Raw genomic sequence first — 57022 nt, 5'->3', positions numbered from 1 at the left:
CCGTGCCGGTGAGCACCTTGAGGCCATAGCCGCCGTCCGTGCCGACGAGCGCGAAGACCCGGGAGTCGTCCGGCGCCCAGGCGAGGTCGGCCGTCTGGGCCGTGCCCTGGTCGTAGGTGTGCAACGGCAGCGTGGCGTTGGGCTGGTACGTGAGGATCTTGGAGCCGTTGACCTGGGCGAGGAACCCGTTGGAGGCGACGTCCGCGAGCTGGCCGTTGGGGTAGGAGCCCGCCGCCTTGAACTTGCCGTCGGCGTAGGCGTCCCGGTCCTTGCCGTTGACCAGCACCTGCTTGCCGCCGGGCACCAGGTCGATGTCGGTGATGCCGCTGTTCAGCGAGTAGTCGCCGAAGTGCCAGGCGACCAGAGCGGCCTTCCCGCTGGAGACGTCGAGCACGGCCATCGAGTCCGAGGACGAGTGGGTCTGGCCGACGGCGAGGACGCCGGGCTGGTTCGGGTCGGTGTCCAGCAGAGCCTGGTTCCAGAGGCCGACCGAGGTGCCCTCGGACGGGAACTGCTCCAGCGTCACCGGGTCGGTGCCGCTCTCCGGGTCCACCGTCGGGTCGACGGAGCCGAGGTCGCCGTCCCACTGGTCGCCGTAGGAGAACCACACCTTGCCGCCGCTGAAGGCGACATGGCGCGGACCGGTGTTGGTGGAGACGGTGTAGCGGGCCTTGACGTCGAGGGTGCTCGCGTCGATGGCCCAGATCTCGTGGATCTCGGGGGCGGCCGCGTACACGGTCGACCCGTCGTCCGAGACCGCGAGGTCGCTGACGCCGGTGACTCCGCCGACCGAACCGAGGACGGTACCGGAGTAGTCGGTGGCCACGACGGTGCCGTTGGTGCTGTCACCGACGAACACCCGCTTCACCGCGCCGTCCACCACGAGGCCGCCGGGCGAGGTGACACGGGCGGCCGGAGCGGCCGAGGCGGTGCCGACCGTTCCGAGGCTCAGCGCCGCCGAACCGAAGAGGACCGCCAGAGCTGTCGCGGTCGAGATGCTGCGCGTACGCACAGTGCTGTTACCCCCACAAGGAAACCCGGTGCGCGACCGGGGAGATGAGTGCGCCGCGCAGCACCCGGACACGACCGCTGGACTGCGGTGATGCGCGGGGCGCGGCTGCTGGAAGCAGGGTATGGCATGCCTGTGACAATTGAGGAGTGAGTTTCGGGGGTGCGGAGATCGGCTGCGCACTCTCAGCGGAGATCCGCTGCGCACGCTCGATTTCTCAGCCGTCGTCCTCGGTCGCGCGCGAGCACCGTGACCCGGTGGACGTTGCGGGTCGCGATACGCGGGTCGGCGGCCTGTTTCGGCAGGCTCAAGCCGGATGCGCTGTGCGTCGCGGCTTCCTGCGGGGTTCGGGCGCCTCACGGGATGCGCCGGGCTTCCCCACTGGAACCACCCGCATCGGTGCGGCAGTCTTCTTCCTCGTGGGAAATCTTCCGTCTCAGAGTGCGTCGAGTGACGCCGGTGCGCACATGGTGGTGGCCGGGGACGACGCCCTGGCGCATCGGCTGGCCGCCGAGTTGCGTGGGGTGTACGGCGAGCGGGTGACCCTCGTGGTGCCGCCCGCCCAGCACGGTGTACGGCCGCCGGTCGTCGGGCGGACGCGGGCCACCGCCTTGTTCGACCGGGTGTCCGCGGCGGTGAACCGGGCCTCCGGGAACGGAGGCGGGGCCGGGGCCGGGAGTGGTGAGGCCGGGGGTGTCCGGGCAGGTGAGACGCCGGGTTCCGAGCGGGTGCTGGAGGCCGCCGAACTGACCGAGAGCGTGCTCGCCTACGCGGGCGTCGAGCGGGCCGCCGCGCTCGCGCTCGTCTACGACGACGACGAGACCAACATCCGTGCCGCGCTCACCGCCCGGCGGCTCAACCCGCGGATCCGGCTGGTCCTGCGGCTCTACAACCGGCGCCTCGGACAGCACATCGAGGCCCTCCTCGACCAGGCCTCGGCTCTGGCCAACGCCGCGGCCATGGCCGCGGCCGACAGCGCGCTCGCTGCCGGCGCCGGGGCCTCGCACAACGCCGGAGCCGCTTCAGGGCCCGATGCCTCGCGGGCGGACGGGAGCGCCGAGGCCTTCGACGCGTCCACCACCGTGCTGTCCGACGCCGACACCGCCGCGCCCGCGCTGGCCGCTACCGCCGTGGCCGGTACCAGCAAGGTCGTCCAGACCGACGGGCTGATGCTGCGCGCGGTGGAGCGGCCGCCGCCCGGTCCTGGCGAAGTCGCCGATCCCGGGCTGTGCACGCTGGCGCTTCTCTCCGCCACGACCAACGACCCGGCCGGCGCGGACGGTTCGGAAAGCAGCGGAGCGCAGGGTCCCCAACTCCTGCCCGACGAGAGGGCGGTGGCCGCCGCGACCGGACGTGGCACCGTCGTCCTGGAGAACGTGTCGTACTCCGGTCCCGAACTGTCCTCCGGACGGGGCGTCGTCCCCTGGTTCGGTTCCCTGCTGTCGCGGCGGCTGCGCTGGTCGTTCGCGGGGCTCGTCGCGTGTGTGATCGGGCTCGCGGTGGCGTCGATGCTGGTCACCAGTGAGCCTCCGCTCCAGGCGACGTATCTGACTCTGCTCGATCTCTTCGCCATCAACGATCCGGCCATCGGTCAGCCACTCGGGCGGCAGATCCTCCAACTCTGCTCCGGAGTGGTCGGGTTGCTGCTGCTCCCGGTGCTTCTCGCCGCCGTACTGGAGGCGCTGGGCACCTTCCGCAGCGGGTCCGCCCTGCGTAAGCCGCCGCGCGGACTGTCCGGGCACGTGGTGCTGCTCGGGGTCGGCAAGATCGGTACACGGGTGCTGGCCCGGCTGCGGGAGCTGCGCATTCCCGTCGTGTGCGTCGAGGCCGATCCCGAGGCGCGGGGACTGGCGCTGGCCCGGCGGCTGCGGGTGCCCGTGGTGCTGGGGGACGTGACACAGGAAGGCGTGCTGGAGGCCGCCAAGATCCATCGGGCGCACGCGCTGCTGGCGTTGACGAGCGCGGACACGATGAACCTGGAGGCCGTGCTGTACGCACGGACCCTGCGGCCCGACCTGCGGGTCGTACTGCGCCTGTACGACGACGACTTCGCGACCGCCGTGTACCGCACCCTGCGGGCCGCGCATCCCGACGCGCTGACCCGGAGCCGCAGCGTGTCCCATCTGGCCGCGCCCGCGTTCGCGGGGTCGATGATGGGGCGCCAGATCCTCGGGGCGATTCCCGTCGAGCGGCGGGTGCTGCTGTTCGCCGCGGTGGATGTGGGCGGGCATCCGCAGTTGGAGGGGCGCACGGTCGGGGAGGCGTTTCGGGCGGGGGCGTGGCGGGTGCTCGCGCTGGACACGGCGGCGCCCGGGGAACGCCGGGCGGCCCCGGCGTCCGCCTCGCGCGGCCCCGGTCTGGTGTGGGACCTGCCCTCCACGTACGTGCTGCGGGCCGAGGACCGCGTGGTGCTCGCCGCGACGCGGCGGGGGCTCGCGGAACTGCTCGGCCGACGGCCTCGGCAACGGGCCGGGGCCTAGGCCCCGGCCCGTGTCGGGCACAAGCCCGACGTGGGCCCGGCGCAGGCCCCGGGAGGGTTCTGGAACCTCGCGGAGGGACGACGCGGCGCATGGAGGGGACTTGGGGCCTTCCCGGCCCTCCCGTCCCCCGTCTCCCATCCCTCTCATCCCTCCCCTCCCTCCCTCCCAGAGGGACGCGGGGTCCGCACGAGGGGGCTTGGCCCTCCCGGATCGGGACCGTGCAGCCGGGAAGGGGCTCGGACCCCGGACGGACCCGGGTGGAGGGTGCCGGGCTACTTCCCCAAGTGGCGCTCCGCGAAGTCCAGTTCCAGACGGACCTGCTTGATGCGTTCGTCGACCACCAGGGAGCCGTGGCCCGCGTCGTAGCGGTAGACCTCGTGGACGGCTTCGCGGGCGGCGAGGCGGTGGACGTAGTTGTCGATCTGGCGGATGGGGCAGCGGGGGTCGTTGACACCGGCCGAGATGTACACGGGGGCCTTGACCGCGTCGACGTAGGTCAGCGGAGAGGATGCCTCGAAGCGTTCGGGCACCTCTTCCGGAGTGCCGCCGAGCAGCGTGCGGTCCATGGCCTTCAGCGCCTCCATCTCGTCGTGGTACGCCGTGACGTAGTCGGCGACCGGGACGGCGGCGATGCCTAGGGCCCATGCGTCGGGCTGGGTGCCGAGGCCGAGGAGGGTGAGATAGCCGCCCCAGGAACCGCCGGTGAGGATCAGGCGGTCGGGGTCGGCCAGACCGGACGTCACCGCCCACTCGCGGACCGCCGCGATGTCCTCCAGCTCGATGAGCCCGACGCGGTGCTTGAGCGCGTCGGTCCAGGCGCGGCCGTAGCCCGTGGAACCTCGGTAGTTGACCCGGACCACCGCGTACCCGTGGTCGATCCAGGCCGCCGGGCCCGCCGCGAACGAGTCGCTGTCGTGCCAGGTCGGGCCGCCGTGGATCTCGAAGACGGTGGGCAACGGGCCGGTGGTGCCCGCCGGCTTCTGGATCAGGGCGTGGACGCGGCCGCCGGGCCCCTCGACCCAGACGTCCTCCACGGGGACCGATCCCGGGGACTTCAGGCCGGGCGGGTCCAGTACGATCTCGCCGTTCGTCGAACGGACGGCCGACGGTTCGGCCGCCGACGACCACAGGAATTCCACGGTCCCGTCCGGGCGGGCCGTCGCCCCGGAGACCGTGCCGGGCGGGGTCGCGACCGGGGTCAGCTCGCCGGAGGCGAGGTCGTAGCGCCAGAGGTCGCTGCGTGCCTCGAAGCTGTGGGCGATGAGGAGGGCCGAGCCGTCCGGATACCACTCGGCGGCCACGTCACCGGGGAGCTCGAGGCGCAGGTCCGTCTCCGCGCCGGTCGTCACCTCCCACACCAGGGGTTCCCAGCGGCCGCGCCGCTGGTGCCCGATGAGCAGCCGGCTGTCCCCGTCGACGGGGGCGAAGCCCAGCACCTCGAGGCCCAGCTCGACCGTGCCGCCCTCGGTGTCGTCGAGCTCGGCGACCGCCGAACCGTCCGGGCGCAGCACCCGCAGCGCCGAGTGCATCGCGTCGCCGTGCTCGGTGTGCTCGACGGCGATCAGCGAGCCGTCGTGCGAGAGGTCGCCGACCCCGGCCGACTCGCGGTGCCGGTAGATCTCCACCGGGGCCTCGCCCGCGCGGGCCAGGTGGATCGTCGAGCCGTCGTCGTCCGTCGAGCGGCCCACGACGGACGTACGCCCGTCGCGGCAGATGGCCAGGCCCGCCGGGTAGGAGGGGTCGAGACCGGGGACCGCCGGCTCGTCGGTCTCTCCGTCGACGAGGGGGGCCTCGAAGGAGCGGCGCCGCCAGACGCCGAACTCGTCGCCGTCCTTGTCGTCGAACCACCAGATCCACTCGCCGTCGGGCGAGAGCACCCCGTCCGTCGTGCCGTTCGCCCGGTGGGTGACCTGGCGCTGCTCTCCCGTCGCGCGGTCCCACGCGTACAGCTCGTACGTCCCTGTCGCGTTCGAGACGAACAGGGAGCGGTGCGGGGCGTCCTCCGCCCAGTCCGGCAGGGACACCCGCGGTGCCCGGAAGCGCTTCTCCCAGTCGGGCATGTCTGCCTGCTGCTGCTCGATGGACCTGGTGCTCTCAGTCATGGCCCCATAGTGCCTGGCCCGTCCGGCCCGTGCCGACGAGGTCCCCGGCCTGTGGACAACTTCGCGGCGCCCCGGGCACTCCGCCGCCCTCCGACCGGCGCGCGGAACGGAGCCGGCGGTCGGGGAAGACGGGCGGGGGCCGGTGTGGCCGTGGAGGCAGATGCGCAGGTCAGGGCCGATGTCAGTGCCGGGGTGCAGACTTTTCGCATGACCGATCTGCGCAAGACCGTCGAGAGTTACTGGGCCACCGCCAACGCCCGGGAGTGGGTCGCGTTCGCGGACCTGCTGGCCGAGGACGTCGTCTACACCCTGCCGCAGACACGGGAGCGCATCAGCGGCAGAGCGCGGTACGTCGAGTTCAACCGCGAGTATCCGGGGGACTGGCAGGCCCGGATCGAGCGGGTCATGACCGAGCCCGGTCAGGCCGTCACCTGGACCCTCGTCACCGTGGGTCTGGAGAAGCTGCACGCGATCACGTTCTTCACGGCGGACGACGAGGGCCGTATCGCCACGGTGACCGACTTCTGGCCCGAGCCGTACGAGCCGCCGGCGGGCCGGGGGCATCTGGCCGAGCGTTACTGAGCGGGACCCACGGCCGAGTCCCGCACGGCGGCCCCGTACCGTGGAAGGCGTGTACCGGTTCCTGCTGACGCCCCGCTGGTGGGGGATCAACGTCTTCGTGCTGTTGGCCATCCCCTTCTGCGTGTTCATGGGGTCGTGGCAGTTGGGGCGCTTCGAGGACCGGGTGCAGGACCACCGGACGGCGGACCGGGCGGCCTCGGCGGCCAAGACGGACGCGGCCCGACCGCTGGCCGAGATGCTGCCCGTGACCACGGAGACGTCCGGAAGGCAGACCACCGCGAAGGGCCGGTACGGCAAGCAGCTCCTCGTGCCCGGCCGCGAACTGGACGGCAGGCGCGGGTACTACGTGCTGACGCTCCTGCGGGTCGACGGCGGCAAGGCGCTACCGGTCGTCCGGGGCTGGCTCCCCGGTGACGCCGACCCGGCGAAGGCCCCGGCCGCGCCCGGCGGCGAGGTCACCGTCACGGGTGCCCTCCAGGCGTCCGAGAGCCCCGGGTCGAACGGTGTCAGCACGGCCGGGGGGCTTCCCCCGGGGCAGACCGCCGCGGTCAGTTCCGCGTCGCTGGTGAACCTCGTGCCGTACGCCCCGTACGACGCGTGGATCACGCTGGCCGAGGCCGACGCCGGGATGAAGGCGGTGCCTCCGACCGCGCCGCAGAACACGGGCCTGGACCTCAAGGCGTTCCAGAACCTCGGCTACACCGGCGAGTGGTTCGTCTTCGCGGGCTTCGTCGTCTTCATGTGGTTCCGGCTGCTGCGCCGCGAGGTGGAGTTCGCCCGCGACGCCGAACTGGGGCTGCTCCCGGACCCGCCCGAGAGGCAGCCGGGGAACGACGACGCCACCACCGCGGTGCCGCCGTCCGCCACGGCCTGACACCACCACCGTCCGCCGCAGCCACTGCCTGCCCGCACGGCCGGGGCGAGCCCGAGCTCCAGGCACCGCCCCCGGCCCACGCGTCGCGCACGGGTCGGCCGGCGTGGCACGCACCGGTCAGGACGCCGCCAGGATCCCTGTGCGATAGACCGTGCCCGCGCAGGCGTTGGCGATGTTCACCGATGCCGCCGCGCCGCCCGTCGCCGCCGTGCTGGAGACGACGACACTGCCGTCCTGCACACCGTCCTCGACGAGGAGCTGGGCCACGGTGGCGCTTCCCGACTCGGTCCCGGTGCCGCCGGTGTCGGTGGCGCCTTCCGTGGGACTCGGGTCCGGTGAGGGTTCCACGGTCGGGCACGTCTCCGAGGGCACCCAGGCGAACTTCACCAGATACGAGGCGCCCGGCTGGAGCACCAGGGAGGCGACCTCCGTGGAGGGGTCGGGCAGCCCGGTGGCCGCGTCGCCCGCCACATGCGTCGCCACACCTACCTTGCCGCCGTCCGCCGCGCCCTGGGCGGCCACGTTGACGGTGCCGGCGCCGGTGACCGTGCAGGCGGTCGTGGAGACGTTCGAGACGGTGAAGGAGCCGTAGACCGCGCCGGTGGAGTCCGGGCCGGCGGCGACACCGGAGGCTCCGCCGAGCTGGTTGATCGCGCAGGCGGTGGCGGCCGCGACCGAGGCCGAGGGATCGGCACCGCCGGTGGCGGCCCCGCCCGGACCCGTGCCCTTGCCGTCCGGCGTCTTCGTCCTGTCGTCCGTGCCCTTGCCCTTGGACGTGCCGGCGGAGCCGCCCGCGTCCTTGCCGCCGTCCGAGCCCTTGCCCTGGCTCGCGCCGCCCTGGGCCTCCGCCGTGTTGCCCACCATGGACGGATCGGCGTTCGACCCGGAGGAGTTGGAGACGTGGACGAACGCCGGGATCGCCGTGCCGATGAAGAGCGCCGCGGCGGCCATGCCGACCACGGCCTGGCGCTTGCGGGCCCGTCGGGCCGGTACCGCGCGGCGCAGATGGTCCAGGGTGCCGTCGGCGGGTTCGATCTCCTCGACGGCCTGGTGCAGCAGCCGGCGCAGTGCCAGCTCGTCGGAGCCGAGGTCTTCGGGTCCCAGTCCGTCCGTGCCCTGTGTGTCGGGCTGTTCGTCGGGGCCGTGGTTCACAGTTCCGTTCCCAGCGTGCGATTGCTTGTGCTCGTGTTCAGGGGGTCCCTGTTCCTCGGGGCGTCGCCGTTCGTCGTACCCGCTCATGCCGAGGCCCCCATGGCGACACGGAGCGCGGCGATACCGCGCGAGCCGTACGCCTTCACCGAACCCAGGGAGATGCCGAGCGTCTCGGCGACCTGGGCCTCGGTCATGTCCGCGAAGTAGCGCAGGACCAGGACCTCGCGCTGGCGGCGCTGGAGCCCCTTCATCGCCTTGATCAGCGCGTCGCGCTCCAACAGGTCGTACGCGCCTTCCTCGGCGCTCGCCATGTCGGGCATCGGCTTCGAGAGGAGCTTGAGGCCGAGGATGCGCCGGCGCAGGGCCGAGCGCGAGAGGTTGACGACGGTCTGGCGCAGATAGGCGAGCGTCTTCTCAGGGTCCCGAACGCGTTTGCGCGCCGAGTGCACCCGGATGAAGGCCTCCTGGACGACGTCCTCGCAGGAGGCGGTGTCGTCGAGCAGGAGCGCCGCGAGGCCGAGAAGCGACCGGTAGTGCGCCCGGTAGGTCTCGGTGAGATGGTCGACGGTGGTTCCCGCCGCCAGGGTGTCCTCGGCGCCGTCGCGCTGATTCGGGATGCGGGCGGGCCGCGCTGCGGGCATGGGCGCGATCACCGGCATGCCGCCGGGCACGCCGGGGCTGCGGAGTCGGCGGGGTGGACGCAGGGCCGTGCCCCTTGTCTGTACCGCGGTGAATTCGAGTACCTCTGCCACGCCTGTTGGACACACGTCCCCCCTGCAGGGTTGTACGCGACAGGCATCACATTCGCGTCGGGGGGCACATTGGCCGGAACCCTGTCCGCGGGAACGCCGCCCGGACGGCCCGTCGGTACGCCGTACAGCGAGCGCGACAGTGCACCAAATGCCCTCATGCGTAACAGCTCTTCCCTTATGCCCAATGCCCTGTCGCCCCCCGGAGCCGCTGAATGGCGACCGCAAAGACGCTCCCCGCCCTCCGCGCGGTTGCGGAGAACGGGGAGCAAAATCTTCGAACACCCACAGGGGTCCGTTCAAGTGGTCCGGACCATTAAATTGATCACTGGACCAACGCAGATCCTACAAACCAATCACCCGAAGAGCACCGAGATTCCTGTCGGCACGTGCCGGGAGCGCAGAACCTGTGGATCCGGTGCGCATCCTTCAGACCGGTCCTAGGGGGTCCTGATGATCTCCGCCGCCACCAACTCCGCGATCTGGGCGGTGTTCAGGGCAGCACCCTTGCGCAAGTTGTCCCCGCACACGAACAGTTCGAGAGCCGTCGAATCGTCCAGGGCCCGGCGGACCCGGCCCACCCAGGTCGGATCGGTGCCCACCACGTCCGCGGGCGTGGGGAACTCACCGGCGGCCGGGTTGTCGAAGAGCACGACGCCAGGCGCGGTGGCCAGAATCTCCCGGGCCTTGTCGACGGTCACCTCGTCCTGGAAGCGGGCGTGCACGGTCAGGGAGTGCGTGGTGACCACGGGGACGCGGACGCAGGTCACGGCGACCTTCAGATGGGGCAGCCCGAGGATCTTGCGGGTCTCGTTGCGTACCTTCATCTCCTCCGAGGACCAGCCGTCCTCGGCGAGCGACCCGGCCCACGGCACCACGTTCAGGGCGACCGGCTCCGGGAACGGGCCCGTGTCGTCACCCACCGCCCGGCGTACGTCACCGGGGCTGGTCCCCAGTTCCGTACCGGCGACGAGGGACATCTGCCGGCGCAGGGTGTCGACGCCGGCCCTGCCCGCGCCGCTGACCGCCTGGTAGGAGGAGACGACGAGTTCGCGCAGCCCGAACTCGGCGTGCAGGGCGCCGAGAGCCACGATCATGGACAGGGTCGTGCAGTTCGGGTTGGAGACGATCCCGCGCGGACGCACGCGCGCGGCGTGCGGATTGACCTCGGGGACGACGAGCGGCACTTCCGGGTCCATCCGGAAGGCGCCGGAGTTGTCGACGACGACCGCGCCCTTGGCGGCGGCGATCGGCGCCCACTGGGCGGCCACCTCGTCCGGTACGTCGAACATGGCGACGTCGATCCCGTCGAAGGCCTCCTCCGACAGGGCCACCACCTCGACCTCGACACCGCGCACGGCCAGCTTGCGGCCGGCCGAGCGCGGCGAGGCGATCAGACGGATCTCGCCCCAGATGTCCGCGTGCTGGGACAGGATCTGGAGCATGACCGTGCCGACGGCCCCGGTCGCTCCCACGACCGCGAGCGTCGGTCGTCCGGTCATCGCCCGGTGCCTCCGTAGACAACGGCCTCGTCGCTGTCGGAGTCGAGTCCGAAGGCGCTGTGCACGGCGCGCACCGCGCCGTTGACGTCGTCGGCGCGGGTGACGACGGAGATGCGGATCTCGGAGGTCGAGATCAGCTCGATGTTGACCCCGGCGTCGGTGAGCGCCTCGAAGAAGCCAGCCGTCACACCCGGGTTCGTCTTCATACCGGCACCGACGAGCGAGATCTTGCCGATCTGGTCGTCGTAGCGCAGCGACTCGAAGCCGATCACGCCCTTCGCCTTCTCCAGGGCGTCGATGGCCTTGCGGCCCTCGGTCTTCGGGAGGGTGAAGGAGATGTCCGTCAGGCCCGTGGTGGCCGCCGACACGTTCTGCACGATCATGTCGATGTTGATCTCGGCGTCGGCGATGGCGCGGAAGATCGAGGCGGCCTCGCCCGGCTTGTCCGGGACACCGACGACCGTGACCTTGGCCTCGGAGGTGTCGTGAGCGACACCGGAAATGATGGCCTGCTCCACCTTCTGGTCCCCTTGCTGCTGTGTCTTTTGAACGAGTGGTGCGCTGCTGACCCAGGTGCCCTGAAGCCCGCTGAAGGACGAGCGCACATGGATCGGGATGTTGTAGCGGCGGGCGTATTCCACACAGCGGTGGAGCAGCACCTTGGAGCCGGAGGCGGCGAGCTCCAGCATGTCCTCGAAGGCGATCCAGTCGATCTTCTTCGCCTTCGTCACCACCCGCGGGTCGGCGGTGAACACGCCGTCCACGTCGGTGTAGATCTCGCACACCTCGGCGTCGAGCGCCGCGGCGAGCGCGACGGCCGTGGTGTCGGACCCTCCGCGCCCCAGCGTGGTGATGTCCTTCTTGTCCTGCGAGACGCCCTGGAACCCGGCGACGATGGCGATGTTGCCCTCGTCGAGCGCCGTACGGATACGGCCCGGGGTGACGTCGATGATCCGCGCTTTGTTGTGGACCGAGTCGGTGATGACACCTGCCTGGCTGCCGGTGAAGCTCTGGGCGCTGTGGCCCAGGTTCTTGATCGCCATCGCCAGCAGCGCCATGGAGATCCGCTCTCCGGCGGTCAGCAGCATGTCGAACTCTCGTCCGCTGGGCATCGGAGATACCTGCTCGGCGAGATCGATCAGCTCGTCCGTCGTGTCGCCCATCGCGGAAACGACCACGACCACTTGGTGGCCGTTCTTCTTCGCTTCCACGATTCGCTTGGCGACGCGCTTGATGCCCTCGGCATCGGCTACGGAGGAACCTCCGTACTTCTGCACGACAAGGCCCACGTGCGCTCCTCGCTCAATCCGTCTCTGCACCGCACTACTGCGGTCGGCTCAGTCTAACGAGCGGCCGGATTTCCCTTCCGAGGTATCGCATCGTGAGATGTCCCGCTCACGACGTGATCTCTCGGGATGTCAGGTCAGCAGGGACATCCGGCCGCTCCGAGACGGCACCTGCCCCTGCCGGGGCCCCGGCACTCCGAAAGTGCCCCGAGTCACACCGCGAACCCCGTCCGGAGCACTGTCGGCCGTGTCGCGGACCTCGGCCGGAGCACGGTCGGCTACTTGACCGTGCGCAGGCCGAGCGGCCCGGCGATCTCCTCCGCCATCACCTTGCCAGCCTCCTCCGCGAGGGCCTCCTCGCCGATCTCCTGGTCGGTGTCGAGGCCGTCGAGCTCCTCCAGGGGCTGGTTCAGCCGGACGTGGGCCACCACGGACTGCAGGGCGCGCAGGGTCGCGGAAGCGGTGGAGCCCCAGTTGGAGAAGTAGGAGAACTGCCACCACCACAGGGCTTCCGTGGTGCGGCCCGCGCGGTAGTGGGCCATGCCGTGGCGGAGGTCGGCCATGACGTCGGCCAGGTCGTCGGAGATACGGGCCGGGACGGGGGCCTTGCGCGGCTCGTAGGGGTCGAAGACCTCGGAGTAGACGTCGATCGGCTCGAGCATCACCGCGAGACGCTCGCGGAGTTCGTCCACATCCGCCTCCGGGCCGAGGTCCGGCTCGTAGCGCTCGTCGGGGACGATGTCCTCGTGCGCGCCGAGACGGCCGCCGGCCAGGAGGAGCTGGGAGACCTCCAGGAGGAGGAAGGGCACGGCCGAGTCCGGCTCGTCGCCCTTGGCCACCTCGGTGACGGCGACCAGGAAGCTCTCTACCTGGTCCGCGATCTGGACCACGAAGTCGTCGGGGTCCGGGCTGGTCGCGTGCAGCGTGGCGTCAGACATCTAGGAGTCGTCTCCCCTCGAAGGCGCGGCCGAGCGTGACCTCGTCCGCGTATTCCAGGTCGCCACCCACCGGGAGGCCGCTGGCCAGGCGGGTGACCTTGAGGCCCATGGGCTTGATCATGCGGGCGAGATACGTGGCCGTGGCCTCGCCCTCCAGGTTCGGGTCCGTGGCCAGGATGAGCTCGGTGACCGCGCCGTCGGCGAGACGGGTCAGGAGTTCCCTTATCCGCAGGTCGTCCGGTCCGACGCCCTCGATCGGGCTGATCGCGCCGCCGAGCACGTGGTACTTGCCCCGGAACTCACGCGTCCGCTCGACCGCGACGACGTCCTTCGGCTCTTCCACCACACAGATCACCGAGAGGTCGCGGCGCGGGTCGCGGCAGATGTTGCACAGCTCCTCCTGCGCCACGTTGCCGCAGGTCGCGCAGAAGCGGACCTTCGCCTTGACCTCCAGGAGGGTCTGCGCGAGCCGGCGGACGTCCGTCGGCTCCGCCTGCAGGATGTGGAAGGCGATCCGCTGCGCGCTCTTGGGACCGACGCCGGGGAGCCGCCCCAGTTCGTCGATGAGGTCCTGAACTACGCCTTCGTACAACGGATCGCCTTTCCGAGTGCCCTGGTACCGCCTGGTTCCGTCTTACGTTTCTTCCTGGTGCGTACGGTAGTTGGCCGCCACCGGTCTTAGAAGGGCAGACCGGGGATACCGCTGCCGCCGCCGAGCCCCTGGGTGAGCGGGCCGAGCGTCTGCTGCTGGAGCGCCTGCGCGTTCTCGTTCGCCGCCTGGACGGCCGCGACGATCAGGTCGGCGAGCGTCTCGGTGTCCTCGGGGTCGACCGCCTTCGGGTCGATCACCAGGCCGCGAAGCTCTCCGGAGCCTGTCACGGTCGCCTTCACCAGGCCGCCGCCCGACTGGCCCCCGACCTCCGTCCGCGCCAGCTCCTCCTGCGCGTTCGCGAGGTCCTGCTGCATCTTCTGGGCCTGCTGCAACAACTGCTGCATATTGGGCTGGCCACCACCGGGAATCACGATCAGCTCCTGGTTTCGAGTACGGCTGTCCGGACCGTTTTTCCTGTCCAGCATGAGCCTACGTGGTCGACGGGCCCGTCGCCCAAGCACTCTTTCGAGTGACACCGTCACGCCGCCTATACCTGATCAAGACCCTCTTCCGGGCGGAAAGACGTTGAAACCAGGTCCATCGCCACCCATTGGGCGGTAGGAAGGGGGCGGCGCATTCGCACCACGCGTCACAAGGCGTCACGCAACGTCAGTTTCATGACCGTCGTCCGTCATCACCGTCGTCAGTTAGGGAGTGCCGGGTGAGTCAGCCGGAGATGCAGCCCGAGGGGCCGCCCCAGGACGGGCGGAGCGAGGGGGCGGCGGGGCTGCGGCCGGGCGACCTGACCGGTCGGCCGTTCCCGCTCGGCGACTGGGGGGAGCCCGCCGAGCGGCTCCATGAGCTCTACCGGTGGGTGGAGCAGGGGGCGCTCGACACGGCGGCCTGGTACCTCTCCGACCGTATGTGGAAGCGGTGGGGGGCCCGTCTGCTGCGGTGCGGTGCCGCGCTGGGTGCCGTCGCCGGGGCCGCGCTGCCGTTGCTCGACCTCACCGGGTCCGTGCGCGGTGCCGCCCCGTGGGGGTATCTGGCGCTGCTGTCCGCGGTCGCCTGCGTCGCCGTCGACCGGTTCTTCGGAGTGACCTCCGGATGGATAAGGGATGTGGCCACGGCGCAGGCCGTGCAGCGGCGGCTTCAGGTACTTCAGTTCGACTGGGCGTCCGAGAGCGTCCGGGAGGTCCTCGGGCCCGCGGACGGGACGGCCAGCGAGGCGGCCGACCGGTGCCTCGGGGTGCTGCGGAGGTTCTCGGAGGACATCACGGAGCTGGTGCGCACCGAGACAGTGGACTGGATGGTGGAGTTCCGCACGGGACCGGCGCCGCTCGGGATCCAGTCGTCGTCGGCGGGAGTGCCCCGGGTCGACGGGTCGCCCCTGAACGGACGCGTGCCGCTGCCGCCGGGAACCCGCCCGAACATGCCCCGCCAGCGCCCGCCGGAGCCCCGGTAGCGGTCCCGGGGCGCCGTCACCCGGCGCCGCAGAGCTTCAGCCCGACCGGCGTCCCGCACGGCAGATGGCCGTGGGTACGGACGACGTCCTGGCCGCTGCCTCGGCTGATGTAGGAGAGGAAGCTGGAGGCGAGGGAGTCGGCGGGCGGCTGTCCGTAGGTGTAGGCGTACTCGATCTCGCGGTACGGGTAGTCCGAGGTGCCGTGCTCCAGATCCTCGACGGAGGCGTCGTGACCGTCGAGGCCGATCCTGTGCAGACCTTTGTGGCCGCCCGCGCTGTTGAGTTCGCTGTAGCCGATCGCGCCGGGCAGCTCGGAGACCGTGTTCAGCACCTGCTCGGTGGAGTCGAGCTCGCAGCGCACGAGCGGTGCCGTCGCGTCGTCCTTGTGGACGCAGTCCAGTGAGGAGTTGGCGATCTCGCCGCGGCCGAGCACCCGCCGCTGGAACACCTGCCGGGTACCGGAGTTGGCGTCCCGGCTGACGAGCAGGACGGTCCTGTCGAGTCCGCCGAGCTGCTTCCAGTTCCGGATCTCACCGCGGTAGAGACGTCGTACGTCGGTCAGCGACAGGTTCTTCACCGGTACGCCGTCGTTGACGACCAGCGCGAAGACCGACACCGCGATCCGGTTCTCCCTCAACCGCGGGAAGTCGCCCGGCTTGGGGCCGTCGGAGAGGGCGACGACGGCCGGGGACCCGTTCTTCGACTCCTTCCCCGCCGCGTCGAGTTCGCGCACACCGGCCGTGCTGCCGTGGGCGTCCACCGTGATGGCGGAGCCCTCGCAGTCCTGCTCGTACTTCTCGGCCAGTTCGCGCATCACGGGCTCGAACGCGGTCGAGCCCGTGACGGTCAGGGAGCCCTGCGCACAGCCGATCGGCGGTCGCGAGTCGTCGCGCAGGACGACGAGCAGGGCGAGCGTCACGACGCACACCGTCAGCAGCACGGTGATCAGCCGGGCCGCGCGGCTGAACAGCGGTGGCTGGTCGTCCGGTGTCGTGCTGCGGTTGGGCCGGACCTCGCCGTCCCGGATGCCGCCGACGATCCGTATCGGACACCCCACGTCGCCGCCCGACAGCAGGACGAGCAGCTTGAAGTGCTCGCCCCGGTTGAGCGGGACCCGCGGGATGCGCAGCGTGCCGTCCTCGTAGCCGATGCCCGCGGCCGGGGTGAAGTGGTCCATCAGATGGTCGGTGCCGGGCGGCTGGGTCACGGACACACCGCGGATCGTGCGGTCGGTGAACACCGCGGTCAGACCGTGCCGTTCACGGCTCGTGTAGTCGTCCCCGGCGATGCTCTGCGAACCGTCGTTCTCGATCCGCAGCAGCACGAGGGTCGCGTCGGACATGCCGGGCGCCTCGTCGAACAGCCCGAGCCGTACGTTCGCGCGTCCCGAGTGGACGTCGTCCCCTATCGGGTTGTCCATCTGGACCCGGTAGCCCAGGCGTTTGCGGCGCGGCACCCTGCGCTCGTACCAGACCATCACGGCGGAGGCGACGACACCGATGACGGCGGTCCCGACGGCCACGACGTTCTCCGCGCTCAGCCACTCCACTGTGAGCCACTCCCCCGAGCACTGCGGTGCGGTGCGGTCACCGTACGGCGCGAGCCGGAAACTGCCCACATACGGGAGGTGAACTTCGACAGCCCCGGGCGGCACGACGGTCGGCGCGTTCGCCCGAGGGGCCCCTCGGGCCACTGCCCGCGGGGCCCCTCGGGCGGAGTCCCTGGCTCAGCCGCTCTTCGTGTAGGTCAGCTCGGCCTCGGCCGCCGAGCCGGTCTTCGCCCGCCGCAGCCGGCCGTCCGGCAGGAGGGCGACCTCTGAGGCGTCACCCGCCTTGCAGGACGGCGGTTCACCGACGGTGACCTGGGAGGGACCGATCTCCAGCGGCCCGTCGGACCCCGGGGCCGCGGCGAGGGCGGCCTGGAAGACACAGTGGTAGTCACTGCCGTCCGCGATGACCGTCAGGACCGTGTCGCCGACCTCGCCCTGCTGGATGGTCAGCCGACGGGTGTGGTGGCCGCTGGTGTTGTCGATGACCGCGTCCCAGGTGCCGAGGAAAGCCGCGGGGACGGTGCCGCCCTGGGTCGCCGAGGCGCTGGGCGACCCGGAGCCGGTGTTCGGTACCTGCGGCGCGCTCTGCCCCGGTGTCGTCGGCGCGCTGGAGGTGGAGGCGGACGCCTTGGGGTCGTCCTGACCGCCCCCGCCCACTCCGCCGTTCATCAGCGCGTACACGCTGCCGCCCGCGCCGAGCGCGACGACCAGGGCCACGACGACGAGAAGAGCGGTGGACCGGCCGCTCCTGCGCTGGGGTTCGGGGCCGAGCGGGGCGGCGGCGCCGTACGGAGGGGTCGGGCCGTACGGCGGGGTGACGCCGCCGGGGCCGTACGGGCCCGTGGCGACGCCCGGTCCGTAGGGCGGCGTCGAGCCGTACGGCGGCTGCTGGGGCGAGCCCCAGCCGGCCTGCGGGTAGCCGTACGCGGGGTGGGCCGGGCCCTGGCCGGAGGGCTGCGGGTGCTGCTGCGGATAGCCGTAGGCCGGGTGCGGGGTGGCCGGTGCCGCCGGGGGAGGCGTCTGGCCCGAGCCCGCGACGAGGGTGGGGAGATGGTTCACGGGCCCGGGCTGCCCGGGCGGAGGCGGGGTGGCGCCCCCCTCGGCCGGCGTGGGCGCGTGCTCCGGGGAGGCCTCGGCGGACGCGGCGGGCGTCGAGGAGGAGGCGGACGGCGTCGAGGAGGCGGGCGAGGCGGACGGCGGCTTGGAGAGGTCCGGGGCGGGGACCTGCGGTACGGGAGCCGGAGGCAGGGCGGGCAGCGCCGGCACGGGAGCGGCACCGGGCGCCGGGGCGCCGGCCCGGGGCTGCGCCTGCCCCTCGTCGGGGTTCTCCGTGTCGAGCAACTTCACGGCGTGGCGGCCCAGTTGGGCGACCAGCGCGGCGGGCAGCCACGGATCGAGAGCGCGCCCGTCCAAGACGGTGTCCTCCGCGCCCGTGCGCGCCAGGATCTGGTCGAGGCCGGGCCGGGCTTCGGGGTCCTTGCGCAGGCAGGCGCGCACGAGATCGGCGAGGCCCTCGGGCACCCCCGTCAGGTCGGGGTCCTCCTGCGCGATGCGGAACATCATGGCGTGCACACCGCTGTTGGCCGCCCCGAACGGAAGCGTGCCGGTGGCGGCGTACGACAGGACCGAGCCCAGGCAGAAGATGTCGCACGCCGACGTGACGCGGTCACCGCGCACCTGCTCGGGGGCCATGAATCCGGGCGAGCCGACGAGCGCCCCGGTGCGGGTCAGCCCGCCGTCGATCACCGTCTCCAGGGCGCGCGCGATGCCGAAGTCGATGACCCGGGGGCCGTCGATGGTGACGAGGACGTTGGAGGGCTTGAGGTCGCGGTGGATGAGGCCGGCGGCGTGGATGTCCTTGAGCGCGTGCGCGAGGCCCGCGGCGAGGATGCGCACGGAACGCTCGGGCAGTGCGCCGTGGTCGCGTCCCACGACGGCCTGCAGCGAGGGTCCCGCGACATAGCCCGTGGCCACCCACGGAATCCCGGCCTCGGTGTCCGCGTCCAGGACGGGTGCGGTCCAGAGCCCGCCGACCCGGCGCGCGGCCTGCACCTCCTGGCGGAAGCGCGCCCGGAACTCCTCCTGCTCGGCGAGCTCCTCGCGGACGAGTTTGACGGCGACGGTACGTCCGCGGTCGGAGCGCGCGAGATAGACGTGGCCCATCCCGCCGGCACCGAGCCGCGCAAGCAGTCGGTACGCCCCGATCCGCTGCGGATCCCCTGCCCCCAGCTTCTCCATGGCTGCGCCCACCCTCCCCCATATGTGTGCAACAGACCGAGGATAGTGCGCCTCACGGGGAGGTGGACGGGGCGGTGTCTACGGTTCCGTCACGGCTGGTGCCATTTTCGTAACAGGTGCCGCCGATTCCGTGGCGTCCGGCGCCGCCAGATCGTCGAGGACGGACGACAGCCGCTCCAGGACGCGGACGGTCTCGGCGAGCCCGTCCGCGCCGAGCGCCTCGGCGAGGCGGTCGGCGAAGGCGGCGTGGCCGGGGCCGATCTCCGCGACGGCGGCGCGGCCCCGCTCGGTCGGGGCGAGGAGTTTGGCGCGGCGGTGGGCGGGGTTGGGCAGGTACTCGGCGAGGCCTCTGTCCACGAGCAGGTCGGCGACGCGCTGCACGCTCTGCCGGGTGATGCCCATGACGCGGGCGATCCCGGAGACGGGCAGGGGTTCGCCGAGAACGGCGCCGAGCACCTGCCACCAGGCGGCGGTGATCCCGGCGGGCCGGGCCAGTTCCTCGGCCACGGAGAGGTACTGGCCGTTCAGCCGGAAGACCGCGAGGGCACTGCGGCTGAACAGGTCCTGTCGCCGCCGGCTCACCCGCCCGCCCTCTCCAGTACGGCATACGCCTCGGCGTCGGAGTCGTGGAAGAGCCGGTACCAGGCGTCCAGGACCTCGCCCTCGTAGACCCCGAGCAGCCGGAAGACCTCGCGGGCGAAGGCGACGGGTTCGGTGGGCCCCGCGGTGACGAGCCCGCCGTCGGTGACGGCGTCGGCGTCGATGTACCGCTCGCCGCCCCGGTACCCCGTGGCGGCCAGGTAGAAGGAGACGGCGCTGGTGTGGTCCCGGTCGTCGAGCAGTCCCTCGCGGGCGAGGCCGGCCGTCGCCCCGCAGATCGCGGCGACGGGGACACCCGCGTCGAGGAACGCGCGGGCGGTACGGGCGAAGGGGGCCAGGTCCTCGGAGGTGTCCCAGAGGTCGGCGCCGGTGAGGACGAGCAGCGAACTGTCCTCGGGGCGGAGCTCGTCGAGCGCGAGGTCGGGCTGGACGCGCAGCCCTCCGATGGTGGTGACCGGCTCCCGGCCGGGGCCGACCGTGCGGATCGGGTATCCGGCGCGGGCGAGATGGGCCGTCGTGTGCCCCGTCTCCCAGTCGGCGAAGGTGTCGTAGACGGCGAGGTGGACGGGCTTGCGGGGTGCGGAACCTGTGCCGGCGTCTGCGGTGGCGTTCATGACTCCTCCTCGGGCGGGCGGAAGTGCTTATGTAAGCATGCTGTCAATAAGACAGGATGCTGTCAAGCACTCGACGTGCACCCGCCGACCGCAGGTGGCCCGTGGGCCGGACGAAGGCAGTCCGGGCGTCGGGCCGAGAACCCGTGGTGCCGACCGTGGGCATCCCGCGCCCCTCCGCCAAGCCCGACAGACTGTCGCGGAAAGGCCCCGACCACAGACAGGACGCCGATACCGCGCCCGGTCCGTGGGCATTTACGCTTCGCCGCATGACCCCTCAGCCCAACCCCCAGGCCGGCGCCGCCGTGAAGGCCGCGGACCGTGCGCACGTGTTCCACTCCTGGTCCGCGCAGGAGCTCATCGACCCGCTAGCCGTCGCCGGCGCGGAGGGGTCGTACTTCTGGGACTACGAAGGCAAGCGGTATCTGGACTTCACCAGTGGGCTCGTCTTCACCAACATCGGGTACCAGCACCCGAAGGTCGTCGCCGCGATCCAGGAACAGGCCGCGACCCTGTCCACGTTCGCGCCCGCCTTCGCCGTCGAGGCGCGTTCGGAGGCGGCCCGGCTGATCGCCGAGCGGACCCCGGGCGACCTGGACAAGATCTTCTTCACCAACGGCGGCGCGGAGGCCGTCGAGAACGCCACGCGGATGGCCCGGCTGCACACCGGCCGCCCGAAGGTGCTCTCCGCCTACCGCTCGTACCACGGCGCCACCTCCACCGCGATCAACCTCACCGGTGACCCCCGGCGCTGGCCGAACGACAGCGGCGCGGCCGGTGTCGTCCACTTCTGGGCGCCCTTCCTGTACCGCAGCCCCTTCCACTCCGACAGCGAGCGGCAGGAGTGCGAGCGCGCGCTGCAGCACCTGGAGGACACGATCGCATTCGAGGGGCCCGCGACCATGGCGGCCCTCATCCTGGAGACGATCCCGGGCACCGCGGGGATCATGACGCCGCCGGCCGGCTACCTCGCCGGGGTGCGGGAGATCTGCGACCGGTACGGGATCGTCTTCATCCTGGACGAGGTCATGGCCGGGTTCGGGCGGACCGGCAAGTGGTTCGCCGCCGATCACTACGACGTCACGCCGGACCTGATGACCTTCGCCAAGGGCGTGAACTCCGGCTATGTGCCGCTGGGCGGCGTGGCGATCTCCTCCGCCATCGCCGAGACCTTCGCCAGGCGGCCCTACCCGGGCGGGCTCACCTACTCCGGGCACCCGCTGGCCTGCGCCGCCGCCGTCGCGACGATCAATGTCATGGAGGAGGAAGGGATCGTCGACCAGGCCGCGGCCATCGGCGAGACCGTCCTCGGACCGGGACTGCGCGAGCTGGCCGAGCGGCACCCGAGCATCGGCGAGGTACGCGGCACCGGTGTCTTCTGGGCGCTGGAACTGGTGAAGAACCGGGAGACCCGGGAGCCGCTGGTTCCGTACAACGCCGCGGGCGAGGCGAACGCGCCGATGGCCGCGTTCGGTGCCGCGGCCAAGGCCCGCGGTCTGTGGCCCTTCATCAACATGAACCGCACCCACGTCGTGCCGCCGTGCAACATCACCGAGGCCGAGGCCAAGGAGGGGCTGGCGGCCCTGGACGAGGCGCTGTCGGTGGCGGACGAGCACACGGTGTGAGGCCGTAAGGGAACTCCCCGCCCCCGCGGGGGCCGGTCGCGCGGTTCCCGGCGCCCCACGGGGTGCCGGGAAATCCGCTCGCCGATTCCCCAACGCGTATGGTGGCCTGCTCGACGAGATACGCGAGTAGACACGCGCACCTACCCACGCGATGGGGGAGTGAGACGACCACCATGGCCGGCACCGGCGGCAGGGGCGCCGTAACCCGTAGCACCCTGCGGCAGCAGATCGCGGACGCGCTCCGCGACGAGGTGCTCGGGGGCCGTCTCCGGCCGGGCCAGGAGTTCACGGTGAAGGAGATCGCCGAGCAGTACGGCGTCTCCGCCACCCCCGTCCGCGAGGCCCTGGTCGACCTGTCGGCCCAGGGACTCCTGGACGCGGACCAGCACCGCGGCTTCCGCGTGCACGAGTACTCCGCCGCCGACTACCGCGGCATGATCGAGGCGCGCAGCCTGATCACGGAGGGCATGTTCCAGAGCCTCGTGGCCGACGGTATGCGGCAGGCCGACGATCCCCGCGCGCTCGCCGCCCTCGCGGCCGTCCGGCGCCGCGGCGAGGAGGCCCAGCGCGCGGCCTCCGCAGGCGACCTGAACATCCTCATCGGCTACGACCTGCGCTTCTGGCGCGAACTGAGCAGCCTCTTCGGCAATCCCTACCTCGGCGACTTCCTGCACCGGCTGCGGGTCCAGTCCTGGGTCTGCACGGTCCAGCACCTGCGCCGGGTCGCCGATCTGAAGGGCCAGCTGTGGTCCGGCCACACGGAGCTGGTGGACGCCCTCGCCCGCCGTGACCCCGACACAGCGCGGGCGATCGTGGCGGCGTACAACGAGCACGCGCTCGCCCTCATCGAACGCCTCGACGCCACGTGAGACCCCGGCCGGGGCGCGGATCACCCCGGTCCCGCGTTTGAGGACACCCCCGCCGGGGATCGGGGGGTTGGGGGCGTGGCCCCGAGCGGCGGGCCGGTCCCGGCCCACCCTGGGGACCTACTTGCGTACCGGCCTCTTCACAAGACCGCCACGCGCACTACGCTGCCCTGACCACCCTGCACCCCAAGGAGCAAGAGGAGCCGTCTGTTGGCCTGTGACCTGTGGTTGGTCCCGCTCGTCGACGTGCTGTGCCACACCCCCGACAACCCTTTCGCCGAGGAACTCGCGCTCTACGACAAGGTGCTCGCCGAGGCCGGACTCCCACCGGTGCCGGTGTACGCGTACATGCCGGGCCTCTCGGGTGACGTCGCCCCGGTCGCCGGCTTCGACTACGACGCGCTGCACTTCCTGCGCCGCGCGTACCTGCTCCAGATGTGCGGGCTCGCGGTGACGCCGGTCGACGAACTGGGCGGCGACTACGAGCAGTTGCTGGAGATGTTCGAGACGAACGCCCAGCAGTCGCATCTGGTCTGGCACTACGACCACGCGGGTGCGTACGTACCGGTCGAGTTCCCGCATCCGCTGGCCAACGACGAACTCCTCGCGGGCGGCGGTCCCCTGGGCTCCTCCCAGGCCCTCCTGCGCGAACTCGAGTTCGTGGCCCCCTCGATCGGCATCGACCCGGCCAACCCTCCGGCGGCACCGCAGCCGCCGAACGCTCCCACGGAGCTGGAGGAGCCCGCCGCTCCCGCTCCCTTCGACGCCAGCCCCTTCGCCCGCGAACGTCACGTCTGGCTGGGCCTGCACGCCGCGGCGACCCGGAGTCTCGCCCAGGGCTCCATGATCATCTTCAGTTGATCCGGCCCTCCCGCTGAGGCAGGCTCCCCGGATACGGGTGCGCCCCCGGCTGTCGGCCGGGGGCGCACTCGTGGAAACAACCGCTTCCGCAATCGCTGCGGACACCGCGGCGGATCTCGCTTCGATCACCGCCGCGGATGCCGCTCCGCGCTAGATGAACGAGTTGATCTCGATCGTCTCGTCGCGGCCCGGACCGACACCGATCGCGGAGATCGGCGCGCCGGACATCTCCTCCAGCGCCTTCACGTAGTCCTGCGCGTTCTTCGGGAGATCCGCGAAGGTCTTCGCCTTGGTGATGTCCTCCGACCAGCCGGGGAGGGTCTCGTAGATCGGCTTCGCGTGGTGGAAGTCGGTCTGGGAGTACGGGAGTTCCTCGACGCGCTTGCCGTCGATCTCGTACGCCACGCAGACCGGGATCTCCTCCCAGCCGGTCAGGACGTCCAGCTTGGTGAGGAAGAAGTCGGTCAGACCGTTCACGCGGGTCGCGTAGCGGGCGATGACCGCGTCGAACCAACCGCAGCGCCGGTCACGGCCGGTCGTCACACCGCGCTCGCCGCCGATGCGCCGCAGCGCGTCGCCGTCCGCGTCGAAGAGCTCGGTCGGGAACGGACCCGAGCCGACACGGGTGGTGTACGCCTTGAGGATGCCGATGACCCGGCTGATCCTGGTCGGGCCGACGCCGGCACCCGTGCAGGCGCCGCCCGCGGTCGGGTTCGACGACGTCACGAACGGATACGTGCCGTGGTCGATGTCCAGCAGCGTGCCCTGGCCGCCCTCGAAGAGCACGACCTTGTCCTGCTCGAGCGCCTGGTTGAGGATCAGGACGGTGTCCGCGACGTACGGCTTGAGCCGGTCCGCGTAAGCCAGCAGCTCCTCGACGACCTGGCTCGCCTCGATGGCGCGGCGGTTGTAGAGCTTGGTGAGCAGCTGGTTCTTGACCTCGAGGGCCGCTTCGACCTTCTGGGTGAGGATCGACTCGTCGTAGAGGTCCTGGATGCGGATACCGACGCGGTTGATCTTGTCCGCGTATGTCGGACCGATCCCGCGTCCGGTGGTCCCGATCTTCCGCTTTCCGAGGAAGCGTTCCGTCACCTTGTCGACAGTGACGTTGTAAGGCGTGATGATGTGAGCGTTTCCGCTGATCAGGAGCTTGGAGGTGTCGACGCCGCGCTCGTTCAGTCCGTTCAGCTCGGAGAACAGGACGGACGGGTCGACGACGACTCCGTTGCCGATCACCGGAGTGCACTCCGGCGTGAGGATTCCGGAAGGGAGGAGGTGGAGGGCGTATTTCTGGTCGCCCACGACTACCGTATGGCCGGCGTTGTTGCCGCCCTGGTAGCGCACCACATAGTCCACGGATCCACCGAGCAGGTCGGTGGCCTTTCCCTTGCCTTCGTCACCCCACTGAGCACCGAGCAGCACAAGTGCGGGCACAGGCGTACACCCCTTCCGGGCGGGGCATGTCCAAGGTCGGGGACGTACGCGGCTGGTTTTCGATACGGCTGCGTACGCCGGCGACCACCTTTGGCCGCGACCGTCGGACCGGATGCCCCGGAATAGACGAAGCCCCTGGCGCAATAGCGCAAGGGGCTCTTGCACAAAGATGCTACCCGAGGAAGCGAGGCATGACCGAGGTGGCGGCTTCCGACCAGCTCTTGGTGGTCATCGACCCGGTCGCCCGACGGACGGACGGCGAGTCTGTACGGATCGCGAAAGACGTGCTCAGCGCGGGTGCGGCGACCAAAGTGTGCCTCCCGGAGGGGCCCGAGGAATTCGCCCGCGCGCTGATCCGTCGGGGTGCGCGCCGACCGGTCGTGATCGGTGACGACGGCGCTCTGCTGCGGGCGGTGTCCCTGCTGTACCGGCAGCGGGAACTGGCCGCTTGCGCGCTGTCCTTCGTGCCCGTGGGAGGCCTGCTGTCGCTGTCCCGCTCGCTCGGGGTGCCGATGGGGGCCGTCGCGGCGGCCAGGGCGGTCCTCGACGGGGCCGAACGACGGCTGGACCTGCTCGTGGACGACAGCGACGGCGTGGTGCTCGGCGCACTGCGCATTCCCTCGCTGCCCTCCCGGCCGCCCGCTCCGGTGGGTGCGGGAGCGGCACCCGGGGAGGCCGGCGCGCATCCCTGGATCCGCACCTGCCAGTCCCTGGTCAGGACCCTCGCCTCCCGGCCGTCCCGGCTGGCTCCCGGACCCGGACCGGGGCCCTCGCGGCTGCGGATCGAGGTCGACGGGGTGTGCGTGGTGGATCTGGACCAGCCAGTGGAGACCGTGTCCGTGACGCCCGGGGAGTCGGGAACCGGGGCCGAGATCGAGGTCCGCGCGGTGTCCGTGGGTGCCGAGGCCTCGCCCCTGCGACTGGTGGGACACAAGGTCACCGTCTCCGGCGCCGACTTCCGCTACCGGGCGGACTCCGTGGTCTCCGGCCCGGTCCGCACCCGCACCTGGACGCTGCGGGAGTCGGCCTGGGGCCTGACCCTGCCGACGGCTCGCTGAGGGGGCGGGTGCACGGACGCACCGCCTCTTCTCGTCACCGGGCGTCGAACAGCTTCTCCCGGTGGGCGCGCCAGCGTTCCATCATCGCGGCGATCTCACCGTCGATGAACTCGAAGAACGCGAGGGTCTCGGAGAGCCGGCGCCCGGCGGGGGTCGCCGAACCGAGGGAGTCGACGCCGGCCCGCAGGGCGAGTTCCCAGCGCTTGAGCACCGCGTCGCGGTTGGTCAGCGCCTCGTACCACTGGTTGCTGTGCACGCGGTACCGCTCGCGCCGCGAGCCGGGTTCCCGCTCGCGCGAGACCATGTGCTGCTGCGCGAGGTAGCGCACCGCACCGGAGACGGCGGCCGGGCTGACCTGGAGCTGCTCGCCGAGTTCGGCGGAGGTCATGGCACCGGAGTCGGAGGCCAGCAGCGCCGCGAAGACCCGGGCGGGCATCCGCTGCATCCCGGCCTCGACGAGCTGCGCCGCGAAGCCCTCCACGAACTGGGAGACCGCCTCGGGATCCCGTTCCGCCGCAGTCGGTTCCGCCATCTGTCGATCATCTCCCCTGCTCGCGCATCACCGTCGAGTGTAGCCAGGATTTATACGTTTCCTTAACTTCACAAATTTCTGAAAGAAGCGTACGTTCTGAATCATGACGAAGGCAATCAGCGTCTCCGGACTGCACAAGTCCTTCGGCAGGACGCATGCGCTGGACGGCCTCGACCTGGAGGTCGAGGCCGGTGAGGTGCACGGCTTCCTCGGCCCCAACGGCTCAGGGAAGTCCACCACCATCCGGGTCCTGCTGGGCCTGCTGCGCGCCGACTCGGGAGCGGCACAGATGCTGGGCATGGACCCCTGGGCGGACGCGGTCGAACTGCACCGCCGGGTCGCCTACGTCCCCGGCGACGTGACCCTGTGGCGCAACCTCTCCGGCGGCGAGGTCATCGACCTCTACGGACGGCTGCACAGCGGGGGCCGCGCCCGGCGCGGCGGACGGGCGGGCGGCGGGCGGACCGGCGGCCTCGACCCGGCGCGGCGCGCCGACCTGATCGAGCGCTTCGAGCTCGACCCCACCAAGAAGGGGCGGACCTACTCCAAGGGCAACCGCCAGAAGGTCGCCCTGGTCGCCGCCTTCGCCTCGGACGTCGACGTGCTGATCCTGGACGAGCCGACCTCGGGCCTCGACCCGCTGATGGAGGACGTCTTCCAGCGGTGCGTCCAGGAGGAGCGCGACCGGGGCCGCACGATTCTGCTGTCCTCGCACATCCTGAGCGAGGTCGAGGAACTCTGCGACCGCGTCAGCATCATCCGCAAGGGGCAGACCGTCGAGAGCGGCTCCCTCACCGAACTGCGCCACCTCACCCGCACCAGCGTCACCGCCGAACTCACCGGGCCGCCCAACGGACTGGCATCCCTGCCCGGGGTCCACGACCTCGAAGTGCAGGACACCGGGGTCCGGCCGGACGGAGTCCGCTGCCGGGTCGAACTCCACGTCGACACCGACAAACTGAATGCCGTGCTGCGGTCGCTGACCGACTCCGGCGTACGGTCCCTGACCTCGACCCCGCCGACCCTGGAGGAGCTCTTCCTGCGGCACTACCAGGAGGACGTCCGGGCCAAAGCCGAAGGAGCGACGGCACGATGACCGCCACGACCGCCGGCCCCTTCGCCGCCCGCGTCGGCGGCTCCCACCCGCTGGCCGGCACCGGAACCCTGCTGAGGTTCGCGCTGCGCCGCGACCGCGTGATGATGCCGCTGTGGATCGGCGTGACTGCCCTGATGGTGGTCTCCCTGCCGAGCTCCCTGAAGACCGTCTACAGCACCCCCGCCGAACGCGCCGACGTGGCACGGCAGATGCTCACCAACAGCTCCCTGCGCGCCACCTACGGACCGGTGTTCAGCGACTCGCTCGGCGGACTCACCGCCTGGCGCGTCGGCGGCTACGCCGGAGTCCTCGCCGCCGTCATGAGCCTGATCGTCGTCGTACGGCACACCCGGGACGAGGAGGAGAGCGGACGGCAGGAACTCGTCTCCGCCGCAATGGTCGGGCGGCGGGCCCCGCTGACCGCCGCGCTGCTCGCGGCACTCGTCGCCAACGGCGTCCTCGCCCTGCTCATCGCGGGCGGCCTGGCCGGACAGGGCGGCGCCGGGGCCCTGGCGCTGGGCCTCGCGATCGGCGCGGTCGGGACGGTCTTCGCGACCATGGCGGCGATCGTCGCCCAGCTGACGGAGAGCGCACGGCTCGCCAAGGGGCTGACGGGCGGGCTGATCGGCGCCGCGTTCGTCCTCAAGGCGGCGGGCGACTCGGCGACCGACGACGGCTCGTCGGTGCTGACCTGGCTCTCCCCCGTGGGCTGGCTGGAGAACCTCCGCGCCTTCGCGGACGAACGCTGGTGGGTCCTGCTGCTGTTCGTCGCGGCGACCACCCTGCAGGGCGCCGTCGCCTACGCACTCGCCGGTCGGCGCGATGTCGGCATGAGTTTCCTGCCCACCCGGCCGGGGCCCGCCACCGGCCGCCTCGGCACGGCCGGAGCACTGGCCTGGCGGCTGCAGCGCGGCGCGGTACTCGGCTGGAGCCTGGGCTTCCTCGCCGCCGGCGCCGCGTTCGGCGGGATCACGAAGGGCGCCTCGGACCTGGTCGGCGACAACGCCAAGACCCGCGAGATCATCGAGCGGATGGGCGGACAGGCCGGGATCACCGACGCGTTCCTCGCCACCATGGTGAACATGCTGGGCATGGTCGCCGCCCTCTACATCGTCTCCTCCGTGCTCCGGCTGCACGGCGAGGAGACCTCGCAGCGCGCCGAACCCCTGCTCGCCGCCGCCGTGGGCCGACTGCGCTGGGCCGGCGGACACCTCGTCATCGCCTTCGGCGGCACGGTCCTCGTCATGCTGCTCGGCGGACTCGGCCTCGGTCTCGGCTACGGCTCCGAACTCGGCGCCGTCCTCGGAGCCTGCCTGGTCCAGGTCCCGGCGATCTGGACCCTGGGCGGCCTCACGGTCCTGCTCCACGGCCTCTCGCCCCGCCTCGCCCCCGGCGCCTGGGCCGCGGCCGGCCTCGCCCTCCTCCTCGGCTGGATCGGCCCCGCCCTGGACATCCCCCAGGCCGTCATGGACCTCTCCCCCTTCGGCCATCTCCCGAAGCTGCCGGGCGGCGCCATGGCCTGGACCCCCGTCCTCGTCCTGACCGGGATCACGGCGGCCCTGACGACGGCGGGACTGACCTCCCTGCGGCGGCGCGACCTGACCGTGTGAGCGGCGGCGCCGCCGGGCGGGCGGCGTCCGTCAGACCTCGACCATCAGGCTCTCCAGTCCGCGGATCACGAAGTTCGGCTTGCGGACCGGTTCCTCGGCGAGCCGCAGAGCGGGCGCCCTGGTCAGGAGCGCGCTCATGGACGCCGCCAGTTCGAGCCGGGCCAGCGGAGCGCCGATGCAGTAGTGGATACCCGCGCTGAACGAGATGTGCGGGTTCTCCGCCCGGGACAGGTCCAATGTCTCCGGGGCCGCGAACACCTCGGCGTCACGGTTCGCGGAACCGAAGAGCAGCGCGATCTCCGCACCCCTCGGGACCGTCGCACCGCCGATCTCGATGTCGTCGAGCACCCAGCGCTCGAACAGCTGGAGCGGGGTGTCGTAGCGCATCAGCTCCTCCACCGCCGTGGGGATCAGCGCGTGGTCCGCCCGCAGCGCCGCCAGCTGCCCGGGATTCCGGAACAGGGTCCACCAGCCGGTCACGGTCGAGTTGACCGTCGCCTCGTGCCCCGCGTTCAGCAGCAGCACGCACGTGGAGATCATCTCCTGCTCGGTCAGCCGGTCGCCCTCGTCGTGCGCCGCGATGAGCCCCGAGATCAGATCGTCCGCCGGCTCCTTGCGGCGCGCCTCGATCAGCCCGCGCAGGTACTCGGTGAACTCCACCGACGCGCGCACCGCCTTCCGCGCCACCTCCTCGGGCGGACTCAGCTCGTACATACCGCAGATGTCCGCCGACCAGGGCCGCAACGGCGCACGGTCGGACTCCGGGATACCCAGCATCTCCGCGATCACCGAAACCGGCAGCGGCTCCGCCACATCGGTCAGCAGATCCCCGCCGCCGGCTTCCACCAGGCGGTCGACCAGCTCACCCGCCAGCCCCTCCACATACGGCTTCAGCCGCTCCACCGTCCGCGGCGTGAACGCCTTCGACACCAGCCGCCGGATCCGGGTGTGGTCCGGAGGCTCCAGATCGAGCATCCCGTGATCGTTGAGCACATGGAACGGCTCATGTTCCGGCGGCGGCGCCGTCCGCCCGAAGTCCTCGTGCGTGAACCGGTGCTGGTACGTCCGGCCCAGCCGGCGGTCCCGCAGCAGTGCCGACACGTCCGCGTGGTGCGGCACCAGCCACTGGTTCGTCGGCTCGTAGTAGTGCACCCGGCCCCGCGCGCGCAGCTCCTCGTACGCCGGGTACGGGTCCGCCAAGAACGCCGGATCCCACGGGTCGAAGGCCTGCGAAGTCTCCAAAGCTGCCATGAACGGACGCTAGCCCGACCCACCCCCCGCTGACCAGGGCAGTCCCGAACGGCGACCGCCGCATCCCCCTCCCTGTCACCCGGGCGCGACCGGCGGCGCTCCGTCACTTCGGTGCGGCCGACGGCGCACCGTCACCTCCGTGCGACCGGCCGTGCCCGGCTTCAGTGCGACCGGACGCTCACACTCATCTCGGAGTGACCAGCCGTGCCTCGTACGCGAACACCGCCGCCTGCGTCCGGTCCCGCAGGCCCAGTTTCACCAGAATGCGGCTCACATGGGTCTTGATCGTCGACTCCGCCACCACGAGGCGCTCGGCGATCTCCGCGTTCGACAGACCCTGAGCGATCAGCACCAGCACCTCCGTCTCCCGGTCGGTCAGATCCCCGTACGCCGCATGCGCCGTCGCCGACAGCCGGGGCGCGTCCGCGAGCTTGGAGAACTCCGTGATCAGCCGTCTGGTGACCGAGGGGGCGAGCAGCGCCTCCCCCGCCGAAACCACCCGCACCCCGTCGGCGAGCTGGCGGGCCGAGGCGTCCTTGAGCAGGAAGCCCGACGCCCCCGCCCGCAGCGCCTGATACACGTACTCGTCGAGATCGAACGTCGTCAGCACCAGCACCTTCGCCGCGCCGTCCGCAGCGACGATCTCCCGGGTGGCCTCGATCCCGTTCATCTCCGGCATGCGGATGTCCATCAGCACGACGTCCGGAGCCAGCTCACGGACCCGGTCGACCGCCTCCCGGCCGTTGACCGCCTCACCGACCACCTCGATGTCCGGCATCGCGCCGAGCAGCACGGAGAAGCCCTCGCGGACCATCATCTGGTCGTCGGCGATCAGCACACGGATCGTGCCGCCCGTCATGCGGTCTCCTCCCCCGACGGCACCGGCAGGAACACCGCCACCTCGTACCCTCCGTCGTCCGTGACGCCCGCCGTCATCTCACCGTCCAGCATCGTGACCCGCTCGCGCATACCCGTGATGCCGTGCCCCGCGCCGTGCGTGGACTTCTCCAGGAGCGTCGCCGGCGCGGGACCGTTGACTATGCGCAGGCCGAGCCCGCCGAGGACATAGCCGACCTCGACGCGGGCCGACGCGCCCGGTGCGTGCCGCAGCGTGTTGCTGAGGGCCTCCTGGACTATCCGGTACGCCGACAGTTCCACGCCCTGCGGAAGTTCACGCACCCCGCCGGTGACCGCCTTCTCCACGGTCAGACCCGCGTCCCGCACATTGGCGAGGAGCGCGTCCAGATCGGCGAGGGTGGGCTGCGGAGCGTCCGGGGCCTCGTAGTCCTCGGCCCTGACCACGCCCAGCACACGGCGCAGCTCGGTCAGCGCCGCCACCGCGTTCTCCCGGATCGTGACGAAGGCCTGCTCCAGCTCCGGGGGCGGATTCTCCACCCGGTAGGGCGCCGCCTCCGCCTGGATGGCGACCACCGACATGTGGTGCGCGACCACGTCGTGCAGCTCACGGGCGATCGTCGTGCGCTCTTCGAGCAGCGTGCGCCTGGAACGCTCCTGTGCCGTCTCCGACTGGTGGGCCGTCACCTCCTGCTCGGCCTCCCTGCGGATGTTCAGGACGGTGACGACCAGGAGGGCCAGCGCGGAGACGAAGAGCAGCGGCACTGTGTTGACTCTGTAGTACCCCTCGCCGAAGAGGGTCTCGGCGATCAGGCTGTACGCCGCGGTCAGCAGCCACATCCACGCCGCGACACGGGGGCGTGACCGCAGGGCCACTACCGTCAGCACCGTGACATGCGCGATGAAGCTGCCGGGTGCCCACGGCCAGTCGCTCCAGATGCTGCCGAACATCGCGACGACCGGGGCCGCCGCCATCGAGAACCAGAAGGCGCCGACCGGTCGGACCAGGGTCGCCAGGACCGGGAGCAGGGCGAGGAGCCCGCACAGGGGTCCGAACGTGCCGCCGTCGCCGGCGCTGTAGCCCGCGGCCATCGCCAGCAGACCGGCCGCCGCCACCGCCGCGTGCGGGGTCCAGGCCGCGTATGCGCGCAGGGTCCCGGGGAGGCGGCGGGTGACGGGGCCGTCCGTGCGCATACGGGGGAGGGGGCGGTAGGCGAAGGCGTCGTGGAACATGTCCTGCCGCAGGCCGCGCACGGCGTCCGCGGCGAGGCGGTACTCCGGGCTGCGGGGCTTGGCCCCGGCGCCGCCGGGGAGCTTCCCGGCACCGCCGGGGGGCGGAGGTGTCGTCTGCGTCTGGGTCGTATCGGTCACGTTCAAAACGGTAGGGCCGGGCGGGGGGTGCGGTCGTCACCTGCGAGGAGGGTTCTTGGGGGTCCGTCTCAGGTACTACGGGTGGGGCGGGGTGGGGGCCTGCGGGGTGCCTGTGCGGTTCCCGGCGCGGGCGCGTTCCCAGTGCGGGCGCGCTCCCAGTGCGGGTTTCGTTGTGGGGCGGGGCCGTGCCGGTACATCCCAGTCCGTCGCCGCTGGATCAGACGTGAGTCTTGACGCGAGCCGCTGCTCGATCCGGACGTAAGCGACGGACATTTGGGATGTACCGGCACGGCCCCTCCCGTGCGCTGTCCACTGCGGGTGCGCGGGGGGTTGGGCGCCGCCCCGCTGTTGCGCCTTTTGGCTGCGGGCGCGTTTCCACTTCTCAGCCCCGGCCGGGGGAATTTCCTTTTCGTCCCGGCCGGGGGCAATTTCAGCCCCTCCGGCGTTTGAGGCGCGGGGGGTGGGGCGGAAGCTCCAGGGTCGGTCGGGTAGAGGCGAGGCGGGGCGGAAGTGGGGGGCGGAAGTGGGGGGAAAAGGGGGGCGGAAGTGGGGGGCGGAAGTGGGGGGCGGGGGTGGGGGCCGGTGTGAGGTGCGTGGTTGGGGATTTGTGGTCGTGGGAGGGGCGGGGGTGGGTCAGTAGCCCGTGGGGCGGATCAGGCCCGATTCGTAGGCGAAGACTGCCGCTTGGGTGCGGTCGCGCAGGCCCAGTTTGACGAGGATGCGGCCCACGTGGGTTTTCACGGTCTGCTCGGCCACCACCAGGCGTTGGGCGATCTCGGCGTTGGAGAGGCCCTGGGCGATGTGGGCCAGGACCTCGGTTTCGCGTTCGGTGAGGTCGCCGACGCGTTGCTTCAGGGGTGCGCGCGGGGTGGAGTCGAGGCGGGAGAACTCGGCGATGAGGCGGCGCGTGATGCCGGGGGCGAGGAGCGCGTCACCGGCCGCCACCACACGGACCGCCTCCGCGAGTTGATCCGCCGAGGCGTCTTTGAGGAGGAAGCCGGAGGCGCCGGCGCGGAGGGCTTCGTAGACGTACTCGTCGAGGTCGAACGTGGTGAGCACCAGGACCTTGATGTGCGGAGTGTCCGTGGTGATGCGGCGGGTCGCCTCGATGCCGCCGAGTTCGGGCATGCGGATGTCCATCAGAACGACGTCCGGGGCGAGTTCGGCGACCTGGAGAACCGCGTCGAGTCCGTCGACCGCCTGGCCGATGACGTCGATGTCGGGCTGGGTGTTGAGCAGCACGGTGAATCCCTGCCGGACCATCTGCTGGTCGTCGGCGATCAGTACGCGGATGGTGCCGCTCACGGTCGTCATGGAGTCTCTTCTCCTGGGAGGCCTGCGATGGTGTCGTCGGTCCGGGCGGCATCGAGGGTGGGAGCCGCGCCGTCGGGGGGCGCGATGCCGTTGCGCGGGAGGAAGGCCGCCACCGCGAAGCCGCCGCAGGACGTCTCCGAGGTCACGAGGGTGCCACCGAGCATCGCGACGCGCTCCCGCATACCGAGCAGTCCGTGTCCCGCGCCCGGGGACGGCGGAGCGGGGCGCTCGGGACGCGAGTTGACGACCCTGACCTGGAGGCCGCGCGGGAAGTGCCAGAGCTCCACCTCGACCGCGGAACCCGGCGCGTGCCGCAGGGCGTTGCTCAGCGCTTCCTGGATGATCCGGTACGCCGACAGCTCCACGCCCGGCGCCAGGGGAAGCTGCTCCCCGGTGATCTCCGTGGTCACGTCCAGTCCCGCCGCGCGGGTGTTCTCGACCAGGGCGTCGAGGCGGTCCAGCGTGGGCTGCGGAGCGTCCGGAGCCACGCCCGCGCCCGCACCGAGGCCGTACGGGTCCTCCGGATTCTCCGAACGCAGGACTCCGAGCACACGGCGCAGCTCGGTCAACGCCTCCAGGGCGTTCTGCCGGATGCCCTCCAGGTTCTCCTTCAGTTCCTCCGTCGGGTTCTCGACCAGGTGCGGGGCGACCTGCGCCTGAATGGAGATCACCGACATGTGGTGCGCGACCACGTCGTGCAGCTCGCGCGCGATACGGCTGCGCTCCTCCAGGAGAGTGCGGCGGGCGCGCTCCTCCTCGGTCAGCGAGGCCTGCTCGACCAGCTGGGTGCGCGCCTCGCGGCGACCGCGCAGTGCCGTGCCGAGAAGGACGACGGCGGCGAAGACGACCACCGCCAGCGCACCGGTGGGACGGTACGACGGTCCGGCCAGCAGGCCCGTCGCGCGATAGGACGGTCCGCCCATCAGACCCTGCAGGACATACGTGGCCAGACCGGTCAGGGCCAGTGCGCCGACGGCGACGCGTGCGGGCACCCGCAGGGCGAGCAGGAAGAGCACGAAGGCCTGCGCCGTGATCGCGGACGTGCTCCAGGGCCAGTCCGGTCCCGGGATCGGAATGTCCGCCACCAGGTGCGAGCGGGCGGCGACGGCGGCCACCACGGTGGTGCCCAGCGACAGCCACCAGGCCGGCACGGGACGCCACAGCGCGAGCACGATCGCCGCGCCCAGCGCGATGCCGCTCACCGTGCCCAGCGGAAAACCCAGTCGATAGCCGTCGCTCAGCTCGTCCATGGCCGCCAGTCCGAGGCCGAGCGCGATCCAGCACAGCACGACATGCGGCAGCCGACGCAGCCGGCGGGGGCGGGACAACGGAGGCAGCGGCGCGGCCGTCGGCAACGCGAGCTCGGCCAGGATCCCGCGCAGGAACGCGAAGGGAGCCTGGGCCAGTGCCTGTATGCGGGAAGCGCGGCTGATGGGCGCGGCGGCGAGGGCGGGGGCCTCGCGCGGGCGTGAGCGGTCGTCTGAGAGCACGGCGGGTTCGCTGCTCGGGGGCCGGCGCTCCTCATTGGTCACGTCGTCAACCCTAGGCACGGGGCGCCGCCTTGGGGGTGGCCGGACCGGAGCCTCGGTGGACGCGGACGACTCGGGACGTACGGCCGCCGGGGCGGCGGGGTCCCCGCTCATGGACGCCGAAGGCGCACCAGCACAGGGCGAGGGCGCAGACGAAGACGGGCAGCCAGGCGACTCTCGCGGCCACCCACGTCAGGGTGTCGGGGGTGGTGTGCAGACCGGGGAGCCGGCCCGCGAGCAGACCGAGGGCGGTGACCGCCATCAGGGACGTCTGGTGCCAGAGGAATATCGTCATCGCGGAGAGGTTGGCGAAGGCGATCCCCGCCCAGACCACGGGGCGCCGCATCCCCCGGCGCAGCGGCTCGCGCAGCAGCAGCGCGAGTCCGCACTGAGCCAGGCCGAAGGTGACCGCGGCCAGCGTCGGCGGGTTCAGGTTGGAGACCGCGGCACCCGGTATACCGACCATGGACGCCGGATAGCCGGCCCACGCCACCAGCACCACCGTCGCCACGGCTCCGCCGCCGAGCAGCACCCAGCCCGCGCGCCGCCGCTCCAGCTCACCGCGCGTCCAGGCGGCACCCAGGGTGTACGGGACCAGCCAGCCGGCCACGACGTTCACCCAGCCGAGCCATGCCGGGCCGCCGAGGCCGAAGCGAATGACGTCCACGTGGAGAACGACGGCCAGCGGCCACAGCGGGTTGACCCGCGTCAGCAGCGGTGTCGCCGCCGTCAGCCCGGCGAAGACCACCAGGAACCAGAGCGGGGACAACGCCAGCTTCACCAGCGTGTGCACCGTGCCGAGGTCGGCACCGGACGCGACCAGGCAGACCGTCGCCACCGCCCAGAGGGCCGACACCGCGGCGACCGGCCTCAGGAGGCGGCTCAGCCGGGCGCGCAGCCACTGCCCGTACGTCGTGCCGCGCGCCCGCGCCGACGCATGACTCTTCGTCGCCACATGACCGCCCACCAGGAAGAACACGGCGAGCGTCTGGAAGACCCAGGAGATCGGGGCCAGCCACGGCATGTGCCGCAACGGGCTGGCCGCGCGCAGTGCTCCGCCGTCGGCGACCAGTGCCGTCACCAGCCAGTGGCCCAGGACGACGCCCAGGATCGCGAGGGCGCGCAGGGCGTCGACGGCGCGGTCCCGCTCGACGGGGGTGGCCCGGTCGATGCGGTGGATCGCGGTCCGTACGCCGGCCTGCGCGGCTGTGCCGGTCACTTCACGCACGGGTCACCTCCGAGGTGTCGCCGAGGACGATGCGGGCGAGGTTGGCCAGGGACACCGAGCCCGGTTCGAAGTAATCGCTGTGGCCGTGGGAGCCGGCCCGGAAGACCCGGGCGCCGAACGACGGGGACACCGGGTCGGTGCCGAAGCCGACGGTCGTGCCGAGGAGGCCGGCGCTCACGTGCGGGACATGCGCGATCCAGTCGGCGGAGCCGCGGGCCGCCCAGACGCGGGCGGAGGTGTGCAGCGCGGCGGCGGAGGACGCTCCGGTGCCGGGGCTGCCGACGAAGACGATGTCGCTCGCCTCCGAACCCGGGACCGCGCGGCCGCAGACCACCGTGCCGTACGAGTGGCACAGCAGGGTCAGGTGTGCCGACCGGCCGACGACACCGCGCAGTTGGCGCAGGAACGCCCGCAGCACGGGCGCCGCGCCCTCCGCGCGGTCCGTCGTCAGGACCGTGGTGCTCACGGTGCCCGGTGTCTCGTACCCGAGCCAGGCGAGGACGGCCCCGCGCGGGCCGAGTCGCTCGCGCAGGGCGAGGGCACCGGCGCGGAACCGGTCGTACGTCTCCAGCGTGGTGTCCGAGCCGGGCACCAGGACCGCCACGCGGTCGGCGTGGGCGAGGTCGCCGAAGACCTCGACGGCCCGGCCGGGGCCCCGGCCGTCGAAGGAGAGGAAACGGCGGGAGGGGGCGGCCATGGCACGGTCGGCGGCGGCCCGGGTGCGGTCGCCGTGGTCCGCGGCCATCCGGGCCGCCTCCGCGGCGTTGGCCCGGTTCGCCTCGTACGCCTTGCCCAGGGTCACCGCCGTCAGCGGCGCGAGGAGCGCGGGCGCGGGCGCGGGGATCTCCGGCCGGGCGGCGGCGGACACGGGGACGACGACGGCCGCCGTGACGAGCGCGGCGAGCAGCGTCCGGCGCAGCCGACGGGCGAACCGGCCTCCCGCGCGGCGGCGGCGTGGGCCTTCGGCCGACGCGGTCGGCCTGCCCCGCGGCGGGTGCGCGGAGACGTCCGCTCTCCCCCTGGCGGCCGCCTTCGCCCGGAATTCCATGATGTCCGTCCCTCCCCGTCCGCCCGTTCGTCGGGCGTCACTGGAAGGGAAATTACGGACCGTCACATGTCGTCCGCGTCCCGCTGTGGAACTCACCTGGGAGGTAGCTCTCAGGTACTACGGGTATGACCGGGGTTCAGGAGAGTGCGGTCAACTGCCCTGGCTGCCGGGCCGGTTCCTCGGCTACCAGGCCAGTTGGGCGATCTCCTCCGCCACCACGGCACAGGCGTCGGCGGCCGGGTCGATCAGGGGGAAGTGACCGACGTCCTCCAGAAGCGTGAGGCCGACCACCTCACCCGCCTTGGCGGCGGCGTCCGCGTACGACTCGGCGACCGCCTGCGGAACGACGATGTCGGTACGGCCCTGGACGAGGGTGGTGGCGATGCCGGTCGGGAGAAGTCGCACCGGGTCGGCGTACGGCAGACGTTCCGCGAACTTGGCTTCCCCGCCCAGAAGTTGGCGGGCCGCACCGCCGCAGACATCGAGCTTCTCCGCGACCTGGAAGTCCGCGATCGGGGCGAGGGCGACGACGCCGCGCAGCGGTGCGGGGCGGGCGGTGTGCCAGGGCGCGTCGGCGGGCAGCAGGTGACGGGCCGCCGCCCACAGGGCCAGGTGACCGCCCGCCGAGTGGCCGGTGACCACCATGCGCCGGGGGTCGGCCTGCGGGAGCGCCACGCGTACGAGGGCGGGCAGCGCGTCGAGCGCGGCCGCCACGTCGTCGAAGGTGTCGGGCCACCGACCGGCGACCGGACCTCCGGAAGAGGCCCCACCGTCGGGTCCGGGGACCGCCGGGCCGCCCTGCGCGGGAATCGCGGCCCCGCCCGGCGCGGGGGGCGTCGCCTCGCCGCGGCGGTACTCGACGTTCGCCACGGCGAAACCGCGGCGGGTCAGGAAGTCCGCGAACGGGGTGATGTGGCGGCGGTCGTACGGGGCACGCCAGGCGCCACCGTGCAGAACGACCACGAGCGGGGTGAGCACCGCCGGGTCGGGATCGCGCGGGGCGTAGAAGTCGATCACCTGGTCGGGGTGGTCTCCGTACGCCATGGTGACGTCGGGGTCCACGGCCGGGTGCGAGAAGGCGGACGCCTCTTCGGCGGCATCGCGCGCGATGGCGGCCTCGCGCTCGGCGGCAGCTTCGCGCTGTGCTCCGGCGCCGTGCTGTGCCTCGGCGTCGGCGCCGTCCCGGGATGCGGCGTCGTCCTGCATGCTCCAACCTCTCAGCGGTGAAACGGATTTGGCGGACCAGGGAAGATTCGGCCGTTGGCGGGGACGGTATCAGGCCGGTGACGTGCGTCGACACCGGGTTGTCACGCTCGGTGAGGGGTAAACGGTTCTGCTGTTTCGTTACGCTGACCGTGGCGTCCAGCCGTCCGGAACGTGATCGACGAAGGAGACCGTCATGTGCGCCGAGTCCGCCGAATCCGGCATCGTACGGCCCGAGCCGGACGAGTCCGCCGAGCCCGGCACCGTACGGCCCGGGGGGCGTACCGCGCGTGTCCGTGCGGCCGTTCTGCGGGCTGCCGGGGATGTGCTCGCCGAGGAGGGGTTCGCGCATCTCGATCTGGCCGATGTCGCCCGGCGGGCCGAGGTGGGCAAGACGACCGTGTACCGGCGCTGGGGGTCGGTGGCCGGTCTGGTCGCCGATCTGCTCGGCGACATGGCCGAGCAGTCGCTTCCGCGGGTGGACACGGGGAGCGTGCTCGGGGATCTGCGGGCCAACGCCGATCTCGTACGGCGGACGCTCGCCGATCCTCGGCAGGGGGCGCTGTTCCGCGCGGTGATCGCCGCGGGGGCGTGCGACGCGCGTACGGCCGAGGCGTTGCGGAGGTTCTACGAGGTGCGGGTCGCCGAGTGGGCGCCCTGTGTGGAACAGGGCGTCGCCCGGGGGGAGTTGCCGGTGGGGACGGATGCGGTGGGGGTGGTGCGGGCGGTTTCGGCGCCGTTGTACTACGGGCTGCTCACCACGGGGGTGGTGCCGGGGGTCGCCGATGCGGAGCGGGCGGCGGGGGCTGCGGTTGCCGCTGCCGTGGCGGGGGTGTTCGTGGTTGCCGAGTGACGCTTCCGGCCGGGGGCCTGCACCGGGGGAGCCGGCCTCCGGTACCGGAGTTCCCCGGTACCGGAGTCAGGTCCCCGGGTCGCCCGGCCGTCTGCCTGACGGGTCCCTGAACCCCCGTCGTTGCCGGGCCGGTGCACCCCGGTCGGGTAGGGCCAGAGGGGTTTCGCCCCCTCCGCCCCTACCCTTCCCGTACCTGGGGCTCCGCCCCAGACCCCGCTCCTCAAACGCCGGAGGGGCTGAATTTGGCCGAAGCCGGGGTCTCCGCGCACCGGAGGGGCTGAACTTGAGGGGCTGAATTTGGCCCCGTTGGCTGTTTCAGCTCAGGGTTTCCGCCAGGGTTCGTGCGGCTCGTTCCGTCTCGGCGAAGCCGACGTACAGGGGGGTGAAGCCGAAGCGGAGGATGTCCGGGTGGCGGAAGTCGCCCACGACGCCCTGGTCGATCAGGCGCTTCATCACGGCGCCCGCGTCCGCGCAGCGCAGGGCCACCTGGCTGCCCCGTTCCGCGTGGGCGGAGGGGGTCACGGACTCGACCCGGCCCTCGGGGACGTACGCGGAGACGCACTCCAGGAAGAAGTCGGTCAGGGCGAGCGACTTGGCTCGGACGCTGTCGATCGAGACGCCGTCCCACACCTCCAGCGCCGCTTCCAGGGCCAGCATCGACAGGATGTCCGGCGTGCCGACCCGCCCGCGCAGCGCGCCCGGCGCGGGTGCGTACGACGGGCTCATGCCGAAGGGGTCGGCATGCGAGTTCCAGCCGGGCAGCGGAGAGTCGAAGCGGTCCTGGAGACCGGCGCGGACATAGAGGTACGCGGGTGAACCCGGGCCGCCGTTCAGGTACTTGTAGGTGCACCCGACCGCCAGGTCCACCCCGTGCTCGTCCAGCCCGACCGGCAGGGCGCCCGCGCTGTGGCACAGGTCCCACACCGCCAGCGCGCCCGCGGAATGGATCGCGGACGTCAGGGACGGGAGGTCGTAGCGTCGGCCCGTGCGGTAGTCGACGTGGTTGAGCAGCACCGCCGCCGTGCGGGAACTGATCGCCGAGGGCACCTCGTCGGGGTCGACCGGGCGCAGCTCGCAGCCGGTCAGACGGGCCGCGGACGCCGCGATGTACCCGTCCGTGGGGAACGTCGTCGCGTCGACGAGGATCTCGTCCCGCCCGTCGCCCGCCAGCCGTACCGCGCCCACCAGCGCCTTGAAGACGTTCACGCTGGTCGAGTCGCCGACCACGATCTGTCCCGGTGCCGCGCCGACCAGCGGGGCGATCCGGTCGCCGATGCGCTCGGGCGCGGTCCACCACCCGCTCTCCTCCCAGGAGCGGATGCGCAGTTCGCCCCACTGCCGGCGTACGACGTCCTCGACCCGGCCGGGGACCCCGACCGGCAGCGCGCCGAGCGAGTTCCCGTCCAGGTACACCACGTCGTCGAGCACGAACTGCTTGCGCAGCCCGGCGAGTTCGTCGGCGGCGTCCAGTTCCGCCGCCCGCGCGGCCTGCGCGGACACAGCGCCTCGCTCAGACATAGGACCTCGCCGTCCACAGCTCGGGGAACACGTTCTTCTGCGCGCGCTTCTCCAGCCAGGCCACCCCGGCGGAGCCGCCCGTGCCGGTCTTCGAGCCCATCGCCCGCCGCGTGGCGACGAGGTGGTCGTTGCGCCAGCGCCACACGAGCTCGGCGACATCGGTCAGCGCCTCGCCGAGCCGCGCGAGCTCGTCGGTGTCGTCGCCGGCGTACAGGGCCGTCCACGCGGCCTCGACCTCGGGCGAGGGTTCGTAGCGCAGCGACACGTCACGCTCCAGCACCGCGGCCGGGATCGCGTGGCCGCGCCGCGCGAGCAGCCGCAGCACCTCGTCGTACAGGCTCGGCTCGTGCAGTGCCTTCTCCAGCTCGGCGTGCACGCGCGGCGCGCCCCGGTGCGGAACGAGCATGGACGCGGCCTTCTCGCCGAGCAGGAACTCCATGCGCCGGTACATCGCGGACTGGAATCCGGAGCCCTCGCCGAGGGCCGAGCGGTAGGAGTTGAACTGCGCGGGGGTGAGCTGCCCGAGCGGACGCCAGGAGGCGTTGAGCGCCTCCAGCTGGCGCACGGACCGCTTCAGCGCGGCCACCGCGACGGGGACGTCGTCCGAGCGCAGCGCCTTGGCCGCCGTCTCCCACTCGTGGACGATGACCGTGAACCACAGCTCCATGACCTGGGTCGTCACCAGGAAGACCATCTCTCCGGGGTCGTCGGAGAGGGTGTGCTGGAGGTGGGTGAGCACGTCGGCCTGTACGTAGTCCTCGTACGGCGTCGTGCCCTGGAAGTCGAGATGCGGAGTCTCGGGCTCCTGAGCCTTCGCGGGCTGAGCCTGGTGGGACATCGCTGTCTCCTGCAATGTGCTCCGGGTAGCGGTCCGCCCCTGCCGTTACCGACACGGGGGCCCCGGTCCCCACCGGGCATCCAACACAATCGTCCCCCGAAACCGCAAGGTCCGCCTGGTCACACCAGGCGGACCCGCTTCACGGCCCTGGAAACCGGCCGGTCTCCAGGACCCGTCCGGCCTAGCCCAGGGTCTGGGCCGCCGTCGGCGAGGAGTCCTTCAGGAACTGGCTGCAGCGCTCGTACTCCTCCTGCTCGCCGATCGACTGCGCGGCGCGGGCGAGGGCGTGCAGGGCGCGCAGGAAGCCGCGGTTCGGCTCGTGCTCCCAGGGCACGGGGCCGTGCCCCTTCCAGCCGCTGCGGCGCAGGGCGTCCAGACCACGGTGGTAGCCGGTACGGGCGTAGGCGTACGACTCGACGACACTGCCACGCTCGAACGCCTCGTCGGCGAGCTGCGCCCAGGCGAGGGAGGAGGTGGGGTACTTGGCGGCGACATCGGCGGGGGCCGTGCCGTTCGCGAGGAGCTCGCGCGGCTCCGGGTCGTCGGGGAGGTGGGTCGGGGGCGGTCCCCCGAGGAGGTTCTCGTGAATCGTCATGGGCTCCAGTCTGCTCCATTGTCCGTCGTCCGTGATCGGCAACGGTTGCCCACGGCCTCCGTGGAACGGCCCGTTCCACGGCCGCACCGCCTTCGGCATGCGCCGAACGTGCTCACGCGCACCCACAGCCACTGCCGCAGCGGACGGCCCCCGGGGCAAGGGCTGCTCCGGCATCGACACCGCCGGCACGGTCACGGAGCCGGATCGGCGCCGGAAGCCGTAGAGCCTGTCGAGCCCGTGGAACCTGTCGAGCCGGCGGAGCCCTTCGAGCCCCTGGCCCCCAGGACACCCCGGGAGTGCTCGGGCTCCAGTGGGGGCGCCGTCAGCCAGCCGTGCGTACGGCACTCGGGGCGTGTGCAGTCGGGCGGCGGGCGCCGTACGGTCGCGAAGGCCACCATCGCGCCGAGCACCAGCACGCCCGCGCACAGCGGCATCGCCCGGTTGAAGGCCGCGTCGAAGGCGTCCGCCGAGCGGTACGCCTCCGGTCCCATCCCGGTGAGCAGCGGCAGCGCGGCCACGGCGACGAGCCCGGCCGCGCGGGCCGCCGCGTTGTTGATCCCGCTGGCCAGGCCCGCCCGCCCGGTGTCCACGGAGGCCAGGACGGTGGCGGTCAGCGGCGCGACCAGGGTGACCATGCCGAGGCCCATCACCAGCAGCGCGGGCAGCACATCGGCGACGTACGACGCGCCCTCGCCCACCCGCAGCATCAGAAGCATGCCCACCGCGCACAACAGCGGTCCGACCGTCAGCGGGATGCGCGGGCCGATGCGCTGGGCGAGTTCGCCGGAGCGGGCGGAGAAGAGCAGCATCAGGACCGTGGTGGGGAGCAGCGCCGTACCGGCCCCGAGCGCGGAGTAGCCCGCCACGACCTGGAGCTGGAGCGCGGTCAGGAAGAAGAAGCCGCCGAACGCCGCGTAGACACACAGGGTCACCAGGTTGACGGCCGTGAACTGGCGCGAGGCGAAGATGTCCAGCGGCATCATCGGATCGGGCCGCCGCCGCTCGACGTACACGAAGGCCACCCCCACGGCCACGCCGCCGACCGCCGCCACCGGCACGAGCACGGAACCGCTGGTGGCCTCGATCAGGGCATAGGTCACCAGGGCGAGCGAGAGCGCGCCGAGTACGGCGCCCAGGACGTCGAACCCGCGGTGCGACTTCCCTCCCCCGCTCTCGGCTCCGCTCGAGCGGGAGGTGTCCCCAGCGGATTCCGGCACGTGCCGCAGGGCGACCGGGACGCAGAGCATCGCGACGGGGATGTTCAGCAGGAAGACCCAGCGCCAGCCGGGTCCGTCCACCAGCAAGCCGCCCAGGAACGGCCCGACGGCGGCCCCGACACCCCCGAAGCCCGACCACAGACCGACCGCACGGGCCCGGTCGTCCGGGTGGAAGGAGGCCTGGATGAGCGCCAGCGAACCCGGGGTGAGCAGCGCCCCGCCGATGCCCTGGAGGACGCGGGCCGCGATGAGCACACCCACGTTCGGAGCCAGCCCGCACAGCAGCGAAGCGGCCGCGAACCACACCACACCGATGACGAAGATCTTCCGGCGCCCGAAGCGGTCCCCGAGCGAGCCGCCCAGCAGGATCAGCCCGGCCAGCGACAGCGTGTAGCCGTTCACGATCCACTGGAGGGCGGCGAGGCCCGCGTCCAGGTCACGGCCGATGCTCGGCAGGGCCACATTGACGACCGTCGAGTCCAGCAGGGCCATGCTGGAGCCGAGGACGGTGGTCAGCAGGATCCACTTCCCGGTCGGGGAGGCGATCCGTACCGCAGGTCTGTCGTCCGATGCGTCCCGCGCAGGCACAGCCATACCTCGGAGCATACGGAAGGGCCCGGCACCGTGGCGGGTGCCGGGCCCTCCCGGAGATACGACTGCCGGGCGACCGCCGGTCGACTACTTGAGCCGGGTGCCCGTGGAACGCAGGGCGGCGCACGCCTCGGTCACGCGCTGGGCCATGCCGGCCTCGGCGAGCTTGCCCCAGGTGCGCGGGTCGTACTTCGACTTGGTGCCGACCTCGCCGTCGACCTTCAGGACACCGTCGTAGTTGCGGAACATGTGGTCCACGACGGGCCGGGTGAAGGCGTACTGGGTGTCGGTGTCGAGGTTCATCTTCACGACGCCGTTCTCCAGCGCGGTGGCGATCTCCTCGGCGGTGGAGCCGGATCCGCCGTGGAAGACGAAGTCGAACGGGCTCGCCTTGCCGTACTTGGCGGACACGCCCTCCTGGAGGTCCTTGAGGAGCTCGGGGCGCAGGACGACGTTGCCCGGCTTGTACACGCCGTGCACGTTGCCGAACGACGCGGCGAGCAGGTAGCGGCCCTTGTCACCGAGGCCCAGGGCCTCGGCGGTGCGCAGGGCGTCGTCGACGGTCGTGTACAGCTCGTCGTTGATCTCGTGGCTGACGCCGTCCTCCTCGCCGCCGGTCGGGGTGATCTCGACCTCGAGGATGATCTTCGCGGCGACGGCCTTGGCGAGCAGCTCCTGGCCGATGGCCAGGTTGTCGGCGAGGGTCTCGGCGGAGCCGTCCCACATGTGGGACTGGAACAGCGGGTTCTCACCCCTGGCGACGCGCTCGGCGGAGATGTCGATCAGCGGACGTACGTAGCCGTCCAGCTTGTCCTTGGGACAGTGGTCCGTGTGCAGCGCGACCGTGATGTCGTACTTCGCGGCGACGATGTGCGCGAACTCGGCGAGCGCGACGGCGCCGGTCACCATGTCCTTGTTGTGCTGACCGCCCAGGAACTCCGCACCACCGGTGGAGATCTGGATGATGCCGTCGCTCTCCGCCTCCGCGAAGCCGCGCAGCGCAGCGTGCAGGGTCTGGGACGAGGTCACGTTGATGGCCGGGTAGGCGAACTTGCCTGCCTTCGCCCGGTCGAGCATCTCGTTGTAGACCTCGGGGGTTGCGATGGGCATCTGTCCGCTCCTTGTATGTGCGGGTCTGCGTACTGCTGCTGCCGTACGACGGGACTGGTGCTTATGGCCCTGACCTAGGGGGGCGACATCATCGTCGGCCCCATCCTTCCAGACGTCGCCGGATGCTCCAGACACCCTGTCCGACATACGGGACCCCGCGTTCGGCGGGGCCCCGCGGGGGCATCGTCAGTCCAGGCCCAACTCGCCCTTGGAGTAGGCGAAGAGGTACGGAACACCGGCGCCCGACTCGATCTTCTCGGCGGCACCGGTGGCACGGTCGACGATCGTGGCGACGCCGACGACCTCGGCCCCGGCCTCCCGGACGGCCTGGACGGCCTCGAGCGGGGAGCCGCCCGTGGTCGAGGTGTCCTCGACCACGAGGACACGCCGGCCCTTGATCTCGGGACCCTCGACACGGCGCTGCAGGCCGTGCGCCTTCGCGGCCTTGCGGACGACGAAGGCGTCCAGCCTGCGGCCGCGCGCGGAGGCCGCGTGCAGCATGGCCCCGGCGACCGGGTCGGCGCCCATGGTCAGCCCGCCGACCGCGTCGAAGTCCAGGTCGGCGGTGAGGTCGAGGAGGACCTGTCCGACGAGCGGAGCGGCCTCGCCGTCCAGCGTGATCCGGCGCAGGTCCACGTAATAGTCGGCCTCAAGACCCGAGGAGAGGGTCACCTTGCCGTGCACCACGGCCTTGTCCTTGATCTGCTGCAGCAGCGCGCCGCGTACATCACTCATGGACGCCAGCTTAGAGCCGCCGCCAGCTCCAGGTCGTGGTGGCTTCGAGGGGCTCGATGGGCGTGACCAGGCGGGGGTGGGTGTTGAGCCCGTTCGGCGGACCGGTCTGCGGCTCCACACACACGGCCGCCTCCTGCTCGTCGTAGACGACGACCCATTCCTCGCGGCTGCCGACCTTCAGCTCGAGCCGCCCCGGCCAGGTGAGCGTCACGTCGACACCGCCCGGCATGCCGAAGCAGTCGTCCCAGGGGCCGGGCTTCGGGTCGCCCCGGCGGCCGGTGGGCAGCTGGTCGTCGCCCCGCTCCTCCTGCCAGGCGGGCCGGAAGTCGACGCGGACGTCCTCGCCGCCCTCCCCCAGGTTCCTGTTGAACCAGGGATGCCAGCCGATCTGGGCCGGGAACGAGTCCGCGTACGTCTCCACGGACATGGTGAGCGTCAGAGCGTCCTCGGTGAGGGCGAAGGCCTGGGTGACGCGGGCGGGGTGCGGCCAGGGGTCCACCAGGCCGTACGTGATCACGGCCTCGCTCCCGGTGACGCGGGCCGTGGCCCAGGCCCCGTCCCGGGCGGTGCCGTGGATCGCGTGCGGCGGGGAGTTGAGCGGCATCTGCCGGAGGGAGGCGCCGTCGAGGAACCGGCCGTCGCGGATGCGCCCGCACCACGGAGCCATCGGGAAGCACCCGAACTTCGCGCCCTGCCTGAGCAGTTCGACGCCGCCGACCCGCAGACCTCCGACCCGTCCGCCGTTCCCCGGCGTCACGGTCACCTCCGCGTCACCCGCGGTCAGCGTGATGTCTTCGTTACTCACGGAGTCGACCCTACTGGGGCGGGAGCGCCGCGTGGTTCGCCGCCCTCACCGGCGCTTGCGCAGCGCCCGGGTCACGGCGATCGCCGAGGCCAGCGCGAGGGCCGCCGCGGGGGCCGCCCAGCGGAGGGTGGCGCGGGCGGCGGTGGCCTCCGGGGGCGGGACGGGGGCGTAGCGGCCACGCGGAGGAGCGTGGTCCACCTCCTCCGCGCTGCGCCCGATCATCGTCCGCCGCGCATGCGCCGCCTCGGCCATCGCGTCCTCGCTCCCCAGCTCCTCGTCCGCCGCCACGAAGTCCTCCCCGTCGAACTCGTCGTCCCCGGCCGAGGAACCGAGCCCGGGAGGCGGCACCTCGGCGTCGAAGGCGGAGGAGGCCTCGCCTCCGGCCCCGCCTTCGGACGCCGGCCCGCCTTCATGCCCGGGGTCGGCCTCGACTCCGGGCTCGGGCGCGGATTCGGACCCGGAGTCGGGCGCGGATTCGGACCCGGAGTCGGACCCGGAGTCGGACCCGGAGTCGGGCGAGGTTCCGGCGTCGGGGGTGGCGGCGGCCGGGGTCGCGAGGCCCGCGGCCAGCCCTTCGCCGAAGCGGGTCAGCAGGCGCAGTCCGGCCGAGGACACCGCGTCGTGCGGGAGTTCGGCCACGCGGCCGTCGCCGGAGGCCGTGCCGCCGAACGCGAGGGTGGTACCGCCGTCGGAGGAGACGAGCCGCAGGGTCAGCGCCAGTTTCACGGCGCCCCCGCCGCGTACCTCCGTGGCGTCGCCCTCGACGGCGTACGAGCCGTCGTCCTGGGCGGTGACGAGAAACGCGCCGCGATAGGTGATCGTGTGCCCGGCGACACGGACCTTCAGGCGCCCGGCGACCCGCGCGGCGCCCTCGCCCGGCTCGCGGCCGGCGCGGGAGGACATCTTCGCGGCGTCCTGCCCGGTCCCGGAGACGGCGTCCTGTCCGCTTCCGGAGACGGCGTCCTGCCCGGTCCCGGAGGCCGGCGGCGCAGCCGTGTCCGCCGCGCCGTCGGAGACGGCCGACGCGTCCTGCTGGAGACCCGGGATCGCGCGGGCGATCCGGACGGGATCCGCCAGGGCCTCCCTCAGCCGCCCGGCCGGAAACGGAACGAACACCTCATGCTCCATGTCAGCCGAGCCTACCCAGCACGACCCGGACCGCACCCGCGTATCACGGGATTCCCGCGCCTCCGCCTCAGTCGGCGTACCGCGGATGCACGAGCGTGGAGGGCGGCAGGCGGTGGGGGACGCGGCTGCGGTCGGCGGCGCGCGCGTCGGCCGTCAGGGCCGCCTGGGTGAGGGTGCGCAGCCGTGGGCAGTGGGAGGCCAGCCGCAGGGGTGCGGGCGTGCGGGAGGCCAGGATGAAGCCCCAGTCGCCGGCGGAGCCCGCCGCGCCGCCGATGGTGCGGTCGGGACCGGCGGCGAAGCCGGAGTCCCGGCCGCCGACGCGGTAGGGCCTGGTGAACAGGCCGGCCGCGCGGATCGTCGAGTCGACCGTCCAGAAGGCCCGGTGCCGGTCGGCCAGCGGGCCGGCGTGGACCACGAGCCGGCCGCCGGGCGCGAGGACGCGGCGCGCGAGGCTGTAGAACTCCTGCGAGTACATCTTGGTGCTCGCCGTGATGCCCGGGTCGGGCAGGTCCGAGATGACGACGTCGTATGTCGAACGGGCGTCGCGCAGCCGGCTGAAGGCGTCCGCCGTCACCTCGTGCACCCGGGGGTCGTCGTACACGTGACGGTTGAGGGCGGACAGCGCGGCGTCGTGGCGGGCCAGCCGGACCACGTCCGCGTCGGGTTCGACGACGTCGACGCTGCGCACCCCGGAGTGGCGCAGCACTTCGCGGGCGGCGAGTCCGTCACCACCGCCGAGGATCAGCACGCGCGCGTGGGGGCCGTTCATCGCGGGGTGGACGAGCGCTTCGTGGTAGCGGTGCTCGTCGCGGCCGCTGAACCGAGCGCGGCCGTCGAGGAAGAGGTGGAGGGGACGGCCGCGGGTGCCGCCGGTGAGCACGACCTCCTGGACGCCGGTGCGGAGGGCGACGCGCACGTCCGCCCCGTACAGGGCGTGCCGTGCGGCCCGTTCGAAGTCGTCGACCAGCACCGCGGCCGAGGCGAGGAGTCCGAGGACGAGGAGGTTGGCGACCAGCAGCGTCCAGCGCGCGCGGCGGGTCAAGTCCTCCCGGAACAGGCCGAGTACGAGGGCTCCGCCCGCCACCGCGTTCACCGTTCCGGTCAGCAGCGCGCCCGTCAGCTGGCCGAGCAGGGGCAGCAGCAGGAAGGGGAAGGCGAGGCCACCGACGAGGGCGCCCACGTAGTCCGCCGCGAACAGGTCGGCGACCGCGCCGCCGGGGTCCTGGCGGCGGATGCGCTGTATCAGCTCCATGAGAAGGGGGACTTCGGCACCGATGAGCAGGCCGATGGTGAGCGAGAAGGCCACCAGCAGATAGCGGGGTCCGTCCGCCCACAGGCCACCCCAGCCGCCGGTCCAGGCGAACACCGCGTACAGGGCCATCGCACTGCATCCGCCGACCAGTGCGAGCGCCGCCTCGACCGCGCCGAAGCCGGCCGCGGCGCACGGGCGGAGCCGCTTCGCGACGAGGGAGCCGACGCCCATGGCGAAGACCATGACGGAGAGCACGACGGATGCCTGGGTGACCGAGTCGCCGATCAAGTACGAGGCGAGGGCGACGAGTTCGAGTTCGTACACGAGTCCGCACGCGGCACAGACGAACACTCCCGCCAGGACGAGGAACCTGCCGATGCCCGGCCGGACGGGCAGCCGCGCCTGACCCTGGACGCCCCAGGACGGCGGCACGCCGGGGGGAGCTGGCGCGTGCGGTTCGATCACGCCGTGAACGCTACGTCACGCCGCCACTACGGTTCGTCACCCACACGTGTGGAAACCCTTGCGCTTCATGGCACATGGAGTTGACCTGGGCATCTTCCCGGCACACCGCCCGCGAACCCCACCATCCGCACCTCCCTCGTCCCGCCGCGCTTCCGGTGTCCGCGCGCTCGCCCTCAGACGCCGGACGGGCTGAGGGCGTCCGTCCGCACGCCGACCCGCGTACGCGTCGCGACCAACTGGCCGTCCTGCGGGTACGCGTGCCACGTACGCCAATGGACCTGGCCCTCATGGCGCTGGGCGAGCATGGCGGTGAAGGCGTGCGGGCTGCCGGGGAAGACGCCGGCGAGCCCCTGGGGGTGGTCGGAGACCAGGGCCAGCAACTCCTGGGCGCGGCCCGCGAAGGAACCCGGGGACAGAATCTCGACCCGGGCCGCGAACTCGTACTCCCAGTCGCCGAACCGCTTCGCGACACCGAGCGGCAAGGGTGTGCTGCTGCCGGAGATACATGCGACGGTCTCCGAACAACTGCCACGCTCCTCCTCCAGGAGTACCTGGTGGGATGCTCCGAGCAGTCTCAACTGCAGTTTCGCCCCGGCCAGTTCGAGGTCGAGTGCGGCGAGGGCCGGCAGCGGTTCGCGGCCCAGGGCCCAGGCGAGATCGGCCGCGCGCGTGTCGGTGTACGAGGTGTTCAGGGTCGTGAGCATGGGTCGGCTCCGCTAGCACGCAAAGGTGAGGTGGGGTTCCGGCGCACCCGGTCAACACCGGGGGAACGGCCCGGTCAGCCCGGCCGGAAGGGCATCCGAAGGACGTGTCCGACAGGACCATCCGATGGACTTCCGAGGCCTGTCGGCCCAGGGCTGCTTGGTGATGTACCAGGGCTGCTTTGGTGGTTTAGAGGGAATCATGAACTGTGGTGCCGCCACAGCGTTTTTACCCAACTTCGTGGGGTTTCCATCCCCCCGAGGGCTACACAGCTCAACTGTTCAACTACGGCGTGCGCCCCGCGCACGGACGTGCCCGTCGGCAGTCGTCGGCCGACGGGCACGTCCGTGCGCCGGATGCGTTTCCCGCAAGGAGCTCAGCTGCCCCGTGTCAGCTGCCTCCGCCGCATCCGCCCCCGCCGCCGCACGAGGACCCGCCTCCGCAGGACGAGCCTCCGCACGACGAGTTGCCCCCACAGGAGTGACCCCCGTGGTGCCCGCCCGACGAACCGCCGGACGAACCGCAGGACGCGGCACTCCCCGCGCCGCCGGCCCACCAGCTGCCGGTGCCGCCGGCACTGCTCCTGGAACGACGCCGCCCCTTCTTGGCCGCGCTGACGACCTTCATGATCACAACGAGCAGGACGACCGCCAGGATGATGCCGATGATCATGGCGTCACCCTCCTTCCGTTCCCCCGAAGCCGCCCCCCGTGGGCCGCGCTTCTCGATTCCTGTCTTGCGTGACAGGGGGATGCCCACACGCCTCACGGCGCAAAGCAGAGTTGAGGAACTCCAGAGCATCCACATGTGGGGATGACTCCCGGCTGCCGGGCATCGGACGGGCGTGGACCCCCAGCCTCGACGTTTGTCCTGACGAGCGGCGAGTGTTCCGACGAGCGGCGAGTGGCAAGCCTCTCCTACCCCCGGGAGATCGCCAGGAGCCAGGCCACCGGGAGGCCGAGGATGCCGAGGGCGATGGCGCCGATCAGGGAGGCGAGCCAGGCGAAGACGTGGTTCTCGCCGTCGAGGAGGCGGCCCCGGCGGGCGGAGGTGAGCAGCCAGTGGCCGGGCAGGCCGAGGGTGGCGGCCGTCCAGCCGGCGAAGGTGACGTATTCGGCGGCGGCGAGCGGCGAGGGCACGAAGACCGTGTCGCCGACGAGTCGGACGTCGCGCCGGGTGCCCGGCCGGAGGTCGCCGGAGGCGGAGCGGAGCAGCATCGGCCGCGCCGCCGTCGCATCGGCGGACGAGGACGCGGAGGACGGCGTGTACTCGCCCCGGCAGTGGGTGTCGGTGTCCTCCAGCCCCTCGAAGCAGCCGGCGATCACGAAGGTGCCGGTCGGCCCCGCGATGCCGGTCAGCGCGGCCAGCCGGGCGCCGAACAGCAGCCAGACCACGGCCACGCACCCCGCGAGCCACAGCACGGCGAGCCCGCCGACCGCCCGCCAGGACCACGTCCGGCCCGTCCGGCCCATGCGACGCCCCCGCCATTCGGTCATCCGTCCGAGGGCGCCCTACCCGGCAGCGGCGCCGCGGAATCGCACAGGCTTGCGGAGGGGTGACGGTCAAAGGCGCGTCGGGCCCGCTCTCGGCCGTGGACGGCCGGCGGCAGAGTGGAGCCGGGAGCGTCAGCAGGGCAGGCTTGGGGCATGAAGTCGCTTTTGCGCTCACCGCCTCCGCCCGGGGCAGGTAGGCGCAGCCGGGTCCTCTTCACGCTGATGCAGTGTGTGCCCTTCTTGATGGCGCTGGCCGTGCTGGTCATCGAGCTCACACCTGCGCACTTCATCTACACCGGGCCCTTCCTCACCGCGGTCCCGGCGTTGGCGGCGGTGACGATGGGGCCCAGGGGCACCACCGCGGCGGCGGCTCTCGCGCTGGCGATCAGTGTGACCACCGCGACCTACAACGGGGCCTGGGGCACCCTTCAGGTCTATACCAATTTTCTGGCTCTGTCCCTGGTCTCCTTGGCCGGCTTCGTCACCAGCAGCGCTGTGCAGACGCGCAGGCAGAGAGAGCTCGACCAGGTCCGCCGGATCGCCGTGGCGGCCCAGGAGGTCGTGCTGCGGCCCGTACCCGCGCGACTGGGCCCAGTGCTCGCGGGCAGCCTGTCCCTCGCGGCGGGGACGGGGGCACAGGTGGGCGGTGATCTGTACGAGGCCGTGCAGACGCGGTACGGCGTCCGGATGATCGTGGGGGACGTCCGCGGCAAGGGGCTGGTCGCGGTGCGGGCCGTCGCGGTGACGTTGGGTGCGTTCCGGGAAGCCGTGCACTACGAGGATGAGCTGGTGGAGGTCATGAACCACTGCGCGGCCGCGCTGCGACGGGAAGTCGCCGTGCCGGGTGCGTACGACCAGGAAGTTCTGCTGGAAGGGTTCGTCACGGCGCTCATCGCACAGGTGCCGGACGAACCCGTGGTGCAGCTGGTCAACCGCGGGCATCCACCGCCGCTGCTGCTGCACCAGGGCAGGGCCACGACACTGATGCCGCCCTCGCCGTTGCCGCCTCTCGGCCTCGAAGACCTCGCCACCGACCTCTCCGCCAAGCCTGAGAGCTATCCGTTCGTTCCCGGTGACCGTCTGCTGCTGTACACCGACGGCGTGATCGAGGCCCGCAACCGCGACGGCGAATTCTTCGCTCTGCCGGAGGCCATGGAGGGGACGGACGCCGACACCACCCCACCGGAATTCCTGGAGCAACTGCACCAGGCGTTGATCCGCCACAACGAGGGCGACTTGGCGGACGATGTGGCGATGATCCTCACCCACCGGCTCAACGGCGAACTCGGAGGCCAAGGCGTTGCGGGCTCCATGCCGGAGCCGCCTTCCGGCGCGGCGGACCTGGGGTAGCGGTCGCAGTTCAGGGGCGGCGCGTAGTGGACTTGCGCAGGTGCCCGTCGGCGAAGGTGAGTTGAGGAACTCCAGAGCTTGGGCGGAGGATGACCGGCATGACCTCCAGCGCGCGCCCCTTCCTGAACCGCCGGCTCGCCGCGTTCGGGACGACGATCTTCGCCGAGATGTCCGCCCTCGCGATGAGTACCGGCTCGATCAACCTCGGCCAGGGCTTCCCGGACACGGACGGTCCCGAAGAGATCCGGGAGGCGGCCGTACGCGCGCTGCGGGACGGACGCGGCAACCAGTACCCGCCGGGCCCGGGCGTCCCCGAGCTGCGCACCGCGATCGCCGCGCACCACAAACGCCACTACGGCCTGTCGTACGACCCCGACACCGAGGTCCTGGTGACGGCGGGCGCCACCGAGGCCATCGCCGCCGCCCTGCTCGCGCTCCTGGAGCCCGGCGACGAGGTGATCGCCCTGGAGCCGTACTACGACTCGTACGCGGCCTGCATCGCCATGGCGGGCGGGACGCGCGTGCCGGTGACGCTGCGCCCCGACGAGGGCGACCGTGACGGAGCCGCCCACCGGCGCTTCCGGCTCGACCTCGACGAGCTGCGCGACGCGGTCACCGACCGGACCCGGCTGCTGCTGATCAACACCCCGCACAATCCGACCGGCACCGTCCTCACCCGCGCGGAGCTGACGGAGATCGCGCGGCTCGCCGTCGAGCGGGATCTGCTCGTGGCGACGGACGAGGTCTACGAGCACCTGGTCTTCGACGACGCCGAGCACGTACCGCTGGCCGGTCTGCCGGGGATGCGCGAGCGGACGGTCACCATCGGCAGCGCGGGCAAGACGTTCTCGTTCACCGGCTGGAAGGTGGGCTGGGCGACCGCGCCGCCGGCCCTGATCAGCGCCGTACGGTCGGCGAAGCAGTTCCTGACGTACGTGGCGTCGGGGCCCTTCCAGTACGCCGTCGCCGAGGCACTCGCGCTGCCGGACACCTACTTCGAGGCCTTCCGCGCGGACATGCTGCGCAAGCGGGACGTGCTGGCGGCGGGACTCGCCGAGGCGGGCTTCGCGGTCTTCCGGCCGCAGGGGACGTACTTCATCACCACCGACATCCGGCCGCTCGGCGAGACGGACGGTTTCGCGTTCTGCCGCGCCCTCCCCGAACGCGCCGGGGTCGTGGCCATTCCGAACGCCGTCTTCTACGACCACCGCGAGCAGGGCGCGCCTTTCGTGCGGTTCGCGTTCTGCAAGGCGACGGAGGTGCTGGAGGAGGCGTCCCGGCGGCTGAAGGCTGCCTGGTAGCCGGGCTGACACTCGGCCTGATCCGTTCGTCTAACACCGGCCGAGCCCTCCGTGCGGGCGGCGCGCCGGGGGGTCCGGAACGGAACCCGCACGGACGAGCAGAGCTCGCGAATGCCCCGTAGGGAACGCACAGTTCGGGTGTGACCCACCCGAGTACCCTCGCTCGCCCCGCCCTCACGGAGCCCGGCGACCGTGCCGTCCGCCCGCCCCGCGCCGCACGCAGCCTGCCGTCCGCCGCGGTGACGGCACTCGGGCTGTTCGCCGCCGTGCGCCTGGCCGGTCTCGTCGTGCTCGCCGCGACCGCCTGGGCCACCGGCAGGCACCCGGTCGTCCTCCTCGCACGCTCCTGGGACTCGGCCTGGTACCTGGGGATCGCCGCGCACGGCTACGGCCGGACGCTCTTCTTCCACCCCACGGTCGTCCACAGCGACCTGGCGTTCTTCCCGCTCTACCCGGCCCTCGTGCGCGCCGTCACCGCGCTGACCCCGCTGAGCGGGGGCGCGGCGGGTCTGCTGGTCTCCTGGCTCGCGGCGGCGGCCGCCGTGTGCGGGGTGTACGCGATCGGGGCCCGCCTGCACGGCCGGGCGGTCGGGACCGCGCTGGTGCTGCTGTGGGGTCTGCTGCCGCACTCGGTGGTGCTCTCGATGGCGTACACCGAGCCCGTGCTGACCGCGTTCGCCGCCTGGTCGCTGTACGCGGTGCTCGACGGGCGCTGGGTGTGGGCGGGCACGCTGGCCGCGCTCGCGGGGCTGGCCAGGCCGAACGGCTTCACGGTGGCCGCGGCGGTCCTCGCGGCGGCGGCGCACACGATCTGGCGGAACCGCGGAAAAGTTACCCACAGGCTGTGGACGGGCGCCGCGCTCGCGCCGCTCGGCTGGGGCGGCTACGTGCTGTGGGTGGGACACCGCAAGGGCGATCTGCTCGGCGGCTACTTCGAGGTGCAGCGGCTGTGGGGCTCGCGCTTCGACCTCGGCGCGGGGTCGCTCCGCTTCGTCAAGCACCTGCTGCTGCACGGGGACCGCTTCGTGTTCCCCATGACGGTGATGATCGTCGCCGCGTCCGTGCTGCTGTACGCGCTGCTGATCGCGGACCGGGCGCCCCTGCCGCTGCTGGTCTACAGCGGCGTCCTGCTGCTGATCGCGCTGGGCGGCTCCGGCTTCTTCGAGTCGAAGCCGCGCTTCCTGCTGCCGGCGTTCCCCCTGCTGCTGCCCCTGGCCCGCGCCCTGGTGCGAACGGCGAGAGCCCGCCCCTGGCACGCGACACTGGTGGTCGGTGCCCTGGCCGGGCTCTCGTTCGCCTACGGCGCCTATCTGGTCGTGATCGCGCACACGCCGCTGTGACCGGCCGCGCGCGCCGCGAGGGGTGCCGCTGCGAGGACGGGTCTACTCCTCGTCGTCCTCGGGCTTCTCCGTCTCGTTGATCTCCTGCTCCAGGCCGAGCTGCTCCACGAGCCACTTGTCGAACTCGATGGCGGCGCGCACCCAGCTGACCGTGGAGGACACGAAGTGCTCCAGGCTGACGCCGGTGCCGATCAGCATCTGCGCCTCGCCGATCAGGCGGACGGTGCCGTCGTCGTGGGTGTGGCTGTAGACCTTGGGCCACAGGGTGCGACGGTTCCAGTCGTCGATCGACTCGAGGAGCGCGGGCTTCTCCTCGAGCTGGTGCGGCCGGTCGTAGAACGTCCGCACCGAGAAGACCTGCTGGTCACCCTCGCCGCGGAACATGAAGTACGTACGGAATTCCTCCCACGGCGCCGCGAGGTCACCCTCGTCGTCGACGACGTACTTCAACTCCATCTGTTCCAGGAGCTGCTTCACGAGGTCCTGATCCGGGACCACGGGGCCCGCGGGGCCGCCGGACTGCGGCTCGGGCTGGCCCCCGAAGTTCGGAATCGAGGACGGGTCGATGCTCACCGTGTATTTCCCTTCGTACGGATTCTGCCATCCTCCCCCATGCGGGGCGGGGAGTGGCAACCCCTGGCGGGCCCTGTCCGCCGGGGGCTGACAAGATCCGGTCACGCGCGGGCATCGGCCCAGGTGGGGAAGGTCCGCACGGACACGCCGGAAGTCGCCGGGACAGCAGTGACATGAACATCCAGCGGTGGCATGAACATGCTTGGGGCGGCCGAGCGCGGCGCGGCCGAGCGAAGCCGTCGCCGAAGGAGCAGTGCGGGCATGCGGAGGGCCCGCGGCGGGTGTGCCGCGGGCCCTGCCGGGGTGCCGGCGCCGGTTACAGCGTCTTGCCCGTGGCCGGTCCCACGATCAGGCCGTCGCCGAAGGCGTCCACGCGGACCGTGTCGCCCTCCTTGACCTCGCCCGCCAGGATCTCCTTGGCCAGGCGGTCGCCGATGGCGGTCTGGACGAGGCGCCGCAGCGGGCGCGCTCCGTACGCCGGATCGTTGCCCTCCTCGGCCAGCCAGGCCAGGGCCGCGTCGGTGACCTCCAGGGTGAGCCGGCGCT

Annotated in this window: 51 protein-coding genes (2 of these 51 cut by a window edge); 14 read left to right on the top strand and 37 right to left on the bottom strand. The window is 71.9% G+C overall.

What is annotated here, in order from left to right; all coding sequences use genetic code 11:
- Positions 1 to 1012, bottom strand: the 5' portion of a protein-coding gene (locus ACWD68_RS12505) for a YncE family protein (RefSeq protein WP_451806395.1). 950 nt of this gene lie to the left of the window's left edge; 1012 of the gene's 1962 nt are visible here — the first part of the coding sequence; the start codon lies at positions 1010 to 1012; the stop codon falls past the left edge of the window.
- A 464-nt stretch (positions 1013 to 1476) separates the two neighbouring features.
- Between ACWD68_RS12505 and ACWD68_RS12500 the strand changes: the two genes are divergently transcribed.
- A complete protein-coding gene (locus ACWD68_RS12500) occupies positions 1477 to 3489 on the top strand; it encodes an NAD-binding protein (protein WP_451806394.1) in 2013 nt (670 codons plus the stop codon).
- A 272-nt stretch (positions 3490 to 3761) separates the two neighbouring features.
- On the opposite strand, the gene ACWD68_RS12495 is transcribed toward ACWD68_RS12500, so the two are convergent.
- Entirely contained in the window at positions 3762 to 5591 is a 1830-nt protein-coding gene (locus ACWD68_RS12495; RefSeq protein ID WP_451806393.1) for a prolyl oligopeptidase family serine peptidase, read from the bottom strand.
- A 207-nt stretch (positions 5592 to 5798) separates the two neighbouring features.
- Here ACWD68_RS12495 and ACWD68_RS12490 point away from each other — a divergent pair, with 207 nt between their 5' ends.
- Together ACWD68_RS12490 and ACWD68_RS12485 are read left to right on the top strand one after the other, a co-directional pair.
- A complete protein-coding gene (locus ACWD68_RS12490; RefSeq protein ID WP_451806392.1) occupies positions 5799 to 6173 on the top strand; it encodes a nuclear transport factor 2 family protein in 375 nt (124 codons plus the stop codon).
- Between the two features lie 49 nt (positions 6174 to 6222).
- Positions 6223 to 7047, top strand: coding sequence for an SURF1 family protein (locus ACWD68_RS12485; RefSeq protein WP_451806391.1), 825 nt, complete (start codon positions 6223 to 6225; stop codon positions 7045 to 7047).
- 117 nt (positions 7048 to 7164) lie between these two features.
- Here ACWD68_RS12485 and ACWD68_RS12480 read toward each other — a convergent pair whose 3' ends face one another.
- The 7 genes from ACWD68_RS12480 to ACWD68_RS12450 form a co-directional block, all read right to left on the bottom strand.
- Positions 7165 to 8199, bottom strand: a complete 1035-nt coding sequence (locus ACWD68_RS12480) for a hypothetical protein (RefSeq protein ID WP_451806390.1) — start codon at positions 8197 to 8199, stop codon at positions 7165 to 7167.
- Positions 8200 to 8282: 83 nt separating this feature from the next.
- Complete coding sequence (locus ACWD68_RS12475; RefSeq protein ID WP_451806449.1) at positions 8283 to 8858, bottom strand: SigE family RNA polymerase sigma factor; 576 nt, start codon at positions 8856 to 8858, stop codon at positions 8283 to 8285.
- 530 nt (positions 8859 to 9388) lie between these two features.
- Positions 9389 to 10450 (bottom strand): aspartate-semialdehyde dehydrogenase, encoded by a 1062-nt coding sequence (locus ACWD68_RS12470; RefSeq protein ID WP_451806389.1) that lies wholly within the window; start codon positions 10448 to 10450, stop codon positions 9389 to 9391.
- Positions 10447 to 11739 (bottom strand): aspartate kinase, encoded by a 1293-nt coding sequence (locus ACWD68_RS12465; RefSeq protein WP_451806388.1) that lies wholly within the window; start codon positions 11737 to 11739, stop codon positions 10447 to 10449. The genes ACWD68_RS12470 and ACWD68_RS12465 overlap by 4 nt, the downstream gene beginning before the upstream one ends.
- 275 nt (positions 11740 to 12014) lie before the next feature.
- Complete coding sequence (locus ACWD68_RS12460; RefSeq protein ID WP_451806387.1) at positions 12015 to 12674, bottom strand: DUF5063 domain-containing protein; 660 nt, start codon at positions 12672 to 12674, stop codon at positions 12015 to 12017.
- Positions 12667 to 13266, bottom strand: a complete 600-nt coding sequence (recR, locus tag ACWD68_RS12455; RefSeq protein WP_451806386.1) for a recombination mediator RecR — start codon at positions 13264 to 13266, stop codon at positions 12667 to 12669. The genes ACWD68_RS12460 and recR overlap by 8 nt, the downstream gene beginning before the upstream one ends.
- Positions 13267 to 13352: 86 nt before the next feature.
- Positions 13353 to 13697 carry a YbaB/EbfC family nucleoid-associated protein gene (locus ACWD68_RS12450; protein WP_266765781.1) on the bottom strand — a complete coding sequence of 115 codons (345 nt, stop codon included), beginning with the start codon at positions 13695 to 13697 and terminating at the stop codon, positions 13353 to 13355.
- Positions 13698 to 13987: 290 nt separating this feature from the next.
- Between ACWD68_RS12450 and ACWD68_RS12445 the strand changes: the two genes are divergently transcribed.
- Positions 13988 to 14731: an SLATT domain-containing protein gene (locus ACWD68_RS12445; RefSeq protein WP_451806385.1), complete on the top strand. Its 744-nt coding sequence runs from the start codon at positions 13988 to 13990 to the stop codon at positions 14729 to 14731.
- Between the two features lie 16 nt (positions 14732 to 14747).
- Here ACWD68_RS12445 and ACWD68_RS12440 read toward each other — a convergent pair whose 3' ends face one another.
- From ACWD68_RS12440 to ACWD68_RS12425, 4 genes are all read right to left on the bottom strand, one after another.
- A complete protein-coding gene (locus ACWD68_RS12440) occupies positions 14748 to 16280 on the bottom strand; it encodes a substrate-binding domain-containing protein (RefSeq protein WP_451806448.1) in 1533 nt (510 codons plus the stop codon).
- A 177-nt stretch (positions 16281 to 16457) separates the two neighbouring features.
- Positions 16458 to 18518: a serine/threonine-protein kinase gene (locus ACWD68_RS12435; RefSeq protein WP_451806384.1), complete on the bottom strand. Its 2061-nt coding sequence runs from the start codon at positions 18516 to 18518 to the stop codon at positions 16458 to 16460.
- Between the two features lie 78 nt (positions 18519 to 18596).
- Positions 18597 to 19100 carry a MarR family winged helix-turn-helix transcriptional regulator gene (locus ACWD68_RS12430; RefSeq protein WP_451806383.1) on the bottom strand — a complete coding sequence of 168 codons (504 nt, stop codon included), beginning with the start codon at positions 19098 to 19100 and terminating at the stop codon, positions 18597 to 18599.
- A complete protein-coding gene (locus tag ACWD68_RS12425; protein WP_451806382.1) occupies positions 19097 to 19732 on the bottom strand; it encodes a type 1 glutamine amidotransferase family protein in 636 nt (211 codons plus the stop codon). The genes ACWD68_RS12430 and ACWD68_RS12425 overlap by 4 nt, the downstream gene beginning before the upstream one ends.
- Before the next feature lie 266 nt (positions 19733 to 19998).
- Between ACWD68_RS12425 and ACWD68_RS12420 the strand changes: the two genes are divergently transcribed.
- The 3 genes from ACWD68_RS12420 (at position 19999) to ACWD68_RS12410 (ending at position 23081) form a co-directional block, all read left to right on the top strand.
- Positions 19999 to 21354, top strand: coding sequence for an aminotransferase class III-fold pyridoxal phosphate-dependent enzyme (locus ACWD68_RS12420; RefSeq protein WP_451806381.1), 1356 nt, complete (start codon positions 19999 to 20001; stop codon positions 21352 to 21354).
- Positions 21355 to 21527: 173 nt separating this feature from the next.
- A complete protein-coding gene (locus ACWD68_RS12415) occupies positions 21528 to 22223 on the top strand; it encodes a GntR family transcriptional regulator (protein ID WP_451806380.1) in 696 nt (231 codons plus the stop codon).
- 207 nt (positions 22224 to 22430) lie between these two features.
- Entirely contained in the window at positions 22431 to 23081 is a 651-nt protein-coding gene (locus ACWD68_RS12410) for a hypothetical protein (protein WP_451806379.1), read from the top strand.
- Positions 23082 to 23231: 150 nt separating this feature from the next.
- On the opposite strand, the gene ACWD68_RS12405 is transcribed toward ACWD68_RS12410, so the two are convergent.
- The gene (locus ACWD68_RS12405) at positions 23232 to 24515 is read right to left on the bottom strand and encodes an adenylosuccinate synthase (RefSeq protein ID WP_451806378.1); all 1284 of its coding nucleotides are present in this window, start codon (positions 24513 to 24515) and stop codon (positions 23232 to 23234) included.
- Between the two features lie 191 nt (positions 24516 to 24706).
- Between ACWD68_RS12405 and ACWD68_RS12400 the strand changes: the two genes are divergently transcribed.
- A complete protein-coding gene (locus ACWD68_RS12400) occupies positions 24707 to 25573 on the top strand; it encodes a diacylglycerol kinase family protein (protein WP_451806377.1) in 867 nt (288 codons plus the stop codon).
- A gap of 34 nt (positions 25574 to 25607) precedes the next feature.
- Here ACWD68_RS12400 and ACWD68_RS12395 read toward each other — a convergent pair whose 3' ends face one another.
- On the bottom strand, positions 25608 to 26105 hold the full coding sequence (locus tag ACWD68_RS12395) for a GbsR/MarR family transcriptional regulator (RefSeq protein WP_451806376.1): 498 nt from the start codon (positions 26103 to 26105) through the stop codon (positions 25608 to 25610).
- A 103-nt stretch (positions 26106 to 26208) separates the two neighbouring features.
- On the opposite strand from ACWD68_RS12395, the gene ACWD68_RS12390 reads away from it, so the two are divergent.
- Together ACWD68_RS12390 and ACWD68_RS12385 are read left to right on the top strand one after the other, a co-directional pair.
- Complete coding sequence (locus ACWD68_RS12390; RefSeq protein ID WP_451806375.1) at positions 26209 to 27201, top strand: ABC transporter ATP-binding protein; 993 nt, start codon at positions 26209 to 26211, stop codon at positions 27199 to 27201.
- On the top strand, positions 27198 to 28811 hold the full coding sequence (locus ACWD68_RS12385; RefSeq protein WP_451806374.1) for an ABC transporter permease: 1614 nt from the start codon (positions 27198 to 27200) through the stop codon (positions 28809 to 28811). Before ACWD68_RS12390 ends, ACWD68_RS12385 begins: the two co-directional genes overlap by 4 nt.
- 30 nt (positions 28812 to 28841) lie before the next feature.
- Here the strand turns inward: ACWD68_RS12385 and ACWD68_RS12380 are convergent, their stop codons facing one another.
- The 8 genes from ACWD68_RS12380 to ACWD68_RS12345 form a co-directional block, all read right to left on the bottom strand.
- A complete protein-coding gene (locus ACWD68_RS12380) occupies positions 28842 to 30062 on the bottom strand; it encodes a cytochrome P450 (RefSeq protein ID WP_451806373.1) in 1221 nt (406 codons plus the stop codon).
- 184 nt (positions 30063 to 30246) lie between these two features.
- On the bottom strand, positions 30247 to 30921 hold the full coding sequence (locus tag ACWD68_RS12375; RefSeq protein WP_451806372.1) for a response regulator: 675 nt from the start codon (positions 30919 to 30921) through the stop codon (positions 30247 to 30249).
- The gene (locus ACWD68_RS12370; protein WP_451806371.1) at positions 30918 to 32288 is read right to left on the bottom strand and encodes a sensor histidine kinase; all 1371 of its coding nucleotides are present in this window, start codon (positions 32286 to 32288) and stop codon (positions 30918 to 30920) included. Before ACWD68_RS12370 ends, ACWD68_RS12375 begins: the two co-directional genes overlap by 4 nt.
- A 633-nt stretch (positions 32289 to 32921) precedes the next feature.
- A complete protein-coding gene (locus ACWD68_RS12365) occupies positions 32922 to 33602 on the bottom strand; it encodes a response regulator (RefSeq protein WP_451806370.1) in 681 nt (226 codons plus the stop codon).
- Entirely contained in the window at positions 33599 to 35035 is a 1437-nt protein-coding gene (locus ACWD68_RS12360) for a sensor histidine kinase (RefSeq protein WP_451806447.1), read from the bottom strand. The genes ACWD68_RS12365 and ACWD68_RS12360 overlap by 4 nt, the downstream gene beginning before the upstream one ends.
- Before the next feature lie 109 nt (positions 35036 to 35144).
- Positions 35145 to 36359 (bottom strand): acyltransferase family protein, encoded by a 1215-nt coding sequence (locus ACWD68_RS12355; protein WP_451806369.1) that lies wholly within the window; start codon positions 36357 to 36359, stop codon positions 35145 to 35147.
- Positions 36352 to 37407, bottom strand: a complete 1056-nt coding sequence (locus tag ACWD68_RS12350) for an alpha/beta hydrolase (RefSeq protein ID WP_451806368.1) — start codon at positions 37405 to 37407, stop codon at positions 36352 to 36354. The genes ACWD68_RS12355 and ACWD68_RS12350 overlap by 8 nt, the downstream gene beginning before the upstream one ends.
- Before the next feature lie 183 nt (positions 37408 to 37590).
- Positions 37591 to 38613, bottom strand: coding sequence for an alpha/beta hydrolase family protein (locus ACWD68_RS12345; RefSeq protein ID WP_451806367.1), 1023 nt, complete (start codon positions 38611 to 38613; stop codon positions 37591 to 37593).
- A 193-nt stretch (positions 38614 to 38806) separates the two neighbouring features.
- Between ACWD68_RS12345 and ACWD68_RS12340 the strand changes: the two genes are divergently transcribed.
- The gene (locus ACWD68_RS12340) at positions 38807 to 39463 is read left to right on the top strand and encodes a TetR/AcrR family transcriptional regulator (protein ID WP_451806366.1); all 657 of its coding nucleotides are present in this window, start codon (positions 38807 to 38809) and stop codon (positions 39461 to 39463) included.
- A 315-nt stretch (positions 39464 to 39778) separates the two neighbouring features.
- Here the strand turns inward: ACWD68_RS12340 and kynU are convergent, their stop codons facing one another.
- The 12 genes from kynU to ACWD68_RS12280 all read right to left on the bottom strand — a co-directional run bounded on the left by kynU (position 39779) and on the right by ACWD68_RS12280 (position 51915).
- Positions 39779 to 40981 carry a kynureninase gene (gene kynU, locus ACWD68_RS12335; protein ID WP_451806365.1) on the bottom strand — a complete coding sequence of 401 codons (1203 nt, stop codon included), beginning with the start codon at positions 40979 to 40981 and terminating at the stop codon, positions 39779 to 39781.
- The gene (locus ACWD68_RS12330; protein ID WP_451806364.1) at positions 40974 to 41819 is read right to left on the bottom strand and encodes a tryptophan 2,3-dioxygenase family protein; all 846 of its coding nucleotides are present in this window, start codon (positions 41817 to 41819) and stop codon (positions 40974 to 40976) included. The genes kynU and ACWD68_RS12330 overlap by 8 nt, the downstream gene beginning before the upstream one ends.
- Before the next feature lie 181 nt (positions 41820 to 42000).
- Positions 42001 to 42414: a DUF3151 domain-containing protein gene (locus ACWD68_RS12325; RefSeq protein ID WP_451806363.1), complete on the bottom strand. Its 414-nt coding sequence runs from the start codon at positions 42412 to 42414 to the stop codon at positions 42001 to 42003.
- A gap of 191 nt (positions 42415 to 42605) precedes the next feature.
- On the bottom strand, positions 42606 to 44225 hold the full coding sequence (locus ACWD68_RS12320; protein ID WP_451806362.1) for an MFS transporter: 1620 nt from the start codon (positions 44223 to 44225) through the stop codon (positions 42606 to 42608).
- Between the two features lie 84 nt (positions 44226 to 44309).
- Entirely contained in the window at positions 44310 to 45332 is a 1023-nt protein-coding gene (gene fbaA, locus ACWD68_RS12315; protein WP_451806361.1) for a class II fructose-bisphosphate aldolase, read from the bottom strand.
- A gap of 186 nt (positions 45333 to 45518) precedes the next feature.
- Positions 45519 to 46067, bottom strand: coding sequence for an orotate phosphoribosyltransferase (gene pyrE, locus ACWD68_RS12310; RefSeq protein ID WP_266760915.1), 549 nt, complete (start codon positions 46065 to 46067; stop codon positions 45519 to 45521).
- Positions 46068 to 46077: 10 nt separating this feature from the next.
- Positions 46078 to 46872 carry an aldose epimerase family protein gene (locus ACWD68_RS12305; RefSeq protein WP_451806360.1) on the bottom strand — a complete coding sequence of 265 codons (795 nt, stop codon included), beginning with the start codon at positions 46870 to 46872 and terminating at the stop codon, positions 46078 to 46080.
- A 45-nt stretch (positions 46873 to 46917) separates the two neighbouring features.
- Complete coding sequence (locus tag ACWD68_RS12300; RefSeq protein ID WP_451806359.1) at positions 46918 to 48000, bottom strand: carbon monoxide dehydrogenase; 1083 nt, start codon at positions 47998 to 48000, stop codon at positions 46918 to 46920.
- A gap of 67 nt (positions 48001 to 48067) precedes the next feature.
- Positions 48068 to 49717, bottom strand: a complete 1650-nt coding sequence (locus ACWD68_RS12295; protein WP_451806358.1) for a polyamine aminopropyltransferase — start codon at positions 49715 to 49717, stop codon at positions 48068 to 48070.
- A 173-nt stretch (positions 49718 to 49890) separates the two neighbouring features.
- Positions 49891 to 50421, bottom strand: a complete 531-nt coding sequence (locus ACWD68_RS12290; RefSeq protein ID WP_451806357.1) for a DUF2617 family protein — start codon at positions 50419 to 50421, stop codon at positions 49891 to 49893.
- A gap of 388 nt (positions 50422 to 50809) precedes the next feature.
- Positions 50810 to 51091: a hypothetical protein gene (locus ACWD68_RS12285; protein ID WP_451806356.1), complete on the bottom strand. Its 282-nt coding sequence runs from the start codon at positions 51089 to 51091 to the stop codon at positions 50810 to 50812.
- 245 nt (positions 51092 to 51336) lie between these two features.
- Positions 51337 to 51915, bottom strand: coding sequence for a hypothetical protein (locus tag ACWD68_RS12280; protein WP_451806355.1), 579 nt, complete (start codon positions 51913 to 51915; stop codon positions 51337 to 51339).
- Between the two features lie 150 nt (positions 51916 to 52065).
- Between ACWD68_RS12280 and ACWD68_RS12275 the strand changes: the two genes are divergently transcribed.
- The 3 genes from ACWD68_RS12275 to ACWD68_RS12265 all read left to right on the top strand — a co-directional run bounded on the left by ACWD68_RS12275 (position 52066) and on the right by ACWD68_RS12265 (position 55903).
- On the top strand, positions 52066 to 53262 hold the full coding sequence (locus ACWD68_RS12275) for a PP2C family protein-serine/threonine phosphatase (protein WP_451806354.1): 1197 nt from the start codon (positions 52066 to 52068) through the stop codon (positions 53260 to 53262).
- Between the two features lie 89 nt (positions 53263 to 53351).
- Positions 53352 to 54563 (top strand): pyridoxal phosphate-dependent aminotransferase, encoded by a 1212-nt coding sequence (locus ACWD68_RS12270; RefSeq protein WP_451806353.1) that lies wholly within the window; start codon positions 53352 to 53354, stop codon positions 54561 to 54563.
- A gap of 140 nt (positions 54564 to 54703) precedes the next feature.
- Positions 54704 to 55903, top strand: a complete 1200-nt coding sequence (locus ACWD68_RS12265; RefSeq protein ID WP_451806352.1) for a hypothetical protein — start codon at positions 54704 to 54706, stop codon at positions 55901 to 55903.
- A gap of 42 nt (positions 55904 to 55945) precedes the next feature.
- Here ACWD68_RS12265 and ACWD68_RS12260 read toward each other — a convergent pair whose 3' ends face one another.
- A complete protein-coding gene (locus tag ACWD68_RS12260; RefSeq protein WP_451806351.1) occupies positions 55946 to 56476 on the bottom strand; it encodes a YbjN domain-containing protein in 531 nt (176 codons plus the stop codon).
- 316 nt (positions 56477 to 56792) lie between these two features.
- On the bottom strand, positions 56793 to 57022 hold the 3' portion of the coding sequence (gene clpB / locus ACWD68_RS12255; RefSeq protein WP_451806350.1) for an ATP-dependent chaperone ClpB. It continues 2383 nt past the right edge of the window; only the last 230 of its 2613 coding nucleotides appear in the window; the start codon falls outside the window, past its right edge; its stop codon occupies positions 56793 to 56795.

Source organism: Streptomyces sp. NPDC005141 (assembly GCF_053599975.1).
Note: the sequence above shows the minus strand (reverse complement) of the source record. Positions and strands in the feature narration are given on the sequence as shown.

Bases quoted from the DNA above. Each gene is read 5' to 3' on its own strand.
- ACWD68_RS12500 (WP_451806394.1), top strand. From the start codon at position 1,477: ATGGTGGTGGCCGGGGACGACGCCCTGGCGCATCGGCTGGCCGCCGAG.
- ACWD68_RS12495 (WP_451806393.1), bottom strand. From the start codon at position 5,591: ATGACTGAGAGCACCAGGTCCATCGAGCAGCAGCAGGCAGACATGCCC.
- ACWD68_RS12490 (WP_451806392.1), top strand. From the start codon at position 5,799: ATGACCGATCTGCGCAAGACCGTCGAGAGTTACTGGGCCACCGCCAAC.
- ACWD68_RS12475 (WP_451806449.1), bottom strand. From the start codon at position 8,858: ATGCCGGTGATCGCGCCCATGCCCGCAGCGCGGCCCGCCCGCATCCCG.
- ACWD68_RS12470 (WP_451806389.1), bottom strand. From the start codon at position 10,450: ATGACCGGACGACCGACGCTCGCGGTCGTGGGAGCGACCGGGGCCGTC.
- ACWD68_RS12460 (WP_451806387.1), bottom strand. From the start codon at position 12,674: ATGTCTGACGCCACGCTGCACGCGACCAGCCCGGACCCCGACGACTTC.
- ACWD68_RS12435 (WP_451806384.1), bottom strand. From the start codon at position 18,518: ATGGAGAAGCTGGGGGCAGGGGATCCGCAGCGGATCGGGGCGTACCGA.
- ACWD68_RS12425 (WP_451806382.1), bottom strand. From the start codon at position 19,732: ATGAACGCCACCGCAGACGCCGGCACAGGTTCCGCACCCCGCAAGCCC.
- ACWD68_RS12420 (WP_451806381.1), top strand. From the start codon at position 19,999: ATGACCCCTCAGCCCAACCCCCAGGCCGGCGCCGCCGTGAAGGCCGCG.
- ACWD68_RS12415 (WP_451806380.1), top strand. From the start codon at position 21,528: ATGGCCGGCACCGGCGGCAGGGGCGCCGTAACCCGTAGCACCCTGCGG.
- ACWD68_RS12400 (WP_451806377.1), top strand. From the start codon at position 24,707: ATGACCGAGGTGGCGGCTTCCGACCAGCTCTTGGTGGTCATCGACCCG.
- ACWD68_RS12395 (WP_451806376.1), bottom strand. From the start codon at position 26,105: ATGGCGGAACCGACTGCGGCGGAACGGGATCCCGAGGCGGTCTCCCAG.
- ACWD68_RS12390 (WP_451806375.1), top strand. From the start codon at position 26,209: ATGACGAAGGCAATCAGCGTCTCCGGACTGCACAAGTCCTTCGGCAGG.
- ACWD68_RS12385 (WP_451806374.1), top strand. From the start codon at position 27,198: ATGACCGCCACGACCGCCGGCCCCTTCGCCGCCCGCGTCGGCGGCTCC.
- ACWD68_RS12380 (WP_451806373.1), bottom strand. From the start codon at position 30,062: ATGGCAGCTTTGGAGACTTCGCAGGCCTTCGACCCGTGGGATCCGGCG.
- ACWD68_RS12375 (WP_451806372.1), bottom strand. From the start codon at position 30,921: ATGACGGGCGGCACGATCCGTGTGCTGATCGCCGACGACCAGATGATG.
- ACWD68_RS12365 (WP_451806370.1), bottom strand. From the start codon at position 33,602: ATGACGACCGTGAGCGGCACCATCCGCGTACTGATCGCCGACGACCAG.
- ACWD68_RS12350 (WP_451806368.1), bottom strand. From the start codon at position 37,407: ATGGAATTCCGGGCGAAGGCGGCCGCCAGGGGGAGAGCGGACGTCTCC.
- ACWD68_RS12345 (WP_451806367.1), bottom strand. From the start codon at position 38,613: ATGCAGGACGACGCCGCATCCCGGGACGGCGCCGACGCCGAGGCACAG.
- ACWD68_RS12340 (WP_451806366.1), top strand. From the start codon at position 38,807: ATGTGCGCCGAGTCCGCCGAATCCGGCATCGTACGGCCCGAGCCGGAC.
- kynU (WP_451806365.1), bottom strand. From the start codon at position 40,981: ATGTCTGAGCGAGGCGCTGTGTCCGCGCAGGCCGCGCGGGCGGCGGAA.
- ACWD68_RS12330 (WP_451806364.1), bottom strand. From the start codon at position 41,819: ATGTCCCACCAGGCTCAGCCCGCGAAGGCTCAGGAGCCCGAGACTCCG.
- ACWD68_RS12325 (WP_451806363.1), bottom strand. From the start codon at position 42,414: ATGACGATTCACGAGAACCTCCTCGGGGGACCGCCCCCGACCCACCTC.
- ACWD68_RS12320 (WP_451806362.1), bottom strand. From the start codon at position 44,225: ATGGCTGTGCCTGCGCGGGACGCATCGGACGACAGACCTGCGGTACGG.
- fbaA (WP_451806361.1), bottom strand. From the start codon at position 45,332: ATGCCCATCGCAACCCCCGAGGTCTACAACGAGATGCTCGACCGGGCG.
- pyrE (WP_266760915.1), bottom strand. From the start codon at position 46,067: ATGAGTGATGTACGCGGCGCGCTGCTGCAGCAGATCAAGGACAAGGCC.
- ACWD68_RS12300 (WP_451806359.1), bottom strand. From the start codon at position 48,000: ATGGAGCATGAGGTGTTCGTTCCGTTTCCGGCCGGGCGGCTGAGGGAG.
- ACWD68_RS12290 (WP_451806357.1), bottom strand. From the start codon at position 50,421: ATGCTCACGACCCTGAACACCTCGTACACCGACACGCGCGCGGCCGAT.
- ACWD68_RS12285 (WP_451806356.1), bottom strand. From the start codon at position 51,091: ATGATCATCGGCATCATCCTGGCGGTCGTCCTGCTCGTTGTGATCATG.
- ACWD68_RS12280 (WP_451806355.1), bottom strand. From the start codon at position 51,915: ATGACCGAATGGCGGGGGCGTCGCATGGGCCGGACGGGCCGGACGTGG.
- ACWD68_RS12275 (WP_451806354.1), top strand. From the start codon at position 52,066: ATGAAGTCGCTTTTGCGCTCACCGCCTCCGCCCGGGGCAGGTAGGCGC.
- ACWD68_RS12270 (WP_451806353.1), top strand. From the start codon at position 53,352: ATGACCGGCATGACCTCCAGCGCGCGCCCCTTCCTGAACCGCCGGCTC.